46 protein-coding genes and 1 tRNA gene are annotated in these 57,671 nt (G+C 66.0%); 20 read left to right on the top strand and 27 right to left on the bottom strand.

Annotated elements, in window-relative coordinates:
• Positions 1 to 218 precede the first annotated feature (218 nt).
• The 3 genes from AC16HO_RS06515 to AC16HO_RS06525 all read left to right on the top strand — a co-directional run bounded on the left by AC16HO_RS06515 (position 219) and on the right by AC16HO_RS06525 (position 2,753).
• Positions 219 to 605 (top strand): VOC family protein, encoded by a 387-nt coding sequence (locus AC16HO_RS06515; RefSeq protein ID WP_395643712.1) that lies wholly within the window; start codon positions 219 to 221, stop codon positions 603 to 605.
• Between the two features lie 73 nt (positions 606 to 678).
• A complete protein-coding gene (locus AC16HO_RS06520; protein WP_395643713.1) occupies positions 679 to 1,071 on the top strand; it encodes a YciI family protein in 393 nt (130 codons plus the stop codon).
• Positions 1,072 to 1,172: 101 nt separating this feature from the next.
• Complete coding sequence (locus tag AC16HO_RS06525; RefSeq protein ID WP_395643714.1) at positions 1,173 to 2,753, top strand: GMC family oxidoreductase; 1,581 nt, start codon at positions 1,173 to 1,175, stop codon at positions 2,751 to 2,753.
• A gap of 180 nt (positions 2,754 to 2,933) precedes the next feature.
• On the opposite strand, the gene AC16HO_RS06530 is transcribed toward AC16HO_RS06525, so the two are convergent.
• Entirely contained in the window at positions 2,934 to 3,626 is a 693-nt protein-coding gene (locus AC16HO_RS06530; RefSeq protein WP_395643715.1) for a response regulator, read from the bottom strand.
• Between the two features lie 25 nt (positions 3,627 to 3,651).
• Between AC16HO_RS06530 and AC16HO_RS06535 the strand changes: the two genes are divergently transcribed.
• Positions 3,652 to 5,418 (top strand): 3-hydroxybutyrate oligomer hydrolase family protein, encoded by a 1,767-nt coding sequence (locus AC16HO_RS06535; protein ID WP_395643716.1) that lies wholly within the window; start codon positions 3,652 to 3,654, stop codon positions 5,416 to 5,418.
• 89 nt (positions 5,419 to 5,507) lie between these two features.
• Here AC16HO_RS06535 and AC16HO_RS06540 read toward each other — a convergent pair whose 3' ends face one another.
• The 4 genes from AC16HO_RS06540 to AC16HO_RS06555 all read right to left on the bottom strand — a co-directional run bounded on the left by AC16HO_RS06540 (position 5,508) and on the right by AC16HO_RS06555 (position 10,118).
• Complete coding sequence (locus tag AC16HO_RS06540; protein ID WP_395643717.1) at positions 5,508 to 6,827, bottom strand: ABC transporter permease; 1,320 nt, start codon at positions 6,825 to 6,827, stop codon at positions 5,508 to 5,510.
• Positions 6,828 to 6,839: 12 nt separating this feature from the next.
• The gene (locus AC16HO_RS06545; protein WP_395643718.1) at positions 6,840 to 8,000 is read right to left on the bottom strand and encodes an ABC transporter permease; all 1,161 of its coding nucleotides are present in this window, start codon (positions 7,998 to 8,000) and stop codon (positions 6,840 to 6,842) included.
• Positions 8,001 to 8,012: 12 nt separating this feature from the next.
• The gene (locus tag AC16HO_RS06550) at positions 8,013 to 8,702 is read right to left on the bottom strand and encodes an ABC transporter ATP-binding protein (RefSeq protein ID WP_395643719.1); all 690 of its coding nucleotides are present in this window, start codon (positions 8,700 to 8,702) and stop codon (positions 8,013 to 8,015) included.
• Between the two features lie 168 nt (positions 8,703 to 8,870).
• Complete coding sequence (locus tag AC16HO_RS06555; protein WP_395643720.1) at positions 8,871 to 10,118, bottom strand: efflux RND transporter periplasmic adaptor subunit; 1,248 nt, start codon at positions 10,116 to 10,118, stop codon at positions 8,871 to 8,873.
• Positions 10,119 to 10,607: 489 nt separating this feature from the next.
• Here AC16HO_RS06555 and AC16HO_RS06560 point away from each other — a divergent pair, with 489 nt between their 5' ends.
• From AC16HO_RS06560 to AC16HO_RS06590, 7 genes are all read left to right on the top strand, one after another.
• On the top strand, positions 10,608 to 10,766 hold the full coding sequence (locus AC16HO_RS06560; RefSeq protein WP_395643721.1) for a hypothetical protein: 159 nt from the start codon (positions 10,608 to 10,610) through the stop codon (positions 10,764 to 10,766).
• Positions 10,767 to 10,879: 113 nt separating this feature from the next.
• The gene (mscL, locus tag AC16HO_RS06565) at positions 10,880 to 11,281 is read left to right on the top strand and encodes a large-conductance mechanosensitive channel protein MscL (RefSeq protein WP_395643722.1); all 402 of its coding nucleotides are present in this window, start codon (positions 10,880 to 10,882) and stop codon (positions 11,279 to 11,281) included.
• A gap of 203 nt (positions 11,282 to 11,484) precedes the next feature.
• Positions 11,485 to 12,924: a M20/M25/M40 family metallo-hydrolase gene (locus AC16HO_RS06570; protein ID WP_395643723.1), complete on the top strand. Its 1,440-nt coding sequence runs from the start codon at positions 11,485 to 11,487 to the stop codon at positions 12,922 to 12,924.
• 254 nt (positions 12,925 to 13,178) lie between these two features.
• Positions 13,179 to 13,358 (top strand): hypothetical protein, encoded by a 180-nt coding sequence (locus tag AC16HO_RS06575; protein WP_395643724.1) that lies wholly within the window; start codon positions 13,179 to 13,181, stop codon positions 13,356 to 13,358.
• Between the two features lie 75 nt (positions 13,359 to 13,433).
• Positions 13,434 to 13,865 (top strand): EamA family transporter, encoded by a 432-nt coding sequence (locus tag AC16HO_RS06580; RefSeq protein WP_395643725.1) that lies wholly within the window; start codon positions 13,434 to 13,436, stop codon positions 13,863 to 13,865.
• 115 nt (positions 13,866 to 13,980) lie between these two features.
• On the top strand, positions 13,981 to 14,331 hold the full coding sequence (locus AC16HO_RS06585) for a YciI family protein (RefSeq protein WP_395643726.1): 351 nt from the start codon (positions 13,981 to 13,983) through the stop codon (positions 14,329 to 14,331).
• Between the two features lie 3 nt (positions 14,332 to 14,334).
• A complete protein-coding gene (locus AC16HO_RS06590; RefSeq protein ID WP_395643727.1) occupies positions 14,335 to 15,570 on the top strand; it encodes an RNA polymerase sigma factor in 1,236 nt (411 codons plus the stop codon).
• A gap of 12 nt (positions 15,571 to 15,582) precedes the next feature.
• Here AC16HO_RS06590 and AC16HO_RS06595 read toward each other — a convergent pair whose 3' ends face one another.
• On the bottom strand, positions 15,583 to 17,766 hold the full coding sequence (locus AC16HO_RS06595) for an alpha-N-acetylglucosaminidase (protein WP_395643728.1): 2,184 nt from the start codon (positions 17,764 to 17,766) through the stop codon (positions 15,583 to 15,585).
• A gap of 4 nt (positions 17,767 to 17,770) precedes the next feature.
• Positions 17,771 to 18,637 carry a TrmH family RNA methyltransferase gene (locus tag AC16HO_RS06600; protein WP_395643729.1) on the bottom strand — a complete coding sequence of 289 codons (867 nt, stop codon included), beginning with the start codon at positions 18,635 to 18,637 and terminating at the stop codon, positions 17,771 to 17,773.
• A 149-nt stretch (positions 18,638 to 18,786) separates the two neighbouring features.
• Here AC16HO_RS06600 and AC16HO_RS06605 point away from each other — a divergent pair, with 149 nt between their 5' ends.
• Positions 18,787 to 19,299 carry an O-acetyl-ADP-ribose deacetylase gene (locus tag AC16HO_RS06605; protein WP_395643730.1) on the top strand — a complete coding sequence of 171 codons (513 nt, stop codon included), beginning with the start codon at positions 18,787 to 18,789 and terminating at the stop codon, positions 19,297 to 19,299.
• Positions 19,300 to 19,383: 84 nt separating this feature from the next.
• Here AC16HO_RS06605 and AC16HO_RS06610 read toward each other — a convergent pair whose 3' ends face one another.
• Together AC16HO_RS06610 and AC16HO_RS06615 are read right to left on the bottom strand one after the other, a co-directional pair.
• Positions 19,384 to 20,400 (bottom strand): class I fructose-bisphosphate aldolase, encoded by a 1,017-nt coding sequence (locus AC16HO_RS06610; protein ID WP_395643731.1) that lies wholly within the window; start codon positions 20,398 to 20,400, stop codon positions 19,384 to 19,386.
• A gap of 116 nt (positions 20,401 to 20,516) precedes the next feature.
• Entirely contained in the window at positions 20,517 to 20,972 is a 456-nt protein-coding gene (locus AC16HO_RS06615) for an energy transducer TonB (RefSeq protein ID WP_395643732.1), read from the bottom strand.
• Between the two features lie 175 nt (positions 20,973 to 21,147).
• Between AC16HO_RS06615 and AC16HO_RS06620 the strand changes: the two genes are divergently transcribed.
• On the top strand, positions 21,148 to 23,193 hold the full coding sequence (locus AC16HO_RS06620; RefSeq protein WP_395643733.1) for a S9 family peptidase: 2,046 nt from the start codon (positions 21,148 to 21,150) through the stop codon (positions 23,191 to 23,193).
• A 35-nt stretch (positions 23,194 to 23,228) separates the two neighbouring features.
• On the opposite strand, the gene pyk is transcribed toward AC16HO_RS06620, so the two are convergent.
• The 4 genes from pyk to AC16HO_RS06640 form a co-directional block, all read right to left on the bottom strand.
• Positions 23,229 to 24,701 carry a pyruvate kinase gene (gene pyk, locus AC16HO_RS06625; RefSeq protein ID WP_395643734.1) on the bottom strand — a complete coding sequence of 491 codons (1,473 nt, stop codon included), beginning with the start codon at positions 24,699 to 24,701 and terminating at the stop codon, positions 23,229 to 23,231.
• Between the two features lie 96 nt (positions 24,702 to 24,797).
• The gene (locus AC16HO_RS06630; RefSeq protein ID WP_395643735.1) at positions 24,798 to 25,847 is read right to left on the bottom strand and encodes a GSU2403 family nucleotidyltransferase fold protein; all 1,050 of its coding nucleotides are present in this window, start codon (positions 25,845 to 25,847) and stop codon (positions 24,798 to 24,800) included.
• A 215-nt stretch (positions 25,848 to 26,062) separates the two neighbouring features.
• Positions 26,063 to 26,142: transfer RNA gene (locus AC16HO_RS06635), tRNA-Ser, on the bottom strand.
• A 26-nt stretch (positions 26,143 to 26,168) separates the two neighbouring features.
• A complete protein-coding gene (locus tag AC16HO_RS06640; RefSeq protein WP_395643736.1) occupies positions 26,169 to 26,918 on the bottom strand; it encodes a type ISP restriction/modification enzyme in 750 nt (249 codons plus the stop codon).
• 73 nt (positions 26,919 to 26,991) lie between these two features.
• On the opposite strand from AC16HO_RS06640, the gene AC16HO_RS06645 reads away from it, so the two are divergent.
• Together AC16HO_RS06645 and AC16HO_RS06650 are read left to right on the top strand one after the other, a co-directional pair.
• Positions 26,992 to 28,920, top strand: coding sequence for an ATP-binding cassette domain-containing protein (locus AC16HO_RS06645; RefSeq protein ID WP_395643737.1), 1,929 nt, complete (start codon positions 26,992 to 26,994; stop codon positions 28,918 to 28,920).
• A gap of 55 nt (positions 28,921 to 28,975) precedes the next feature.
• The gene (locus AC16HO_RS06650) at positions 28,976 to 31,219 is read left to right on the top strand and encodes a patatin-like phospholipase family protein (protein WP_395643738.1); all 2,244 of its coding nucleotides are present in this window, start codon (positions 28,976 to 28,978) and stop codon (positions 31,217 to 31,219) included.
• A gap of 9 nt (positions 31,220 to 31,228) precedes the next feature.
• On the opposite strand, the gene AC16HO_RS06655 is transcribed toward AC16HO_RS06650, so the two are convergent.
• The 3 genes from AC16HO_RS06655 to sucC all read right to left on the bottom strand — a co-directional run bounded on the left by AC16HO_RS06655 (position 31,229) and on the right by sucC (position 34,997).
• Positions 31,229 to 32,851, bottom strand: a complete 1,623-nt coding sequence (locus AC16HO_RS06655; RefSeq protein WP_395643739.1) for an NAD+ synthase — start codon at positions 32,849 to 32,851, stop codon at positions 31,229 to 31,231.
• A gap of 87 nt (positions 32,852 to 32,938) precedes the next feature.
• Positions 32,939 to 33,811, bottom strand: a complete 873-nt coding sequence (sucD, locus tag AC16HO_RS06660) for a succinate--CoA ligase subunit alpha (protein WP_395643740.1) — start codon at positions 33,809 to 33,811, stop codon at positions 32,939 to 32,941.
• A 19-nt stretch (positions 33,812 to 33,830) separates the two neighbouring features.
• Entirely contained in the window at positions 33,831 to 34,997 is a 1,167-nt protein-coding gene (gene sucC, locus AC16HO_RS06665; protein WP_395643741.1) for an ADP-forming succinate--CoA ligase subunit beta, read from the bottom strand.
• 225 nt (positions 34,998 to 35,222) lie between these two features.
• Between sucC and AC16HO_RS06670 the strand changes: the two genes are divergently transcribed.
• Both AC16HO_RS06670 and AC16HO_RS06675 read left to right on the top strand, forming a co-directional pair.
• A complete protein-coding gene (locus tag AC16HO_RS06670) occupies positions 35,223 to 36,851 on the top strand; it encodes a sensor histidine kinase (RefSeq protein WP_395643742.1) in 1,629 nt (542 codons plus the stop codon).
• Entirely contained in the window at positions 36,848 to 38,299 is a 1,452-nt protein-coding gene (locus AC16HO_RS06675) for a sigma-54-dependent transcriptional regulator (protein ID WP_395643844.1), read from the top strand. The genes AC16HO_RS06670 and AC16HO_RS06675 overlap by 4 nt, the downstream gene beginning before the upstream one ends.
• A gap of 34 nt (positions 38,300 to 38,333) precedes the next feature.
• Here AC16HO_RS06675 and AC16HO_RS06680 read toward each other — a convergent pair whose 3' ends face one another.
• From AC16HO_RS06680 to AC16HO_RS06700, 5 genes are all read right to left on the bottom strand, one after another.
• Positions 38,334 to 39,659: a sensor histidine kinase gene (locus AC16HO_RS06680; protein ID WP_395643743.1), complete on the bottom strand. Its 1,326-nt coding sequence runs from the start codon at positions 39,657 to 39,659 to the stop codon at positions 38,334 to 38,336.
• Positions 39,656 to 40,318 (bottom strand): response regulator, encoded by a 663-nt coding sequence (locus AC16HO_RS06685; RefSeq protein ID WP_395643744.1) that lies wholly within the window; start codon positions 40,316 to 40,318, stop codon positions 39,656 to 39,658. The genes AC16HO_RS06680 and AC16HO_RS06685 overlap by 4 nt, the downstream gene beginning before the upstream one ends.
• 134 nt (positions 40,319 to 40,452) lie before the next feature.
• The gene (locus AC16HO_RS06690; RefSeq protein WP_395643745.1) at positions 40,453 to 43,383 is read right to left on the bottom strand and encodes a TonB-dependent receptor plug domain-containing protein; all 2,931 of its coding nucleotides are present in this window, start codon (positions 43,381 to 43,383) and stop codon (positions 40,453 to 40,455) included.
• A gap of 141 nt (positions 43,384 to 43,524) precedes the next feature.
• Positions 43,525 to 44,466: a YncE family protein gene (locus tag AC16HO_RS06695; protein WP_395643746.1), complete on the bottom strand. Its 942-nt coding sequence runs from the start codon at positions 44,464 to 44,466 to the stop codon at positions 43,525 to 43,527.
• 147 nt (positions 44,467 to 44,613) lie between these two features.
• On the bottom strand, positions 44,614 to 45,441 hold the full coding sequence (locus AC16HO_RS06700) for a hypothetical protein (protein WP_395643747.1): 828 nt from the start codon (positions 45,439 to 45,441) through the stop codon (positions 44,614 to 44,616).
• Positions 45,442 to 45,635: 194 nt separating this feature from the next.
• On the opposite strand from AC16HO_RS06700, the gene AC16HO_RS06705 reads away from it, so the two are divergent.
• The gene (locus tag AC16HO_RS06705) at positions 45,636 to 47,885 is read left to right on the top strand and encodes an O-linked N-acetylglucosamine transferase, SPINDLY family protein (RefSeq protein ID WP_395643748.1); all 2,250 of its coding nucleotides are present in this window, start codon (positions 45,636 to 45,638) and stop codon (positions 47,883 to 47,885) included.
• Here the strand turns inward: AC16HO_RS06705 and acpA are convergent.
• Positions 47,882 to 49,444: an acid phosphatase gene (gene acpA / locus AC16HO_RS06710; protein ID WP_395643749.1), complete on the bottom strand. Its 1,563-nt coding sequence runs from the start codon at positions 49,442 to 49,444 to the stop codon at positions 47,882 to 47,884. The two genes, AC16HO_RS06705 and acpA, sit on opposite strands and share 4 nt — an antisense overlap.
• Positions 49,445 to 49,487: 43 nt before the next feature.
• Here acpA and AC16HO_RS06715 point away from each other — a divergent pair, with 43 nt between their 5' ends.
• A complete protein-coding gene (locus AC16HO_RS06715; protein ID WP_395643750.1) occupies positions 49,488 to 50,774 on the top strand; it encodes a cytochrome-c peroxidase in 1,287 nt (428 codons plus the stop codon).
• 161 nt (positions 50,775 to 50,935) lie between these two features.
• Here the strand turns inward: AC16HO_RS06715 and AC16HO_RS06720 are convergent, their stop codons facing one another.
• Positions 50,936 to 52,756, bottom strand: coding sequence for a M56 family metallopeptidase (locus AC16HO_RS06720; RefSeq protein WP_395643751.1), 1,821 nt, complete (start codon positions 52,754 to 52,756; stop codon positions 50,936 to 50,938).
• Positions 52,746 to 53,117 carry a BlaI/MecI/CopY family transcriptional regulator gene (locus tag AC16HO_RS06725; RefSeq protein ID WP_395643752.1) on the bottom strand — a complete coding sequence of 124 codons (372 nt, stop codon included), beginning with the start codon at positions 53,115 to 53,117 and terminating at the stop codon, positions 52,746 to 52,748. Before AC16HO_RS06725 ends, AC16HO_RS06720 begins: the two co-directional genes overlap by 11 nt.
• 119 nt (positions 53,118 to 53,236) lie before the next feature.
• Between AC16HO_RS06725 and AC16HO_RS06730 the strand changes: the two genes are divergently transcribed.
• Positions 53,237 to 53,725, top strand: coding sequence for an NUDIX hydrolase (locus tag AC16HO_RS06730; protein ID WP_395643753.1), 489 nt, complete (start codon positions 53,237 to 53,239; stop codon positions 53,723 to 53,725).
• 54 nt (positions 53,726 to 53,779) lie between these two features.
• Here the strand turns inward: AC16HO_RS06730 and tkt are convergent, their stop codons facing one another.
• The 3 genes from tkt to AC16HO_RS06745 all read right to left on the bottom strand — a co-directional run bounded on the left by tkt (position 53,780) and on the right by AC16HO_RS06745 (position 57,633).
• Positions 53,780 to 55,780 (bottom strand): transketolase, encoded by a 2,001-nt coding sequence (gene tkt / locus AC16HO_RS06735; protein ID WP_395643754.1) that lies wholly within the window; start codon positions 55,778 to 55,780, stop codon positions 53,780 to 53,782.
• Positions 55,781 to 55,901: 121 nt separating this feature from the next.
• Positions 55,902 to 57,200: a dicarboxylate/amino acid:cation symporter gene (locus AC16HO_RS06740; RefSeq protein WP_395643755.1), complete on the bottom strand. Its 1,299-nt coding sequence runs from the start codon at positions 57,198 to 57,200 to the stop codon at positions 55,902 to 55,904.
• A 91-nt stretch (positions 57,201 to 57,291) separates the two neighbouring features.
• Positions 57,292 to 57,633, bottom strand: a complete 342-nt coding sequence (locus AC16HO_RS06745; protein ID WP_395643756.1) for a hypothetical protein — start codon at positions 57,631 to 57,633, stop codon at positions 57,292 to 57,294.
• Positions 57,634 to 57,671: the final 38 nt, after the last annotated feature.

The following is a 57,671-nucleotide window of genomic DNA, read 5'->3' on the forward strand; positions in this document are numbered from 1 at the left end:
GCATGCATGCTGGACTCCTCTCGTGTCAGGTCAACTGAATGCAGCACACTCAGTTTGGCACTTCGATGCCGATATACCGGCGGGAGGAGTCCATTCGATCATTCAAGCCGACACCGCTTCGCGGCGCCGCTTAACTCAGGCGTTGATATGGCCGCACACCAAGAGTCGCATCACACCCACAATGCTTACGAGGTAACACATTGACCCGGAGACCTTGCATGAAACGAGTTACCGGCATTGGCGGCATCTTTTTCAAGTCGAACGATTCGAAGGCACTGGCCGAGTGGTACCGGGTCCACCTCGGCATCGAGGTCGAAGCATGGGGTGGCGCCGCGTTTCGCTGGGCATCCGCAGACAATCCGACCGGCGTTGGAACAACCGTATGGAGTCCGTTCAAGGCCGACACGAGTTACTTCGAGCCGAGCCCGGCGCCTTTCATGATCAATTACCGTGTTGCCGATCTGCACGCCTTGCTCGCCGCGCTGCGCAGCGAAGGCTGCAACGTTGTCGACAAGGTCGATGAGTCGGAGTACGGCAAGTTCGGCTGGGTCATCGACCCGGACGGCAACAAGCTGGAATTGTGGCAGCCGCCGGCTGGGCAGTGAGCGCACGCGCCGACTTGTTGCGACGCAGCCCGAGCATGCGCCCGATGCCTGAAACGCCGAACGAACGCACCGAATGAACACGAACACTCCTTGTTTCGAATACCTCGTCATCTCGCGCGGCCATTGGGACGCGTCCGCCTCGAAGGAAGACATCCAGCGCGCGATCGACGCGTTCTACGTCTGGCACGAGCGCATGGTCGCCGAGGGCCGGATGAAACACGGATCACGGCTGATGAAGGACGGCAAGTCCGTCTCGCGCCACGGCGTGACTGACGGACCCTACACCGAAGCGAAGGAAGTGATCGGTGGCTACTGGTTCGTGTACGCGCGCAGCCTCGAGGAGGCGGCGCAACTGCTCGCGCAGAATCCTTGCCTCGGCTATGGCCTCGTCAACGAGGTGCGCGAACTCGATCCGGTGCCGGGCAGTGCGTTCGCCGTGACTGCGGAAACGCCGCCACGCGGCTGACCCGCATTGCCTCGCGTGTTGCGCTGCGATGGAGCATCTGCTCTAGCGCCGGCCTTTAGCCTCGCTCATGTCTGCCGCGCGCGCGGCGCATGGATTTCCGCATGAAGTACGACTGCATCATCGTCGGTGCCGGATCGGCCGGTTGCGTGCTGGCCAACCGCTTGAGCGAAGACCCGAACCGGCGCGTGCTGCTGCTCGAAGCCGGCCCGTCCGACTGGCACCCGTTCATCCACATGCCCGCCGGCCTCGCCAAACTGGCCGGCAACAAGAGCGTCAACTGGGACTATTCCACCGAACCCGAGGCGCAGCTCGACAATCGTCGACTGTGGTGGCCGCGCGGCAAGGTGCTCGGCGGCTCGAGTTCGATCAACGCGATGTGCTATATCCGCGGCGATGCGCGCGACTACGACGAATGGGCGCGTCTGGTCGGCGACGGGCGCTGGGCCTGGCAGAACGTGCTGACCTACTTCAAGCGCGCCGAAGGCAACACACGCGGCGCAAGCGACCTGCACGGCGCGGATGGGCCGCTGGCCGTGCAGGATCTGCGTTGCCGCAACGTGTTGACCGACGTGTTCGTCACCGGCGCAGGGGAATGCGGTCACGCGCTCAACCCCGATTTCAATGGCGCACATCAGGAAGGTTTCGGTGCGTACCAGGTCACGCAGAAGAACAGCGCGCGTTGTTCCACCGCGGTCGGCTATCTGCGCCCCGCGCAAAAGCGCCCGAACCTCAGCATACGCACGCACGCGCGCACCGAGCGCGTGCTGTTCGACGGGCACCGCGCGATCGGCGTCGATTACCGTCACGGCGGCCGCCTCACGCGCGCGGAGGGTGGCGAAGTGATCCTCTGCGGCGGCGCGATCAACTCGCCGCAACTGCTGATGCTCTCGGGCATCGGCCCGGCCGATCATCTGCGCGCGCACGGCATTCGCGTCGTGCAGGATCTCGGCGGCGTTGGCGCGAACCTGCAGGATCACCTCGACATCTGCACGCTGCAGCAGTGCACGCAGCCGGTCAGCTACGACCGGCTCAACGACGTCGCCGTGCTGCTCAAGTATCTGGCAAAGCGCGATGGCCCGGGCACGTCGAACATCGCCGAGGCCGGCGGCTTCGTGCGCACGAAGTGGGCGACGGACGAGCGCTGCGACCTGCAATTCCATTTCATCCCCGCACTGCTCGACGACCATGGCCGCCATCGCCTGCCCGGCTACGGCTTCACCATGCACGCGTGCATGCTGCGGCCGAGGAGCCGCGGCACGATCCGCCTCGCGTCCGCCGATCCGGGCACCAAACCGGAGATACGCGCCAACTATCTCAGCGACGCCGAAGGCTACGATTTGAAGATGCTGATCGAAGGCGTCAAGCGGTCGCGCGACATCTTCGCCGCACCGGCGTTCGATGCCTATCGCGGTGCCGAGGTCTATCCCGGCGCGGACGTGCGCGACGACGCCGCGATCACGGCGTTCATCCGGCGCAAGGCGGAGACCGTCTACCACCCGGTCGGCACCTGCCGCATGGGCAACGACGACGATGCCGTGGTCGATGCGGCGTTGCGCGTGCGTGGCGTACCGGGCCTGCGCGTCGTCGACGCCTCGGTGATGCCGACGCTGCCGGGCGGCAACACCAACGCACCGACGATCATGATCGCCGAGCACGCGGCGGAGCTGATCCGTTCCGCGTAGGGGCACGGCTGCCGTGCGGAACGCGGCGATGGCAGATGTCCGGATTGGACAACGGCGTCCCGCTCGACGCGGGCAACCCGAGGCCTTCGCCTTGGCAGCGGAAGCAGCGAAGGCGCTGGATTCCGGCTTCCACGGGAATGACGAACGCGGAATGCCAGCGCGCGCCGCAACGGCCGCGGACTATTTCTGCCGCAGTACCAGCTGTTGCAACAGGACGCTCGCCTGCGTGCGATTGCGCACGCCGAGCTTCTCGAAGATGGCGCTGACGTGTGCCTTGACGGTGCGCTCCTGGATGCCGAGCGAGTCGGCGATCTGCTTGTTGAGGCGACCTTCGCCGATCTGCGCGAGCACGCGGAACTGCTGGCCGGTCAGGCGCGACAGGCGTGCGGCAAGCACGGCATCGGCCGGGTCGCTCTGCGCCGAGTCGAGCGCGTGCGCGAGCGCCGGCGGCAGCCAGCGTTCTCCGGCGAGCACGGCGCGGATTGCGATGCCGATGTCCGCCGGCGGCGTGCTCTTCGGCACGAAGCCGACCGCGCCGTGGTCGAGCGCGCGACGCACGACGCCGGCCTCCTCGGAGGCGGAGACGACAAGCACGGCGACTGCGGGAAACTGCGCGCGCAGCGCGGCCAGGCCGGTCAGGCCGTGACTGTCGCGCATGTGCAGGTCGAGCAGGACGAGGTCGGTATCGGCTTCGGCTTCGAGCCGTGCGATCACGCCGGCAAGGTCGTCAGCCTCGGCGACCACCGCATCGGGCTCGGCCTGCATCACCGCGCTGCGCAGCGCGGCGCGGAACAGCGGATGATCGTCGGCAATCAGGATGCGCGTGCCCATCGGCGCGCACTGTAGCAGTTCGCTGGTGCCCGATGTACGCATGGTATCGTTGCCAGCGGAGGCAGCGATGTCGATAACCTTTCCGCTCGGCACCATCCGCGAAACCACGCATCACGGCGGCGACGATCTTGTCAGCGCCGGGCTCGGCCTGGCCGGGCTGCGCGCGGCGCCCGCGCCGTTCGCCGATACGGCCGCACCCATACCGGCGGAACTGCGCCGGCGCGCGATCCAGACGGCGTGGACCGGCATCGCCGACCTCGGCCCGCTCGGCGGCTACGGTGCGGTCTACGGCGCCGTGCCGAAGGTCGATGGCCGCGAGTACCAGGCGTTCGCACGCGTCGCAGGCTCGACCCAACCGCATCGCGTGCTCGCGCAGATACCGGACAGCTTCGACGCCGATGCGCGCTGCCTGATCGTGACCGCATCGTCGGGTTCGCGCGGCATCTACGGCGCGATCGCGGTCGCCGGCGTGTGGGGACTCGCGCATCGCTGCGCGGTCGCCTACACCGACAAGGGCGCCGGCTCGGGTTACTTCGACACGGCGACGGACAGCGGCGTTGCGCTCGACGGCACGCGCGCCGAATGCGGCGCGGCCGAACTCGAGTTCGTGCCGACCGACTGGTCCGGCGATGCCGGCATTGCGATCAAGCATGCGCACTCGACCGACAATCCCGAGGCGCATTGGGGCGAGCATCTGCTGCAGGCCGCGCAGTTCGGCCTCGCCATGCTCGACCGCGCGTTTCCGCAGGCCGCACCGTTCACCCCGCAGAACACGCGGATCATCGCGGCCGGCCTGTCCAACGGTGGCGCGGCGGCACTGCAAGCGGCGGGGCTCGACGCCGCGGGTTGGCTGGCTGGCGTCGTCGCGGTGGAGCCGAACGTCCATGTCGCGAACGTCGACGGCAGCCACGCGAGACCGCTCTACGACTATGCGAGCGAGGCGGCGCTGCTCACGCCCTGCGCGCTGCTCGATGCGCGTTTCGACACGGTCCGCGGCGTGCTGGCGAGGCTGCCGGGCAACGCCATCGCGGGCTGGGCCGCGCGCTGCGCCAGTCTGGTCGATGCCGGCATCGTGCCGGCCGGCAGCACACCGGCGCAGGCCGCGGAAGCGCTCGCGCGCCTGCGCGCGGGCGGCTGGGAAGACGGCGCGCTCGCGACCGCGGCGAGCACGGCGGCCTACGATATCTGGCGCGCGTTCGGCGCGACCTACGCGAGCGCGTACACGCGAAGCCGCGTCGGCGCGATGCCGGGCGGTTTCCGCTTCACGGCACTCGACGCCGACTTCCGACCGCGCCAGGCGACCACGACCGAACGCGCCGCCTGGTGGAGCGACGCGAGCGGCATTCCACCGGGCGCCGGCGTATTCCTCGGCGAGGCCGCGCCAGGGCACGGTGCCGATCCGAACTGGCCCGGCCTCATGGCTTTGCGCGGACTGTGGACCGGCGACGGCGACCCGGCGATACGCCTGCGCGAATCGGTGCAGGCAACGCAGGCACGGCTGCCGCGCAAGGAGTTGCCGATCTTCCTCGTCCACGGCGCCGAGGATGGGCTGATTCCGCCGACGTTTTCATCGGATGCCTATCTCGCCTGGCTGCGCGCGCACGGACGCGACGCGGCGTACTGGCGCGTGCCGCATGCGCAGCACTTCGATTCGTTTCTCGCCTGGCCCGGCTTCGGCGAACGCTACGTGCCGATGCTGGCGTATGCCTACGTCGCGCTCGATCGCATGTTCGCGCACGTCGTGCGCGGCACGCCGCTCGATGCGGGCGCGACACCGCAGGCGCGGCCGCGCGGCGCAGGCGCGCTCGAAGCGAGGCATCTTGCGTTGACGTAGCGGCGCTTGCGTTGCCTGCTCTTGCGGCAACCACGCTCGATGCGGGGCGGCCCCGCGGAGCGCGACGAATCGCGCCCCGCGTTTACCTGTCAGGACTCGCGCAGCGCCGTCGTCACCGGCAACCGCGCCGCGCGCAGCGCCGGATACAAACCGCCGATGAAGCCGATCGCGAGCGCCCACTTGAGGCCGGTCCACAGCACCGACGGGGCGACGTGGAACTGGAACGTCAGCGCGCCCGTGCTCCCGCCCGCGAGCGTGGACGCGGTGTAGCCGTTGAAGATCAGCCACGCAATCAGGCCGCCGAGCGCGCCGCCGATCAGCGCCAGCAGCATCGTCTCGAGCATGATCGCGACGACGACGGGCAGGCCGCGGAAACCGATCGCGCGCAAGGTCGCGATCTCGCGCGCGCGCGTCGCGACTGCGGCGAACATGGTGTTGAGCGCACCGAACACCGCGCCGATCGCCATGATCGCGCCGACCACGCTGCCGATGATCGTGATGATCTTGGACATGCCCTCGGACTGCTTGCTGAAATAGCCGAGCGTGGTGTCGACATCGACCTGCAGACGCGGGTCGGACGTCAGCGCGGCCTTGAACGGCTCGAACGCGTCCGCTCCGGTCAGGCGCGCGAACACCGTGGTCACGCTCGACCCGCGCCGGTAGGCGGCGCCGACGATCTGCGCATCGGCCCAGATTTCGGATTCGAACGAATCGCCGGTCGCGAAGACGCCGCTGACGGTCCAGAGCTGGCTGCCGAGCTTGATCTCCTTGCCCGGCTCGAGGCCGGAAAAATTCGCCTGCGCACCCTTGCCGGCGACGAGCTCGTACTTGCCCGGTTCGGGTTTGCGTCCGGCGAGGATCTTCGCGTTCTTGCGCAGCTTCCACGCTTCCTCGCCGATGCCGCGCAATTGCACACTGCCGAAATCGTCGCTGCTCTTGGCGTTCTTGAGCGGCAGGTTCGCGGCCACGACCAGTTCGGCCGAAACGATCGGCTTGCCTTCGGCGTCCTTGGCGACGCCCGGCGCCTGCCCGATCACGAGCACGCTGTCGTGGCTGAGCACCGAGGAAACCTCCGAAGCCGACGCGCCGCGCAACACGATCGCCGTGTCGGCGCTGCCGGTGCTGCGCAGCGTGTCCGCATAGCCTTGCGCCATCGCGAACAGCGCGACGAGCACGCCGACGACGCCGGCGATGCCGATCACGATGACCGCGGACGAACCCAGGCGCTGGCCCAGCGTGCTGACGCCTACGCCGGTGACGGAAGCCGCCTGCTGCCCGCGGCGCGTCAGGCCCATCCACGCGGCGAGCGCCAGCGCGATGACGACGAGCCCCTGCCACGGCAGGACGACGAAAAAGACGATGCTCAGAAGGACGACGAGAAACGTCGCAAGGCCGGTCAGGAATTTCATCGTTGGTCTCCGTTAACGGCCCGCGAGGGCATCGACGATATTGAGCCGCATCGCGCGCAGCGCCGGCAGGCCGCCGATCACGAGGCCGATCGCGAGCGCCAGCGCGACGCCGAGCACCCAGGTCGTGCCGCCCACGCGCGGAAGGTTCAGCACGCCGCCGCTGCCCTGGCTGATCGCCGGTGACAACACGCTGACGAGGGCCAGGCCGATGATGCCGCCGAGCAGGAGCAGCAGCACCGATTCGGCCAGCACCATGCCGAGCACGCTCGTGTTCGAAAAGCCGATCGTCTTGAGCACGGCAAGCTCGGAGGTGCGCTCGCGCACGGCCTGCATCATCGTGTTGCCGGTGAGCAGCAGCAGGGTGAAGAACACCGCGCCCATGATCGAGGTTACGATGAGACTGATGTTGACCGACTGCTTGATCCAGTTCGCCATCACCGCCTGCTCGGTCATCGTCTTGGTTTCGTGGTCCGAGTTGGCCGACAGCGCGTCGATCGCCTTGGCCACGCGATCGGCGTCGTTGACGTCCTTCACGCGGCTGATGTACCAGCCGACCTGGCCGCGATTGTACGGCGTGGTCTCGTCGAAGTTCTTCCAGTGCAGGATGATCATCTGGCTCTGGAACGCCTTGCCGTCCTTCGACTTCATCACGCCGAGCAGGTCGAAGTTCCAGTTCTTCGAGCCCTCCTTGTTCGGGAAGATCTGCGACTGCAGCGGAATCTTGTCGCCGATCTTCCAGCCGTATTTCTTGATCAGCGCCTCACCCGCGAGAATGCCGTTCTGCGTGGCGTCCCAGGCTTTGCGCTGCGCCGGATCGACTTCGACTTCGGGGTAGACATCGAGATAGTTCGGGCTCACCGCAAACGTGAAAATCTGGTTGTGCGGGTCCTGATAGGCGCCGCCGAACCAGTTCGCATAGGCCACGTCCTTGACACCGTCGACCGCAGCGATCCGCGATTCCAGCGCGGAGGGCAGCGTCTGGATGAAAGACAGGCGCGATTGGGTCTGCAGCCGCTCGGCGCCGTTCACGCTCTGCCCGGCCTGTTCGAACGACACGCGCACGGCATCGAGCAGGCCGAACAGCAGGAAAGCCGCGGTGATCGACACGAGGGTAAGGATCGTGCGCGTCTTGCGGCGGAACAGCGCCGCCCAGATGAGATGCAGATATTTCATGACGGCGCTCCCTCAGACGTGCGCGGCTTGTTCGACCAGCGCGCCTTTGTCCAGATGCAGGGTGTGGCTCGCGTACTCGGCGGCTTTCGGGTCATGCGTGACCATGACGATGGTCTTGCCGTGCTGGCGATTGAGCGTCTGCAACAGGCCGAGCACGTCTTCGGCGGATTGGCGGTCGAGGTCGCCGGTCGGCTCGTCGCAGACCAGCAAGGTCGGGTCGGACACGATCGCGCGCGCGATCGCGACGCGCTGCTGCTGGCCGCCCGACAGTTCGGTCGGCTTGTGCCCGGCGCGGTCGGCAAGGCCGACGAGCTGCAGCGCGATCGCCGCGTTCTTCCTGCGCTGCGCTGCGCCGAGTTTGGTCAGCAGCAGCGGCAGTTCGACGTTCTTCTGCGCCGACAGCATCGGCAGCAGGTTGTAGAACTGGAAGATGAAGCCGACGTTGGATGCGCGCCACTTCGCCAACGCGCCCTGGTTGAGGTTGTCGATGCGCGCGCCACCGACGCTGATCTGGCCCTGGGTCGGCGAGTCGAGGCCGCCGATCAGGTTGAGCAGCGTCGTCTTGCCCGAACCGGACGGCCCCATCAGCGCGAGGAAATCGCCCTGCGCGATGTTCAGATCGACGTGATGCAACACCTCGACCTTCTGCTTGCCGCGCTCGTACACCTTGCTGACATTGCGGATTTCGACCAGCGTACTCATGCCTGAACTCCTCTCTGCTTTTTTCTTCCCTGCTCCCGCCGGGAGTAAGGTGGCGCGAAGCGCCGGATGAGGGAAAACCTCTCGACTTCCAACTCTCACTTCAATCTGCAACGCCCTTCCCTCATCCGCCCTTCGGGCACTTTCTCGCGCGGAGGGAAGGGAAGATCGCTATTTCGACTTGATTTCCACTTTGGCGCCGTCGCTCAATTCCGCCGGTGGCTGCTTGATCACGCGCGTGCCCGCGCCGATGCCTTCGACCAGGCGCAAGTCGTTGTAGGTTTGCCCCGGAGCAACGGTCCTGGCGCGCGCATGGTCCGCATCGATCGCGAACACGATGTCCTTGCCCTCGCGCCTGACGATCGCGGACACGGGAACGAGGACGCCTTTCGGCGGCGTCGCTGCCGCTGTTTTCGATGCGTCCGACGCGTCCTCGAAGAACGACACGCGCGCGCCCATGTCGGGCAGGATGCGCGGGTCCTTCGCATCGATGCCGATACGCACCTTGACCGTCGCCTTGCCGCGGTCGGCGGTGGGAATGATCGCGATGACGTGCGCGGGAATCTTCCAGTCCGGATAGGCGTCGAGCGTCGCCTGTGCGGACTGCTTCGGCACGACGCGCGAGATGTAGGACTCGTTGACGTCGACCTCGATTTCGAGCGAGTCCATGTCGACGATCGTGCCGACGCCGGTGCGGGTGAAGCCGCCACCCGCCGACAAAGGTGAGACGATCTCGCCGACCTGCGCGGCCTTGGCCGTGACCATGCCGCTGAACGGCGCGCGCACGGTGCAGTAGTCGAGCTGTACCTGCGCCGCTTGCACGTTCGCCAGAGCCACGTCGACCTGCCTGCGCTGCGCGGCAACCGTGGCGGCCTGCGTTGCGACCTGCGTCTGCGCAAGCTCGAGCGACTGCTGCGAGGCGAGCTTGCGCGCGACGATGTCCTGCTGGCGCGCAAGGTCGCGCTGGTTCTGCGCGAGCAGCGCCTGAACCTGGGCAAGCTGCGCCTGCGCCGCATGCGCGCCGGCCTGCGCCTGCGCCAGATACGCCTGCTGCTGGGTCGATTCCAGGCGCGCCAGCACCTGGCCCTTTTCCACCCGCTCGCCTTCTTCGATCAGCACCTCGGTCAGCGTACCGGTGATCTGCGCGGACACCGTCGCCGCGCGACGCGCGGTCACGTAGCCGGTCGCCTGCAGCACCGAGGTGTCGGCGCCGCCGGCGTTCGGCGCGGATGCGGTCGCCGCCTCGACGGTGAACCCGTGGATGTTGCCGGCGACGTAGTACCAGCCTGCGGCGCCGACGGCGGCGAGTGCGACGAGGGACGCGACGGCGATCCAGGGCCAATGCGGTCCACCGTTTGCGTGATCGTCGCGATGCTCCTTGCCGATACGCAGCTCGTTCAGCAGATCCGATTTGTCCATGATGCCCATGCGAATGCTTCGATTCCCGAAGTTTGCCACAGACTACCGTCGCCATGATTCGCGCGGCAGGGGCAGTCCTCACGAATGCGCAATGACAATTGTCAGGTCACCGCATCGCAGACGATGCAGCGGCACGTCTGATTCTCGCCCTGCCTTTCTCGATCCCGACGAACGAGACACACCCATTTCGACACGCAGCAATTCCGCCATGTCGACCGCCGCAAAAAAATGCCCGCACTCGCAGCCGGCTATTCCGGCAAGCCGCTGCGGCCGAAATTGAGGCTAGCCGGGGCTGCGCGTGCGCCTGGTCGGCGCGCCGGACGGCTCTTTCAGTCTATGCGGCTTCGACGCCACACAGGTTGCCTTGATTGCGCACAGCGCCGGCCGCTGCGACTTCGCTCATGTTTTCACCACCCGGCGAGCGACACTGTGGCGTGGCCTGCCCGACCTGATCGCGGGCCTCGCCGACCGCGGCGTGTTGTGGGTCGCGTGGCCGAAGCATCGGCCACGATCGCAACCGACACCACCGGCGATACGCTGCACGAAGCGGTACCACCGTTCTGCCTGGTCGAAATCAAGGCCTGCGCGGTGGATGCGGTGCGGCGCGCGCTCAAATTCGGGCGCCGAAGGACGGGCGAGACGGGCTGAACCGGGCGCGCTTCCGCCGGGCAAAAAAATGGGTTTCCTTCGATGCCCATTGGTGTAAATTAGCGACCGCGTCATGGATCGTTGTTCCCCCACAACTGACACTGAGGTCTCCCATGAGTCTGGCTACCGAATTCAAGGCTTTCGTTCTGCGCGGCAATGTCGTCGACCTCGCCGTCGGCGTCGTCATCGGCGCCGCATTCGGCAAGATCGTCTCCTCGCTCGTCGACAATGTCATCATGCCGCCGATCGGCCTGCTGATCGGCGGCATCGATTTCTCGGCGTGGAAATGGATACTCAAGGCCGCCGGCGCCGACGGCAAGGGCGAGGTCGCGATCCAGATCGGCGTGTTCCTCAACACCATCATCCAGTTCGTCATCATCGCCGCGGCGATCTTCCTCGTGGTCAAGATCATCAACTCGATGACGAAGAAAGCCGAGGAAGCGCCGGCCGCGCCGCCTGAGCCGACCGCGACCGAAAAACTGCTGACCGAGATCCGCGACGCGCTGAAGAAATAGCCGTCCGCCTCACGATGAAACGGGGCGCGGCGATTCTGCCGCGCCCTTTCTTTTTGCGCGCCCGCGCAACCCATGCAAAACATGGCCGCCCCGTGCGCGCGCAAAGCGGCCCTACAGCGCGGCGGCAGATTTTGCGATTCTTGGGGCCGCCGCAAGCATGCGCCGCGTACCGTTTTCTTCCCGTCAGTCCCCCGGAGTCCGCCGTGAAAGTCCTTTCCGCCTTGAGTCTCACCGTCGTTTCGGCACTCGCCGCAAGCGCCGCACACGCTGCCGACACGCGCATCCCCGACGCGGCCGTGCGCGCCGCCGAACAGTTGCGCGACCGCGCCATGAACGACGGCACCGCGTACAAGTTCGTCACGGACCTGACCACGGAAATCGGCCCGCGCCTCGCCGCGAGCGACAACGACGCGAAAGCGCGCGAATGGGTGATCGCCCGCTTCAAGGCGCTCGGCTTCGACAAGGTCTATGCCGAGCCGGTGACCTATCCGAAATGGGTGCGCCGCCACGAATCCGGCGCGATCGTCGCGCCGTTCCCGCAGAACCTCGTCGTGACCGCGCTCGGCCACAGCTTCCCGACGCCCGCCGGCGGCCTCACCGCCGAAGTCGTGCGTTTCGAGAATCTCGACGCGCTCAAGGCCGCCGATCCGGCCACGGTGAAAGGCAAGATCGTCTACGTCGGCTTCCGCATGCAGCGGCACAAGGACGGCCACGACTACGGCACGGGCTCGTCGATCCGCGTCGACGGGCCGCCGCTGGCGGCGGGCAAGGGCGCCGGGGCATTTCTGCTGCGCTCGGCCGGTACCGACGCGAGCGACCGCATGGCGCATACCGGCGTGACCGGCTTCGCCGACGCCTCGGCCAACGGCATCCCCGCCGCCGCGCTGTCGAACCCCGACGCCGACCAACTCGAGCGCGTGCTCGCCTACGGCAAGCCGGTGACGGTCAAGCTCGACCTCGACGTCGGCTTCGACGGCGAATACACCGGTGCCAACGTGATCGGCGAAGTCACTGGCAGCAAGCACCCCGACCAGATCATCGACATCGGCGGTCATCTCGACTCCTGGGATCCGGGCACGGGCGCGATCGACGATGCCGCCGGCGTGGCAATCACCGCCGCCGCCGCGCATCTGATCAAGCAGATGCCGCAGCGGCCCGAGCGCACGATCCGCGTCATCGCGTTCGCCAACGAGGAAGCCGGCCTCTACGGCGGCAAGGCTTACGCGCAGCAACATGCCGGCGAAGTCGCAAGGCACGTGCTCGGCACCGAATCCGATTTCGGTTCCGGCCCGATCTGGCGCATGAGCGCGAGCGTGAAACCGCAGGCGCGTGCGGCGATCGCGCAAATCGCCGCCGTGCTCAAACCGCTCGGTGTCGACTACGACGAAACGAAATCCGGCGGCGGCGGCTCCGATCTTTCGCAGATGCATGCCAAGGGCATGGCAGCGCTGACCCTGCTGCAGGACGGCGCGCACTACTTCGACGTCCATCACACGGCGAACGACACGCTCGACAAGATCGACCCGAAGGAGCTGGCGCAGAACGTCGCCGTCTACGCCGCCTGGGCCTATATGGCCGCACAGGCCGACGGCGACTTCGGTTCGGCGCCGGGCGCATTCGCGAAGGACAAGGACGCGGAGTGAAGGCAACGCGGCGATGCTGCGCGGAGGCTGTCACTGCGGCGGCCTGAGCGTCGAGTTTTCGACGACGCTCGCGGCCGCGACCATCAGGCCGCGCGCATGCGATTGCCCGTTCTGCCGCAAGCACGGTGCGTCCTGGGTTTCCGATCCGGGTGGGCGGCTCGAGCTTGCCACGCGCAACGGCGGCCCGCTGGAGTATCGCCAGGGGTCGGGCACGGCCACGTTCCTGCTGTGCCGCCTGCGGCGTACTCGTCGCGGTGACCTACGCGCAGGCGGCGCGCGTCTACGCCGCGGTCAATGCGGCCTGCCTCGACGGCGAACCCGGCTTCGGCGCCGTGCTGCCGGTCTCGCCGCAAAAACTCGGTGCGGAGGAAAAGACCGCACGCTGGCGCGAGCTGTGGGTGCCCGATGTCCGCATCGTTTCAGCCGGCAACTGAACCGCGACGCGGAATCACGCCTGCCGCCGCTGCGCTACACTGATTGCGATTCCACCGGCGCGAGGCGCGGACCGCATGACCGCATCGACTTGGCTTTTCTGGGCACTCGCCTCGGCGGTGTTCGCCGCGCTGACTGCGGTTTTCGCCAAGATCGGCATCGAGGGCGTGGATTCCGACCTGGCCACGCTGATCCGCACCGCCGTGATCATCGTCGTGCTCGCCGCGTTCGTCTACGCAACCGGAAAATGGAGCAATCCGCTCGAATTGTCGACGCGCACGTGGTTCTTTCTCGTTCTGTCCGGCCTGGCCACGGGCGCGTCGTGGGTCTGCTATTTCCGCGCGCTGAAACTCGGCAATGCCTCGCAGGTCGCGCCGGTCGACAAGCTCAGCCTCGTTCTCGTCGCGATATTCGCCTTCGCCTTCCTCGGCGAGCGGCCATCACTGCGCGAATGGCTCGGTATCGCGATGGTCGGCGCGGGCGTCGTGGTGCTGGCGCTGAAAAAGTAGGATTCGATTCAGCGTACCCGGTTTCGGCAAGGAAAATTTTTCCGGCGCTGTCGATTCGCGCCGCTGCCGTTCGACCAGATCACGGCGATTCCGCCGAATCTTCGAGGAAACGATGATGCAATACCTGCTGCTGATCTACGAAAACGAAGCCCGCTACGCGACGATGAGCGAAGCGGATCTGGGCAAGTTGCTGGGCGACTACCGTGCCTGCACCCAATCGATGATCGAGGGCGGCCAGTTCAAGGCCGGCAATGCGCTGCAGCCGACCTCGACGGCGACGACCGTGCGCGTGCGCAACGGCAAGGCCGCGGCTACCGACGGCCCGTTCGCGGAGACGCGCGAGCAGCTCGGCGGCTTCTATCTGGTCGAGGCGAAGGATCTCGACGAGGCGGTCGCGCTCGCTGCGCGCATTCCGAGCGCGCTGGTCGGCAGCATCGAGGTGCGGCCGATCCAGGTCTTCGGCTAGCTCATGGCGGCACCGATCGCGACGGTGCTGCAACGGGAAGCGGGTCGCGTGCTCGCGACGCTGATCCGCCTTCTCGGCGACTTCGATCTGGCCGAGGACGCGCGCCAGGATGCGTTCGCCGCCGCGATCGAGCGATGGCCGGCCACAGGCGTGCCGGCCAATCCGGCGGCATGGCTGGTGCAGGTCGGACGCAACAAGACGATCGACGCGCAGCGCCGGCGCACGTTCTTCGACATGCGCATCGCCCCGGAATTTTCCGCCGATGCGTTCATCCAGGCCGATGACGCGCGCCTCGACGACGCGCATTTCGACGACGACCGCCTGCGCCTGATCTTCACCTGCTGCCACCCCGCGCTGAACATCGAGGCGCAGGTGGCGCTGACCCTGCACACGCTGTGCGATCTCGACACGCAGGCGATCGCGCGCGCCTTCCTCGCCGGAGAGGAGACGATGGCGCAGCGCCTCGTGCGCGCGAAGAAGAAAATCCGCGACGCCGGCATTCCGTTCGAAACGCCCGCGCCGGCGCAACTGGAAGAGCGCCTCGCCGGCGTGCTCGCGACGATCTACCTGATCTTCACCGAGGGCTACGCGGCGACGAAGGGCGATGCGCTGATCCGCCGCGACCTGTGCCGCGAGGCGATCCGTCTCGGCCGCCTGCTCGACGAGTTGCTGCCGCAGCACTCCGAAGTGCAGGGCCTCAACGCACTGATGCTGCTGCACGATGCGCGCGGTGCGGCGCGCACGACCGCGGACGGCGACCTCGTACTGCTCGAAGACCAGGACCGCACGCTCTGGAACGGCGTGCAGATCGACGCGGGCACCGCTCTGCTCGATCGCGCCTTGCGCACGAAGGGGCGCATCGGCCCGTATGCCGTGCAGGCCGCGATCGCCGCGCTGCACGCGCGCGCGCCGCACCATGCCGACACCGACTGGCGGCAGATCGCCGGGCTTTTCGAGGTGCTCGCGCGGCTGCAGCCGACGCCGATCGTCGAACTCAACCGCATCGCCGCGATCTCGATGGTCGACGGCCCGGCCCATGCACTCGACCTGCTCATCGCGCTGATCGCGCGCAGCAATACCGAACACAGTCACCTGTTCGCCGCGGCGCGCGCGAACCTGCTGCAGCGCCTCGATCGCCGTGCGGAAGCGCTGGGCCAGTACCGTCTCGCTCTCGCCACGGCGAGGCTGGAGCCGGAACGGCGCTGGTTGGCGCGACGGATCGCCGCGCTCGGCGGCTGAGTCCGTGTTCGCTCAATCGGCGAGGCCGAGGGCGCGGGCGGTTTCCGCGGCGAGCGCGTAGCTGTCGCCGTGCGGCCGCGTCGGGTAGCGCTGCGTGCCGCGGTTCCACTCCTCGCCGAGGGCGAACCAGTCGATCGGCTGCGCCGTGACGCCCGTACGCAACTCGCCATCGAGTGCGGCAAAGTATACTTCCCAGCGGCGCATGTGGTAGTCGCGCGTCAGGCCGGCCCAGTCCTTGTTGCCGTAGTCGTGCAGTTCGGCGCCCTCGCTCGCCTTGCGCTCGCCCCAGGTGGTCAGGATCGAACGTGCGTCGTAGTCCAGGCGGCGCAGTTCCGCGGGCGTCGAGGCCCAGCCGCGCACGCGGTCGAGCCAGACGCCGACGAGAAAGTCGCGCTGCGTCGAAAGCAGGCGGTCCTGCAAATCCATCAATGCCAGCCAGCGCTGCGTCAGCGTGACGAAATGCGCGCGATCCTTCGCCTCGAACGCTGCCTTGATCCGCGGCAGCAGGCTGCGACTCTCGTTCGCCAGCGTCTGCCGCGCCACATCGACGAGGTCGTAACGATAGGTCGCACTCGCGCGCAGGGCCGGCGCGACAGCGAGCAACTGCGGCAACGCAGCGGCAAACTTCTTCGCATCGTAGCGCATCGCCTCGGGCGACCAGCGTGAAGCCTGGACCGCGGTCAGGCCCGGCTGCGCGGCGAACAGCGATTCCTGCCCGGCCTCGCGCTCGCTGTGGAACTCGACCGTATCGGGCGGAATGCTGTACGCCGTCTCGCGCAGGATCTTCCACGCCGCGAGCGCATGCGTGTCGGCCGCGCCGTAGCGGCGCTGCACGTAGTTCTCCGTCCACCGCGCGGCGTCGACTTCGCCGTCGCGCCAGGCCATCTCGGTGAACAGATCGAATGCAAACGGGTTGGTGTCCATGCCTTCGGCAAACACCGCCGTGCCGATCATGTTGGGGTTTGCATCGGCCATGCGCGGGAGCCGCTCGGTGTAGTTGCGGATGTCGGCGCCGAACGTCGTGCGGCCGCCGAACGCCCAGATGCCGCCGAACAGGAACGGCGCACCGTGGAAGTCGGTCATGCGGTCGTCGCGCGGCACCTTGTCGTGATCGATGTCGATGATGAACAGCTTGCTGCGATCGACGCCGGCGAGCAGTTTCGGCTGCGGATTGCCCTGCCAGGCGAGCATCATCCACTTCGCGCCGGGATGCGCCGCGTCGAGCGCCGCCTGGATGAGGCGTGCGCCGTCGCCTACGGGAACGTCGCCGGAGGTTCCGCCTTCCTGGAAAATCTCGAGGTCGTAGATCGTCGAATCGCCATACAGCTCGCGCTGGTGGCGGTAGAAGCTCGCGGCGATTTTCGCGAACAGCGGATCGCGCGGATCGAGCCAGCCGGGTCGGGTGAAACCCGCCCATTCGCCTTGTTCGATCACGTGGGCATGCGGGAATTTCTTCGCGAAATCCGCTGGCACCATGCCGTAGAACCCCGGCAGCACGGGCGTGATGCCAAGCTCGCGCAGGCGCGCGAGAATCTGCCGCGCCGACTTCGCACGCCGCGCCATCAGTTCACGGCTGATCGGCCCGTCGAAGCAGCACATGTTGCCCATCAACTGCCAGTTCTGGTGCGCGGGCTGGGTGATCCATTCGCGCAACTCGCGGTCGGAGTAGCCGAAGTCGCGAAAGGTGTCGTAGAGCACGGAATCCATGCCGCGCTCGACGATCATCGCATTGATTCCGCTGAGCGCGTAGAGATCGATCTCGCGCTCCCAGCGCGCCCAGTCCCAGTACGGCATCGTGTAGCCGTCGGTATTCTGGTTGAGCGCGTAGCGCCAGGGAAAACGCGCGCGCTGCTCGATCGGAGCGTCGGGCGGCGGCAGCGGCGAGTCGCCGAGGCGCTCGCCGTTGGTCGAAACCTGAAGCTGCGCGACGTACTTCAGATACCAGTTGACGCCAAACAGCAGCGCACTCGTCGTGCTGCCCTCGACGCGCGCGCGCGTGCCGGCGCGCGCGATGCGGAAACGCTCACCATCATCCTGCGCGGGCAGCGGCGCCAACTCGATCTGCCCCGCGCGGCGACCGAGCACGCGCTGGACGACCGCCTGCGCCGGACGCAGATCGAATCCCGGCGCTTCACCCGGCGTCGCGGCCAGCGGGACGCAGAATGCGAGCAACCCAAGGGCGAGGAGAGTACGCATGGAACTACCGATGCTGGCGCCAGTATTCGGCAAACAGCACAGCCGCGCTCGCCGACACGTTGAGACTTTCGACCGCACCGGTGCCGGGAATCGTCAGGCGCAGGTCCGCAGCCGCGATCAACCGCGCCGACATGCCTTCGCCTTCCGCGCCGAGGATCAGCGCAAGCCGGGACGGCAGCGGGTTGGCGTACAAGTCCCGGCCATCGCGCGGCACGGTCGCGGCCACCGCGAAGCCCGCATCGCGCAGCGATGCGAAAACGTCCTCGCCCGCAGCCGCCTGCGCGAGCGGCACCGCCTCGGCGCCACCCTCGGCCACGCGCAGCGCGGCACCCGGCAACGCGGGCGTGCCCGCCGGCAGGATCGCGCCGCGCGCACCGAAATTGGCCGCGCTGCGCAGCAGCGCGCCGACGTTGTGCGGATTGCCGACGCCATCGAGCCAGATCAGCAGCGCGGGCTGCGCGCGCGGGATTCCCTGCAGCAGCTCGTGCAGCGACCATGGCGCTATCCTGCGCACCTCGAAGCAGACGCCTTCGTGGTGTTGCGATTCGGTCAGCCGGTCGAGGTCCGCGTTTTCGACCACGCGATAGCCGATGCGCTGCTTCACGCACCAGGCCATGACCGGCTTGAACTCGGCGATGCGCGCCTCGACGAGATACACCTTGCGCACGTCGTCGGCACGCCGCGCGAATATGGCGCGACAGGCATTGCGGCCATAGACGCGCACTTCCTCGCCGCGACGCTGCGCCGATGGCGGCCGCGCCGGCGCGTGCTGCGCCATGTGCTCCGCCTCGACCGACGAAGCGCGCTGCGCGGGCGGCTTGATCCGCGCGTTCTGCCAAGGATTGCCGGTACCGGGATTTTTTCTTTGCATGCGCCTATGCTAACCGCATTGCCCGGCAACCGTGGCCATATGTCGACGCCCGGACACATCGCCTGCGTGGATACGCGCCGGACGCAGGTTTGCTCGCCAGGCAAGCGGACGCGAAGCCAGCCACGAGTCATCGACTGCGGAGCCGGGCGATGCCCAGAATCGAAGTAATCGAAGCCGACATCACCACCCTGGCGGTGGATGCGATCGTCAATGCGGCAAACCAGACATTGCTCGGCGGAGGCGGCGTCGACGGCGCCATCCACCGCGCCGCCGGACCGAGGCTGACGGCGGCCTGCCGCGCGATCCCGTTCGTGCGCCCCGCGGTGCGCTGCCCGACCGGGGACGCACGCATCACGCCCGGCTTCGACCTGCCCGCGCGCCACGTTATCCACACGGTCGGGCCGGTCTGGCGTGGCGGCAAGGACTGCGAAGCGGAGCAGCTCGCGAGCTGCTACCGCGAATCGCTGCGGCTGGCGTTCGAGCACGGCGCGCGCAGCATCGCGTTCCCGGCCATCAGTTGCGGCGTGTTCGGCTACCCCCTCGACCAGGCGGCGCGCATCGCGATACGCGAGGTGCGCGCCTGGCACGGGATCTCGCCGCAACTCGTCTTGTTCTGCTGCTTCGGCAGCGAGACGGTGGACACCTACAACACCCTGCTCTGAAGGCGGAAATGCAAACGGGCGCCGTAGCGCCCGTTTGCTCTCGCCGCCGCGCCGGGTGGCCGCGCGCGGATGGTACGGTCCGGATCAGGCGGCTTTGGCCTTCGTCCACTGGCCGAGCGCGGCCAGGCCGTTTTCCTTCGCGCGCGAGACGACGATCTTCTGCGCCTCGGCGAAGTTCTTGACCAGATCCTTCGACCAGACCTTGAGCGCAGCCGACTGCATCGCACGGCCATAGCTGAACGACAGCGGCCACGGATGCGGGCCGATCTGGTTCATCGCGTTGAGATGCGCGGTCGACTGCTCGTCGGTCTGCCCGCCGGAGAGGAAGACGATGCCCGGCAGCGAGGCCGGCACGGTCGCCTTGAGGCAGCGCACGGTCGCTTCGGCGACTTCGTCGACGGACGCCTGTTCCAGGCAATCCTTGCCCGAGATAACCATGCTCGCCTTGAGGATCGTGCCTTCGAGCATGACGTTTTGCTCGTACAGCGCGCCGAACAGCGAGCGCAGTGTCGCCTCGGTGACTTCGTAGCAGATGTCGATGTCGTGGTTGCCATCCATCAGCACTTCGGGCTCGACCATCGGCACGATGCCCGCTTCCTGGCACAGCGCGGCATAGCGCGCGAGCGCGTGGCAGTTGGCCTCGATGCAGGTGCCCGACGGGGCATCGTCGGCGATGTTGATCACCGCGCGCCACTTGGCGAACTTGGCGCCGAGCTTGGCGTATTCGGCGAGGCGCTCGCGCAGGCCGTCAAGGCCTTCGGTGACGACTTCGCCCGGGAATCCGGCGAGCGGGTGGGGGCCCTTGTCGACCTTGATGCCCGGCAGGATGCCGTTGTCCATCATGACCTTGGTGAACGGCACGCCGGCCTTGGTCGCCTGGCGGAGGGTTTCGTCGTACAGGATCGCTCCGGAGATGTGCTCGCCGAGCTTCGGCGCGGTCAACAGCATTTCGCGATAGGCGCGACGATTCTCTTCGCTGTTCTCGATCTTGACCGAATCGAAGCGTTTCTTGATCGTGCTCGTCGATTCGTCGATGGCGATGATTCCCTTGCCCGGCGCGACCATCGCCTGGGCGATGCTTTCCAGTTCTTCGATGCTCATGGATGACTCCGTAAAGTGAAATCTTGCGCGTGCGCGCCGCCGCGATTCGCAAATCGCGGGGCGGGAATTATAGGCCGATTCGGATTTCGCTGCTCGTCAGCGCAACGGCAACATCGCTACGCCGCCGGCTGCTTGAAATCATCGAGCTTGCATTGATCGAGGATGCGCTGACGCTCGCTCGCCGCACTCGGCCCCTTGTTCACGTCGGGCGCGTTGAACGGCATGACCACGTAGGTGTAGACCGGATCCTTGCCGACGTTCTTCTGCGCGGCGGTGTATTGCAGGCCCTTGACGATCCCGACCGCGACCGCGCCGAGGTCGCCCTCGGGCGCAACCTTTTCAAGCTTGACCTGGCTCGTCGTGCCGCCGCGGTCGATGCGATAGGACACCGCCACGCAGGTCGGCGCGGTCAGCCCCTTGCCGTACGAGGGCACCTTCGGATCGCCCGTACCGGAGACGAGCCACCAATTGGACAGGTCGGCGGGTTGCACCAGATGTGCACGCTCGAGCGCGGACGCGCTGCCAGCGGCAGCGAGCAGAACCAAAGCGAGAAGACAGTTCGTCGTTTTCATCTCGATCTCCTGTGACGCGCGCGAATCGGCGCCTGCGTTGCTTGGATCATACGCAAGGCGCAGCGTTCGAGGGAACACGGCCAGGCGTTTTTGCGACGTTCATGCATGCCGGAAGGCATATTGCCGCCGCACGCGCGCATGGCAGAATGCGTTGTCTTTTCCCGGGGAATCATTCATGCGTGCATTCGCGCTCGGTGCCATCCTGCTCGCCAACCTTGCCGCGGCCGCGGACGACCCCGCCCACGACCCGCGGATCTTCGTCCCGCTCGACGTGTTCAAGCTCGAGTGGGCCGACCATCCGCAGCTCTCGCCCGACGGCAAGCGCGTCGTCTACGAGCGCATGCGCTTCGACGTGATGAAGGACCGCAAGCGCTCCAGCCTCTGGCTCGCCGACACCGCCGGCCGCGGCCAACGCGCCCTGACCTCGGACAGCGCCGACCAGCGCGGCGCGAAATGGTCGCCCGACGGCAAGCGCATCGCCTGGATCGGCGCGAGCGAGGGCAAGGCGCAGATCCACGTGCTCTGGCTCGATTCGGGCGCAAGCTCCGCGATCACGCACCTGACCGAAGGCCCGGGCAACCTCGCCTGGTCGCCTGACGGTCGCTGGATCGCCTTCACCCAGCACGTGCCCGCGCAGGATCCGCCACTGGCGAAAGTGCCGCCCGCACCGAAGGGCGCCGAGTGGGCGGAGCCGGCGAAGCTGATAGATCGCCTGACCTACCGCATCGATGGCGGCGGCTACATCGATCCGGGCTATGCGCACGTCTTCATCGTCGCCGCCGACGGCGGCGCCGCACGTCAGGTGACCACGGGCAAGCACGATTTTTCCGGCCCGATCGCGTGGGCGCGCGACGGCAGGAGCGTGTACGTCTCCGCCAACCTCAACGACGACTGGGAATACCAGCCGTTGGAAAGCGAGCTGTATCGTGTCGACGTCGACAGCGGCGCCTTGACCCGCCTGACCGAACGCAAAGGCCCCGACCGCAATCCGGTGGTCTCGCCCGATGGCCGCTCGCTTGCCTACGTCGGCTTCGACGACAAAGGCCATCCCTACCAGGCCGCGCATCTGTACGTGCTCGATCTCGCCAGCGGCAAATCGAGTGCGTTGACCGCCGACACCGACATCAACGTCGCCGAGCCGGTCTGGGACGGCGACGGCGCGCTCTACTTCACCTACGACGAACGCGGCACAACCCGGATCGGCCGCGTCGGCGCGAAGGGCGGCAAGGTCGAGACCGTGGCCGATGATGTCGGCGGCACCGAAATCGGCCGACCGTACACGAGCGGCTCGATCTCGGGCGCGGCCGGGCGCGTGGCGTACACGCGCGACGCGCTGGGCCACCCTGCCGATGTCGGCATCGTCGCGCGCGGCGGCAAGCCGATCTCGCTGACCGACCTCTCCTCCAACCTGCTCGACCACAAGATGCTCGGCCAGGTCGAGGAGATAGACGCGAAGTCGTCGGCCGATGGGCGCGGCATCCAAGCCTGGATCGTGCGCCCGCCGCACTTCGATCCGAAGAAGTCGTATCCATTGCTGCTCGAAATCCACGGCGGCCCGTTCGCCGCCTACGGCCCGCACTTCGCGCCGGAGACACAGCTCTACGCCGCGCAAGGCTACGTCGTCGTCTACGCCAACCCGCGCGGCAGCACGAGCTACGGCACGGAGTTCGCCAACCTGATCGAGAACGCCTATCCAGGCCAGGACTACGACGACCTGATCAGCGTCGTCGACGCGGTGATCGCGCGCGGCAGCATCGACACGGGCAACCTGTTCGTCACCGGCGGCAGTGGCGGCGGCGTGCTGACCGCGTGGATCGTCGGCCACACCGACCGCTTCCGCGCCGCGGTTGTCGCCAAGCCGGTAATCAACTGGTACAGCTTCGTGCTGACCAGCGACTTCTACGCGCTGTTCACCAAATACTGGTTTCCCGGAGTGCCGTGGGAGAACGCCGAGCACTATCTCAAGCGCTCGCCGATCGCCTACGTCGGCAACGTGAAGACGCCGACGATGCTGATCACCGGCGATGCCGACCACCGCACACCATCAAGCGAGGCCGAACAGTTCTACCAGGCGCTCAAGCTGCGCCACATCGACACCGCGATGCTGCGCATCCCCGGCGCCTCGCACGAGATCAACACGCGGCCGTCGAACATGCTCGACCAGGTGCTGTACACGATCGGCTGGTTCGAGAAGCACCGCGCGAATGCACAGCAGAAGTGACCGCGCGAATCTCACCCACGTCCGTCTTCCCGGCGCTATAAATCGCCCAATCCTTCGGCCACCCCGCCCGGCCCCACGCGCAGCAGCTTCATCGTGTTGGTGCCGCCGTGCTGGCCGGTGTGGTCGCCCGTGGTCAGGATCACGCGGTCGCCTTCGCTGAGGTGATTGAGGTTGAACAGCGTCTGTATCGCGGCCTTGGCCGCGTGCGCGGGATCGACGCCGTGCGCGTCGAACGCGATCGGGGTAACGTCGCGATAGATCATCATGCGCCGGCGTGCGCCGACGCGGCGCGACAGCGCGTAGATCGGCACGCGCGAGCGGTAGCGGCTCAACCATTGCGCGGTGCCGCCCGATTCGGTCAGGGCGATGATCGCGCGCACGCCGATATGCCGTGCCGTGTACATCGTCGCCAGCGCGATCGCCTGGTCGACGCGATCCAGGCGCACGGCGGGCGCGCGAAACTCGTCGGTGCCTTCGTCGAAGCCGCGCTCGGCGCCGACGCAGACGCGCGCCATCGCCGCGACGGCCTTGTCCGGATGCTTGCCGGCGGCGGTCTCCTGCGACAGCATCACCGCGTCGGTTCCGTCGAGCACGGCGTTGGCGACGTCGAGCACCTCGGCGCGCGTCGGGATCGGCGATTCGACCATCGACTGCATCATCTGCGTCGCCGTGATCACGACCTTGCTGCGCGCGAGCGTCTCGCGGATGATCTTTTTCTGGATGCCCGGCAGCTCGGCGTCGCCGATCTCGACGCCGAGATCGCCGCGCGCGACCATGACCACGTCGGAGGCGTCGATGATGCCGGCCAGCGCCGGGCCGATCGCCTCGCTGCGTTCGATCTTCGCCACCATCGCCGCGCTGCCGCCGGCCGCGCGCATCAACTTGCGCGACTCCTCGATGTCGGCCGCCGATTTCACGAACGAAATCGCGAGGAAATCCGCATTGATCTGCGCCGCGGTCTTGATGTCGTTCTTGTCCTTCTCCGCGAGCGCGCTGAGCGAGAGGCCGCCACCCTGACGGTTGATGCCCTTGCGGTCGGACAGCGCGCCGCCGGCAACGACGGTCGTGTGGATGCTCGTGCCGACGATCTTCTCGACCTTGAGCGAGATCAGGCCGTCGTCGAGCAGGAGCATGTCGCCGGCCTTCACGTCGTTGCGCAGGCCCAGATAGCTCACGCCGATTCGCGTCGCGTCGCCCGGCGGCGCCTCGGTGCGGCAGTCGAGCTCGAACGGATCGCCGGATTTCAGGATCACCGGCCCGGCGAGGAATTTCTCGACGCGGATCTTCGGCCCCTGCAGGTCGGCGAGCACGGCAACCTCGCGGCCGAGTTCGGCGGCGACCTCGCGCACTTCCCTGGCGCGGCGCGCGTGATCCTCGGGCTTGCCGTGCGACATGTTCAGGCGCACGACGTCGACGCCCTCGGCGAGAATCTTCTTCAGCATCCCCGGCGCGTCGGTGGCCGGCCCCAGCGTGGCGATGATCTTGGTGCGACGAACTTGCGTTTCCATGGCTCCCTCGTACTCGATGCGGTTTTTGGTATCGGTGTCGCTCTACGCTAGCACACTGTTCGGGGGCTGCGTGGTCCCGCGCTGTGCCGGATTCGTTCACTTGCTCTTTATCATCGTCTTGAAGCGTTCCACGATCTCGCTGGCCTCGGCGGGAGCGGCACCCAACGACTGCCGGGCCCGTTTGACCCAACCCGCGCCGCGGGCGGACAGAACCTGCCATGCGTCGATCAGCGCCCCCGGCGCACGTTGCAGGTGCCAGTCGATCAGGCACACCGCCTGCGCGATGTCTTTGCGGTACTTCGCGTGGCGCGGCCCGCGCTCGGCGGCGACGATCAGTTTGTGCAGCCCGTAACGCGCGGGATCAGGCAAGTTGACCAGGCACGCATCGGCACGGTCGATCAGCACCGCCTGTCCGGGCGATTCGAACAAATAGTCGAGGAACTTCCGTGGTGCCGGCACGATGCCGAGATCGGGCATCGCGAGCAGTTCGGCCTTGCGCCGCATCGGGGTAATGAAATCGATGCGCAGATCGGGTTCACGTTCGCTCACGTACTGGCTGGCCAGGCCCTTGGGGCCGCCGAGCGCCGGCAGATAGCCCATCTGCAGCGAGGCCAACGCATCGTGCGCATCAATGCGCAAATCCGCGGGCAGCGCCACCTCCACGTTGCCGCCTGCGCCGCGATGCGCGAAATCAAGATCAAGCGTGCGCGTATTGCCTTCCCACGCGACCCCGAGCTGGTTGCCCATGGCCGCGAACGCATGCGTGCCCACGAGCAGCCCACCCGCGCGGAAGAACTGGTAGTCCGCAAAGCGCTTGACGATGCGGAAGTGCTTGGGCGGAACCGGCGCGCACCCCTGCGCCAGCGCGCTTGCGGCCTGACGCGCTATTGCGGCCAGTGACGGCACCCCGCGCGCGCGCGCCTCCTCGATGGCCGTGATGGCGGGCCCGTCCGGACCGAGATAGTACTCGCGCTTGCGCCCATCGATTTCCTTGAACGCCCAATAGGCGTAGCGCCGGCCCTTGATCGTCTTCCACAGCACCTTGCCCGACAATGCGGCTGGCGTGCGCGTCGTCTCGTGGGCCTGCACCATCTCGAACAATTCGGCGTAGGCGGTCTGCGCGGCAACGGGCAATTCGCGGTACATGGACAGGGCAGGTCCGGTGTTAAACGTTTAACGTCGCTTTTGCCTCGTCGCGGCGGGCGATTGGCAACACAGGGACGTTACGCCCCCAAGACGTCCCATCTGTTATACCACCGAAGCGATATCGGGTGGTATAACTTTTGCAATAGGCATGATGGAGCCGCCGCGCTACCCCTGCCCTGCGATGCCAAGGTGCTTCCGAATTCGACACACGGAGCGGGCGCGGCGCCGGGACTCGAACCCGGATCATAGCGAAGCCGAAGCTCCCCTAACCGTTCCATTTGGAAACTACCGCGCCCGCGCGGACATTCTCGCATACGTCGCTCAGCGCACCACACTCCGCATGGCCATCACGATTTCCTGCGTGCACACGCTCACGCGCGTCACGCGCGCGATGAGGTCGATGACCTTGTCCTTGTAGTCGGCAAAACGATAGGTGCTGAATTTTTCGCGGATGGTCGCGTCCTTGGGCTTTTTTTCCTTGTACTGGTCGAGAATCCATTCCAGTGCGCAGCGGTTGCCGAGCTTGTAGTCCCAGGCCTCGGGCGGGATGCCGGCGAGCGTGGTTTCCGAATCCAGCGCGATCGTGCCGTGTTCCTTGTCGGCCATAAGCCGCGCCTTGGGCGCGGCACCGTTCTTGCGCGCTTTTTCGTCCGGCGTGTCGAGGCGTTGCAATTGCCACGGCTCGACTTTTTCGTAGCCGATGTGCAGGTCCATCAGTTCCCGGCCCCACTGCGCCCACTGCCAGAAGTCGGCGTAGAACGGAATGCGCGGAAAATCGCGCTTGAGGTTCTGCGCGTATTTTTCGCGGTAGACGGGATCGTGCAGCACGGCGTAGACGTAATGGAAAATCGCTTCCTTGGTGATCGACCGTTCCTTCTTGCCGCGGCCGGGCGTGTAGTGCTTGCGGAACTGATCGAGCGCCCAGTCGGTGATGTTGTCGATGCACTTGCCATTTTCGTATCGATTGAGCGCAAGAACTTGCGCCGCACTCGGCATGAACACGTCCTTGTTTGGCACTTGATCCAGTGCAATCACGCCGAACTCGCTGCGCTCTGGAAAAGCGTGAAACATTTTTCACTGTCCGCGAAACCGTTGAAAGACGTTTTTTTCAATGCAGCACGACGCGACCGTTTACAATTCCGCCATGCCTCTGATCCAGCTCCAAAGCGTCGACTTCAGCGTCGGCGGACCGCTGCTGCTCGAACAGGTCGATCTCACCATCGAGCCGGGCGAGCGTGTGTGCGTGGTCGGCCGCAATGGCGAGGGCAAATCCACTCTGCTGCGCCTGCTCGCCGGCGAGATAAAACCCGACGACGGTGAGCTGCGCGTACAGGGCGGCGTGCGCGTGGCCAAGCTCGCGCAGGAAGTGCCGCGGGACGCGCGCGGCAGCGTGTTCGACGTGGTCGCGCAGGGCCTTGGGAACCTCGGCGTCCTGCTCGCGCAATATCATCATCTGATCGCGGAGCATTCCGCCGATCTGGCGGCGCTCGGCACGGTACAGGCGCAGATCGAGGCGCAGCACGGCTGGGACCTGGACCGCCGCGTCGCGCAGGTGCTCGAGCGCCTGGAACTGCCCGCCGACATCGATTTCGCCGCGCTGTCCGGCGGCATGAAACGCCGCGTGCTGCTCGCGCAGGCGCTGGTGCGCGCGCCGGACGTATTGCTGCTCGACGAGCCGACCAATCACCTCGACATCAGCGCGATCGCGTGGCTGGAGGAATTCCTGCGCGGCGCACCGTTCAGTGTCGTCTTCGTCACCCACGACCGCAGTTTCCTGCGCGCGCTGGCCACGCGGATTGTCGAAATCGATCGCGGGCAGGTCACATCGTGGCCCGGCGACTACGGGAACTACCTGCGCCGCCGCGAGGAACGCCTGCACGCGCAGGCACAGGCGAATGCGCTGTTCGACAAGAAACTCGCTCAGGAAGAGGTCTGGATTCGCCAAGGCATCAAGGCGCGGCGCACGCGCAACGAAGGCCGCGTGCGCGCACTCAAGGCACTGCGCCGCGAACGCGCCGAACGGCGCGAAGCAACGGGTAGCGCGAAAATGACGCTGGCGACCGGGCAGGCCTCGGGCAAGAAAGTCATCGAGGCGCGCGCCGTCGACTACGCCTGGGACGACAAACTCATCCTGCGCGATTTCTCGACCACGATTTTGCGCGGCGACCGCATCGGCATCATCGGCGCGAATGGTTCCGGCAAGAGCACGCTGTTGAAACTGTTGCTCGGCGAGTTGAAGCCGCGGCGCGGCGAAATCGAAGCCGGCACCAACCTGTCGATCGCCTACTTCGACCAGCTCCGCAGCGCGCTGCGCGAAGACTGGAACGCGCTCGACAATGTCGCCGAAGGCACCGAGTACATCGAACTCAATGGCAGCCGCAAGCACGTGCTCGGCTACCTGCAGGACTTCCTGTTCTCGCCGGAGCGCGCACGCGCGCCGATCACGCGCCTGTCCGGTGGCGAGCGCAACCGCCTGCTGCTCGCGAAACTGTTCGCGCAACCCTCGAACCTGCTGGTCATGGACGAGCCGACCAACGATCTCGACGTGGAGACGCTGGAGCTGCTCGAGGAACTGCTCGCCGCCTACCCGGGCACCCTGCTGCTCGTCTCGCACGACCGCGAGTTCATCGACAACGTGGTGACCTCGACCCTGGTGCTCGAAGGCGACGGCCGCGTCGGCGAATACGTCGGCGGGTTCGGCGACTGGCTGCGGCAAAGACCCGCGTCGGCTCGCCATCCCGGCAAAGAAACAGAAATACAGATGAAAGGGATGCCGGCTGACGCCGACATGACGGATACGCCGGATCCCGGCTTGCGCCGGGTTGACGAGCGAAAGGAATCCGCCGCTGCGGCAAAACGCAAACTCAGCTACAAGGACGCACGCGAGCTCGAACAGCTGCCGGTCCGCATCGAGTCGCTCGAAAACGACATCGCCGCGCGCAGCGCGGCGATGAACGACCCGGCATTTTTCAAGCAGGACAGCGCCGCGATCCTCGCCGCGAACGGCGAACTCGCGAAACTGCAGGCCGAACTCGACCAGGCCTACGCGCGCTGGCAGGCGCTCGAAAGCTGAGCGCAAGTCGGCTAGGCTTGGCCTGCCCCTCCAACGTCGATCGCCGCGCCCGACCATGCTTCGCCTCCTCGCCCTCCTCGCCTTCCTCGCACTCGCCACGGCGGGCGTAGCCCCCACCGAAGCTTCCGCGCAATCACTTCGCCCGAAGACCTGCCTCGTGCTCGGCGGCGGCGGCGCGCGCGGTGCCGCGCACATCGGCGTTCTGAAAGTGATCGAACGCGAGCACATACCGATCGACTGCATCACCGGCACCTCGATGGGCGCGATCGTCGGCGGCCTCTACGCCGCGGGTTACAACGCGACGGAGATAGAAGTGGTGCTCAAGAGCATCGACTGGAAGGACGTGTTCAACGACGATCCGCCGCGCGAAGAGTTGCCGATGCGGCGCAAGGAGGACGAACTGCGCTTCCTCGGCGGCATCGAGTTCGGCCTGCGCGACGGCAAGATCGCCCTGCCGCGCGGCGCAATCCAGGGGCAGAAGCTGCAACTGCTGCTGCGCCGTCTGCTGCTGTCCACGTTGCGCACCGAGGACTTCGACGACCTGCCGATTCCGTTCCGTTCGGTTGCGACCGACATCGGCAAGGGCGAGAAGGTCGTGTTCGCGAGCGGCGATCTGGCCATGGCGATCCGCGCAAGCATGTCGGTCCCCGCGGCCTTCGCGCCGATCCGCTACCAGGGCCACCTGCTCGTCGACGGAGGCATCGTCGACAATGTGCCGATCGAGGAGGCGCGCAAGCTCGGCGGCACGCGCCTGATCGTGGTCAATGTCGGCGCGCCGCTCGCCTCCGAGAATGAACTGACTTCGCCGTTCGCGATTGCCAACCAGATGTTGACCGCGATGATGAAGCGGCAGACGGACGCACAACTGCACACGCTCGGCGCCGGCGACGTGCTGCTCGTGCCGGCGCTAGGCGATCTGTCCAGCGCCGCATTCGACCGCACTCCCGAAGCAGTCGCGTACGGTGAGCAGGCCGCCGACGCCCAGCTCGCCGCGTTGCGTACGTTCTCCGCCAGCGAAACCGATTACGCCGCGTTCACCGCGCATCATCGACAGAAGCCGTTCGATCCGCCGCTGATCGCGTTCCTCGACGTACTCACCGGCCGCAGCCGCACCGCGGACTACGTGCGCCAGCGCCTGTCCGATACGGTCGGCAAACGGTTCGACACTTCGATGCTCGAAGACCGCATCGGCCTCGCCTATGGTGAAGGCAGCTACGAGCGCATCACCTACGATCTCGCCGACAGGGATGGCGGCACCGGTCTCGTCGTGCAACCGGTCGACAAGGGCTGGGGACCGAACTTCCTGCGCGTGGGCCTGCGCCTGGCCGACAACTTTGCCGGGCGCAGCAGCTACCAGTTGTTCACCGAGGCGAATTTCACCGGCCTCAACTCGCTCGGTGGCGAAAGCCGCAACCGCGTCCAGCTCGGCGAGGTCACCGAACTGTACAGCGAGTTCCTGCAGCCGTGGGGACGTCTGGGCCAGTTCTACGTCGCGCCCTTCCTGCAATACAAGGCCTACAACTTCCCGCTCGACGACAACGGCATCGAACTCGCCGAGTACCGCCGCCAACGTTATCTCGGCGCGGTCGAGTTCGGTTACACGCCCGATGCGAGCTGGCAGTTGTCGTCGGCACTCGAATACGGACACGATGCGGCGCACCTGCGCATCGGCACGCCCAGCAGCGCCGAGCGACCGGTCGGGCTGCCGAAGAATGTGTCCAGCGACTTCGGTGGCGTCGTCCTGCGTGCGGTTTACGACGACCTCGACAACGGTGCGTTTCCCAAGCGAGGGGTGCGCCTGGACGTCTCCGAAGAGCTGTTGCTGACCCAACTCGGGTCGAGCGACGCCGCGCGCATCACGCGCCTGCGCTGGGATTGGGCGCTGTCGCGCGGCGTCAACCATGTGCTGCTCGGCGCCAGCGTCGCCGCCGCCAGCGGCCACGGCGCGAACGCACAGATCGCCGCGCTGAGCCAGATCGGCGGCCTCGCCAACCTCTCCGGCTACACCGAAAACCAGTTGTTCGCCTCGAACACCGCGTTGCTGCGCGCGATCTACTACCGGCGCATGACCAATGCCGATGCGCTGTTCAGCGTCCCGCTCTACTTGGGCGGCAGCCTCGAAGCCGGCGGCTGGTGGAACGAGCGCCGTCGCATCGGCAGCAACATGATCGGCGCCGGCAGCGTCTTCGTCGGCATCGACACGTTCCTCGGACCGATCTTTCTCGGCTACGGCTACGCGCAGGGCGGGCACAGCGCGGCGTACCTGACGTTCGGCTCGCTGCTGCGCGCGAACGAGTAGCGGCGCAGATCAGCGCCAGGCCGAGGTGATCGGATACCGGCGCTCGCGCCCGAACGCGCGCCGCGACACCTTCGGCCCCGGCGCGGCCTGATGGCGCTTCCATTCGTTGATGCGCACGAGGCGCAGCACATGCTCGACGACCTCGGCACTGTAGCCGGCGCGCACGATGTCCTCGCGCGATTGCTCCTGGTCGACATAGCGCAGCAGGACCGCATCGAGCACGTCGTACGGCGGCAGCGAGTCCTGGTCGGTCTGGTTCTCGCGCAGTTCCGCGGTCGGCGCACGCGTGATGACCTCGGGCGGAATCACCGGCGCGCCGCCGACCGTGTTGCGCCAGTTGGCGAGCGCGTAGACCTCGGTCTTGTACAGATCCTTGATCGGCGCGTAGCCGCCGCACATGTCGCCGTAGATCGTCGCGTAGCCGACCGCGTATTCGCTCTTGTTGCCGGTGGTGAGCACGAGGCCGCCGAACTTGTTCGACAGCGCCATCAGCATCGTGCCGCGGCTGCGCGATTGCAGATTTTCTTCGGTCGCATCGACCGCATGTCCGGCGAACATCGGTGCGAGTGCATCGAGGAAACCGTTGACTGGCGCTTCGATTGGCACGGTGAAGAGCCTCACGCCGAGCGCGCGTGCCTGCTCGTCGGCGAGATCGTTGCTCTGCCCCGAAGTGTACTTCGACGGCAGGCGCACGCCGGTCACGTTGTCTGCGCCGAGCGCATCCACCGCGATCGCGAGTACGAGCGCCGAGTCGATGCCACCCGACAGGCCGATCCAGACTTTGCTGAACCCGTTCTTCGCGCAGTAGTCGCGCGTGCCGCGCACGATCGCGCGCCAGGCGAGTGCATCGCGGCCCTCGTCGCCATCGGCGGGCCAGCCGACCGGGGCGAACTTGCGCGTGGTTGCATCGTAGTCGGCAATGCACCAGTGGTCTTCGAAAGCGCGCGCGGCATGGTGGATGTGGCCGTCGCCGTCGGCGAGCACCGAGGCTCCGTCGAACACGAGCGCGTCCTGGCCGCCGACGAGATTGAGATAAGCCAGTGCCACGCCCGTTTCCTTCACTCGCGTCGCGAGCAAGGCGTCGCGCTGCGCGTGCTTGTCGCGCTCGAACGGCGAGGCGTTCGGCACGATGACGAGTTGCGCGCCGCGCTCGACCGTGGCGGCGAGCGGCTCGGCAAACCACAAGTCCTCGCAAATGATGAGGCCGACAGACACGCCGCTCACCGCGAACACGCACGAGCCGCCATCCGCGTCGACGTCGAAATAGCGGCGCTCGTCGAACACCGCGTAGTTCGGCAGCTCGCGCTTGCGGTACGTTGCCTCGATGCCGCCGTCGCGCAACACCGAGGCAGCGTTGTAGACGACCGCGCCGGCCGCCTGCGGCCAGCCGACCACGGCGACGATGCCGTGTACGCTTGCCGCGATGCGCTGCAGCGCAGCTTCGCATTCGGCGAGAAAGCTCGGCCGCAACAGCAGATCCTCGGGCGGATAGCCGCTGATCGAAAGCTCCGGAAACAGCACGAGATCGGCGCGGTGCACGTCGCGCGCCTCAGCGATCATCGCCGCGATGCGCTCCGCGTTGCGCGCGACTGCGCCGACGGGAAAATCGAATTGCGCGAGAGCGATACGCATCGTAGAAACCTGCTGACTCGGCGCTAAGCGGCTCCGCCGCTTAACGCCGAGAGTTATTGCCGCAAGCGCAGCTTGTCGGCAACAACCTTATTTCAACCGCGCCGCGATCGCCTTGCCCAGATCGGCCGGCGACTTGACCGTGGTCACGCCGGCTTTCTCGAGCGCCGCGAACTTGGCCGCGGCCGTGCCCTTGCCACCGGAGATGATCGCGCCGGCATGGCCCATGCGCTTGCCCGCGGGCGCGGAGGCGCCGGCGATGAAGGCGACGACCGGCTTGGTCACGTACTCGGCGATGAATTCGGCGGCTTCTTCCTCGGCGCTGCCGCCGATTTCGCCGACCATGATGATGCCTTCGGTCTGCGCATCGTCCTGGAACAGCTTCAGGCAGTCGATGAAGTTGAGGCCGTTGATCGGGTCGCCGCCGATGCCGATGCAGGTGGACTGGCCGAGGCCTTCGTTGGTGGTCTGGAACACGGCCTCGTAGGTGAGCGTGCCCGAGCGCGAGACGATGCCGACCTTGCCCGGCTTGTGGATGTGGCCCGGCATGATGCCGATCTTGCACTCGCCCGGGGTGATGACGCCGGGGCAGTTCGGGCCGATCAGTACGGTGTCGGAATAGTCCTTCAAGCGGTTCTTCACGCGCAGCATGTCGAGCACCGGGATGCCCTCGGTGATCGCAACGATGACCTTGATGCCCGCGTCGGCCGCTTCGAGGATGGCGTCGGCCGCGAACGGCGGCGGCACGAAGATCATCGTGGCGTCGGCGCCAGTCTCGTCGACCGCGTCCTGCACCGTGTTGAACACGGGCAGGCCGATGTGCTGGGTGCCGCCCTTGCCCGGCGTGACGCCGCCGACGACCTTGGTGCCGTAGTCGAGCGCCTGCTCGGAATGGAACGTACCCTGCTGGCCGGTGAAGCCCTGGGTGATGACCTTTGTGGATTTGTTTACAAGTACACTCATGGGAATTCTCGTCTCTCGATCAGGCGGCCTTGACCGCAGCGACCGCCTTCTGGGCGGCATCGTTCAGGTCCAGCGCCGGCGTGATCTTCAAACCGGAATTGGCAAGCAACTCGCGGCCCGCTTCCACGTTCGTGCCTTCGAGGCGCGCGACGACCGGAATCGTCAGGCCCACCTCCTTGACCGCGCCGATGATGCCCTCGGCGATCAGGTCGCAACGCACGATGCCGCCGAAGATGTTGACCAGGATGCACTTGACCTTGTCCGAGGACAGGATCAGCTTGAACGCCTCGGTCACGCGTTCCTTGGTCGCGCCGCCGCCGACGTCGAGGAAGTTCGCCGGCTCCGCGCCGTTGAGCTTGATCACGTCCATCGTCGCCATGGCGAGGCCGGCGCCGTTGACCATGCAGCCGATGTTGCCGTCCATGGTGACGTAGTTGAGGTTGTGCCTGACCGCGACCGCTTCGGCCGGGTCTTCCTGCGATTCGTCGCGCATCGCGGCCAGATCGGCGTGGCGGAACTCGGCGTTGTCGTCGGAGTTGACCTTGCCGTCGAGCGCGACGAGGTCGCCGGCCTTGTTGATCGCGAGCGGGTTCAGTTCGACCAGGGCCAGATCCTTCTCGTTGAACAGCTTGTACAGGCCGAGCATGATCCGGGTCAGCTGGCCTGCCTGCTTGGCGTTGAGCCCCATCGCGAAGCCGAGCTGGCGGCACTTGTACGGCTGCAGGCCTTCGACGAAGTTCACTTCGAGGGTGTGGATGTCCTCCGGGTTCTCGCGCGCGACCTGCTCGATATCGACGCCGCCGCGTGCGGAGGCGATGAAGGCGACGGATTTCGTGCCGCGGTCGACGAGCACCGACAGGTACAGTTCCTTGGCGATGTCGCTGGCCTCGGTGACGAGGACGACGTTGACCGGCAGCGCGCGGCCACCCGACTGGTAGGTCTCCATCTTCGTGCCGAGCATCTTCGCGGCCGCCGCCTTGACCTCATCGAACGTCTTGACCAGCTTGACGCCGCCGGCCTTGCCGCGGCCGCCGGCATGGATCTGCGCCTTGACCACCCATTCATCGCCGCCGAGTGCTTTCGCGGCATCGACGGCCTCTTCGGGCGTCCTGGCGATCTTGCCCGGGGGCACGGGGATGCCGTAGTCGGCGAACAATTGCTTGGCCTGATACTCGTGGAAATTCATGGACCACCTTGGGGGGAGTTGGTGAATACACGCGGCGCGCCGGCGCGGCCGGGGCGCGTATTGTGATGAATCGCCGGGCCAAAAAAAAGGCCGACGCCATTTCCCGTGGCCACGAACCTGCTGCGGCGCAGCCCGGCCGGCAACGCGCCGCCTCACAAGTGCGATTCGACCGCTTATACTTGCCCACGGGGAAAAACCCGCAAAACAATAAGGAATCACCCGGCCGTGGCCGTCGCCGCCGTCCAATCCAGCTTCGCCGCCCGCGCCGCAAGCGATACCGCCGCAATCACGCGCGAGTTCTATTTTTTCAACCTGTTCCGCGTCCTCGAAGCGGTCATCATCATTGCGCTGATGTTCAGTCCGTACGCGGTCGAATGGGTCAGCCTCGTGCACCCCGAGCTCGGCCGCGGCACCGCGCTGTTCTACATGATCTTCGCAGTGCTCACCGTCGCCTTCGCCACGCGCGAGGCGCGCTACTACCGAACCTGGGTCGATGCCTCGCTGGTCGTCGACATCCTGGTCTGCGCCCTGGCGATGTTCTCCATCCGTCACCAGTTCATCAGCCTGGCCCTGCTCCTGCTCGTCAATATCGGCGGCGCGGCGACCCTGCTGCCGCGACGCATCTCGTTCTTCTTCGCCGCGTTGGCGACGTTCGGCGTGTTCGCCCAGAACATCGCCGGCAACCTGCTCAACGAGGATCATCGCGAAGTCCTCGAGGCCGGCATCTGCGGCCTGGCTTACTTCTCGGTTACCGGCCTGTGCCTGTTCCTCGGTCGGCGCATGCGTGCCTCCGAAGCGCTCGCCAGCCGACGAGGCAGCGACCTGCGCAACCTCGCCCAGATCAACGAGTTGATCATCCGGCGCATGAAGACCGGCGTGCTCGTCGTCGACGGCGGCAATACCGTGCACCGCTGGAACGAGGCCGCTGCCGCGTTGATCGGCAACCCCACCGACGGCCACAACGACCTCGGCCGCATCGCGCCCGAACTCTCGCGCCGGCTCTACCACTGGCGCACCTCGCGCAAGATCGACAACACGGCGATCTCGCTGGCCGAAGGTGCGCCCGAAGTGATCCCGCGCTTCACGCGCATGGCCGCGAACGACGCCGAGAACGTCCTTATCTTCCTCGACGACACCTCGCTCGTCTCGCGTCGCGCCGAGCAACTCACGCTCGCCTCGATGGGCCGGCTCGCCGGCTCGATCGCGCACGAGATCCGCAACCCGCTCGCCGCGATCAGCTACTCGGCGCAGTTGCTCGCCGAGTCCGAAGCACTCGACAGCGCAGACCAGCGCATGATCGAGATCATCCGCAGTCATGCCGGGCGTGTGAACGAGATCGTCGAGAACATCCTGCACCTTGCCCGGCGCGAACGCTCGATGCCGGAAAGCGTCGATCTCGTCGCCTGGACCGAGCGTTTCATCGTCGACTTCAAGGCCACGATCGACATCGGCGCAAACAGCCTCGCCGCCAAGCCGCAAAAGACGAAGGTGGAAACGCTGGTCGATCCGAAGCAGTTGCAACAGGTCGTGTGGAATCTCGTGCAGAACGCCCTGCGCTACGGCCATGCGCCCGGCGACCCGGCCCGCATCAGCCTGATCGTGCGCCAAACCGGCGACCGTGGCCCGCCGATGCTCGACATCGTCGACCGCGGACCCGGCATCCCGGCCAAGGTCGCAGCGCAGATTTTCGAGCCATTCTTCACCACCCATGAACTCGGCACGGGCCTGGGCCTCTATCTCGCGCGCGAGATGTGCCTGGCCAATCTCGCCACCCTCGAATATCTTCCGATCGCCGGCGGCGGCAGTTGCTTCCGCATAACCTTCGCGCCACCGCCGACGCCATCACTCAGCTGAACGGGGATTCGCGCCCGGCCCTGCGTCAGCGAAATTTTTCCGGTACGATCCCTCCGATGAGCCAACCCGCCGCCCTCATAATCGACGACGAACGCGACATCCGCGAACTGCTTTCGATCACGCTCGGCCGCATGGGCCTGCGCGTAGACACCGCCGCCGATGTCGCCCAGGCCAAGGCCCGGCTCGCGGAAACACACTACACACTCTGCTTCACCGACATGATGCTGCCCGACGGCTCCGGCCAGCAGATCGTGGAGTGGATCGCGGCCAATCATCCACGGACGCCGGTGGCAATGATCACGGCGCACGGCAACGTCGACGCGGCGGTGACCGCGCTCAAGGCCGGCGCGTTCGATTTCGTTTCCAAGCCGGTGGACATCACGATCCTGCGCCGTCTCGTCCAGGCCGCGCTCAAGCTCGCCGAGGAGAAGGGCTCCGACGCGCCGAGGACCGACGCCTCGCGCCTGCTCGGCGATTCTTCCGCGATGACCCAGCTGCGCGCGACGATTGACAAGCTCGCCCGCAGCCAGGCACCGGTCTACATCGCCGGCGAATCGGGGGTCGGCAAGGAGCTCGTCGCGCGCCTGATCCACGAGCAGGGTCCACGCGCCACCGCCCCGTTCGTACCGGTCAACTGCGGAGCGATCCCGGCCGAGCTCATGGAAAGCGAATTCTTCGGCCACATGAAAGGCAGCTTCACCGGCGCGGCCGCCGACAAGATCGGCCTGTTCCAGGCCGCCGCCGGCGGCACGCTGTTTCTCGACGAGGTCGCCGACCTGCCGATGCACATGCAGGTCAAGCTGCTGCGCGTGATCCAGGAGAAAGCCGTGCGCCCGATCGGCGGCCGCGCCGAGCTGCCGGTCGACGTGCGCATCCTCTGCGCCACGCACAAGGATCTCGGCCGGCTGGTCGAGGCCGGCCAGTTTCGTCAGGATCTCTACTACCGCATCAACGTCATTGAACTGCGCGTGCCGCCGCTGCGCGAGCGCCGCGACGACATACCCAAGCTCGCCGGTCGCATTCTCGAGCGGCTGGCGGGAAATTCCGGCGGCGCGCCCGCAAGGCTCAGCCCGGACGCGCTCGACGCATTGCTCCGCTATTCGTTCCCGGGCAACGTGCGCGAGCTCGAGAACGTGCTCGAACGCGCCGTCGCGCTGTGCGAGAACAACATGATCGCAGCCGACGACCTGCATCTTTCCACGCGCGCGCGCGTGCCCGACCTCGCCGCCGCGCCCGCAGTCGCCGCGCCGCAGGAGGACGAAGACGACGACGGTCTCGACGACGAGGCCACCGGAGTCGGCCTCGACAGCTACATTTCGAACCTCGAGCGCGAGGCGATCATGAAGGTGCTTCAGGAAACGCGCTACAACAAGACCGCCGCGGCGAAGAAACTCGGCATCACCTTCCGCGCTATGCGTTATAAGCTGAAGAAGCTCGGCATCGATTGAAGCCTTTCCGGAGTCATGGACGGGAAATCCCCGCTCATGCTGCAGACTCCGGAAACTCCACCCTGATGAGCAAGCCGCTGCCGCCCGCTGCCGTCAGCAGGCGGACAACGGCACCGTGTCTCGACGCGATGTTGCGAACGATCGCAAGACCCAGTCCGCTTCCGGTCTGCTGCGTCCCCTGACGGCGGAAGAACCGGTCGAATACGCGCTCGCGTTCGGCCTCTGGAACGCCGGGACCCGTATCGGCGATTTCGACGCAAGCATGCCGATCGCCGCCGTCGACGCGTACTTCCACCTGGCCGAAAGATGGAGTGTAGCGAATGGCGTTTTCGACGAGATTCTGCAACATGACGCGCAGCGCATCGAGATCACCCATGATGCCAACCGGCTCATCGGCGCGCACTTGCAGATCGATGGCTTTTTCGCGCACCAGAGGAGAGCATTCGTTGACGACCGAGGTCACCACGCCGGCGAGATCGAGTGGGAGCATCCGGTATTGAATGCCGTCCGGCTCATGTTTCGCCAAGGTCAGCAGTTGCTCCACGAGGCGTACCGCACGGTTGACGCCGTTGGCAAGATCGTTGAAGGCGGAAATCCGCTCGTCGGAAGATTGCGCACGCTGGGCGAGCTGCATTTGCAAGCGCACCGCGGCCAAAGGCGTGCGCAACTGATGCGCGGCGTCGGCCACGAAATTGCGTTGCACGGTAATCGCGCGGGCAAGCCGTTCGAGCAAATCGTTGAGGGCCAATACGAGTGGCAACAACTCTGCCTTCAATCCCCCCGTCGGCAGCGGCTGAAGCGCCGTCACCGATCGCTCCTTGAGGGATCTCATCACCTGCGTCAGCGGACGCAATCCCCTGTGGACCACGATCCAGACCAGCGCGCTGACCAATGGAAACAGAATCAAAAGCGGCACGATCGCCCGCAGCGCGATGCGCACCGCAAGCTGGTTGCGTGCTCTGAGCTGCAATCCCACTTGTATGTAGCGTCCACGCATGAGTACGCTGTAGATGCGCCAGGGTCCCGATGCCGTGGCTACGGTTTCATATCCGCTCTGCCGATCCAGTCGCAGACCGAGTGCGGGAACCGAGGAGTAGGTTTGAGTCCCATCGGGATCCCAAGTCTGGATGATGAACTGGTCATCGTCGTCGATGTCGAATTCCGTGCGTTTCGAGGCGTCGTTCTTCACCACGTCGAGCGGATTGCTCGAAATCGCCTCTGCCACCAGTCGCAACTGGTAGTCGTTGAGTTCGCCGACTTCGTTTTCGACGAGCGAGTACACCGCAACGGCCGCCGCCAGACAACACAACAGCAGGCCGCCGTTGAGCCAGCACAGCAACGCTCCACGAATGGACGTCATGTTTGAGCCTGCAGCACGTAGCCGACACCGCGCACGTTGCGGATGAAACCGACCCCGAGTTTTCGGCGCAGGGAATGGATGTGGACTTCAATCGCATTGCTCTGCACTTCCTCGCCCCAGCCGTAGAGTTTTTCCTCCAAGCGGTGTCTCGAAAGCACCACGCCCGGACGTTCCAGCAATGCCTCGAGGATCGCGAACTCCCGATGGGAAAGAAACAACGGCTGACCTGCCCAGATGGCCCCATGCGTTGCAGGAATCAGAACCAGTTCGCCGTAGCGCAAGGATGCATCCGAAATACCCATCGAGCGGCGATGCAGGGCGCGCAATCGCGCCACCAATTCGCCCAGGTCGAACGGCTTGGGCAGGTAGTCGTCCGCGCCGCTGTTGAGTCCCTTGACTCGATCGATGACGGAATCCCGCGCCGTGAGTATCAAGGCCGGCGTCGCCACGCTGCGCTCGCGGGATTGTCTGAGGAGATCCAGGCCATCGCAATCCGGCAAGCCCAGGTCGAGCAACCAAAGATCGTAGTCGCCGTCGACGAGTGCGCGGATCGACGAACGCCCGTCGCGCACCCAGTCAACGGCCATCGATTCCTGGCGCAGGCCCTTGCGCAGACCCGATCCGATCATTTCGTCATCTTCGGTCAAGAGCAGCTTCATGGCGTCAACCGGCCCAATGCCCATGCAACAGCGCCATCATGCCACGGGATGCCGGTCGGTCCACGAACTTCAGCATCCCATCGTCGCGATCCCGGATCGAGCTGCACCTCGCTCGCGGGATCGCGTTTCCGGACTCAGAATTGAAGTTCGAGCGAAGCGTAGGTCAGCCGTCCAAGCGGCGAATACGTGGCGACATCGGCATTGTTGTCGACGAAGGCGCGCGGGGCGAGCGGCGGCATGCGGTTGGCGAGATTGTTCATGCCGACCGCGATCTTGATGTCCTTGATCGCCTTGCCACCCTCGGTGCGGATGTCGTAACCGACACGCAAGTCCCAGGACGTGTAGCTGCCGACGTGGATTGGCGGCGAGGTACCGTTCGCGCCGGTGTCGTTGACCGAGGAGATCCAGGTGTTGCCAACGGTGACGTCCCATTCCTTCCACGCCCAATTGAACGTGGTGTAGAAGCGGTATTTCGGCAGGGTGCCACCAAACACGCCGGTGTTGTTCGCATTGCCCGCGTATTCGATGTAGGCCATGCCGGGCAGACCCTGGAACTTGAACTCGTTGAAGATCGCGCCAGCGGTCGAGATGCGGAAGTTGCCGTAGTTGTCGGTCGGGATCGTGTAATCACCCGAAACGTTCAGCGACTTCTCCTCGAGCGACGCGAGGTTGCGGAACTGGTCGACAAGGTAAAGGTTGTTCGCCTGGGTCGGATCGCCCTTGCCCGTTGCCGGATTGGTCAAATACGCGAGCAGATCACCCGGGTGCGTGAATGGCTGGGTGGCACCGCTCGTGCCCGGAAATGCGCCGACTGCGAGGTTGGCGAAATACGGTGATGCGGATCCGAGCGTGTTGATGCTCGAAAGGATGTTGTTGAAACCGATGCCGCCGGCGAACCCTTTCAGCGTGATTTCCGAGTAGTCGACTGCCAGCGACAGACCGGGCACGATGTTCGGACGCACCGTGAAGCCGAGTAGCTTCGATGTCGACTTTGCCGGCTTGAGATTCGGGTTGTTGCCGTCTTCGCCGTTGATCGGCATCGCGGTGTAGTTGCTGCCGAACACTCCCTGGATCACGCCGGCGCCGACCTGGCGCGTGTCAGTGGGTCCGTACTCGGCGTACAACGACGGCGCGCTGAACGACTTCGAATAGTTCCCGCGCACGATGAATTGCTTGTCGAATGGCTCCCAGCGGAAACCGACCTTCGGCACGAAGGAGGAACCGGCGTCGCTGTACTTTTCCTCGCGACCGGCAAGCGTGAGGTCGAGCGCATGCGCGCCGGCGAAATTCCATTCCTTGCCGGCGATCGGTACGCGCAATTCGGCGAACGCGCCGTAGATGTTGCGGCTCTTCGAGAACGGATCAGCGTAGGTTCCGCCGAGCCATTGCTGGCTGTTGCCGGTGGTGCTGCCGGTGACGGGGTCGGTGACTCGACCGTTCGCGTCGGCATGGCCGGACAGGCTTTCACGCCGCCCGCTGACCCCCAACGCGATCTCCACCTCGTCGGCCGGCAGATGGAACAGCTTGCCGTTGACGCTGGCGTCGAACGAGGCAAGCTCGCTGCTCGCATTGATCAGCTCGTTGCCGTAGAGATTGGCGAGCGCGGCTGGATTGACGCCCGCCGTCAACGCGAATGGATCGAGCGCGGGCTGGAGCACGAGCGGGCCGGTCAACGCGTAGCCGCCGTAGACCTTGCTGAACGTACCGCCCGCGATCGGGTTCCCGTTCGCGTCGAATCCGCCCGCGATCGCCTTGGCGATGTTCGGTTTGTAGATCAGGTTCGTCTGTGTCTGGTCAAGATCGCTGCGGCTGTAGACCGCTGCCGCCTCCCACGACCAGTCCTCACTGAAATGCCCGCGCAGGCCGCCGGTCACGCGATACGCGGTCACGTCGTTGTAAAAGTTGTGCGTGTTGGGAAGGTAGGAGAAAGCGACGCCGGTGAACGCCGCCTTCAACGGGTTGTATGGCGCGCCGGCCGGCACCGCGATGCCGGTGGCGGCCACGGGCCCCCAACGCGTGAAGCTGCGCCCGTGCGAGGCCTCCACGTCGCCGAACGCTTCGAGCTTGTCCTCGATCAGCGTCTTCGACAGGTTCGAAACGAAGGAAAGCTGGTTCTGGCGCAGCAACAACGTCTGGTACGGAGAAATGTCGAAACCGGCGGCGATCGCGGCCGGCGTCGTCTTCATATAGGTGCCGTTATTGACCAGGTCGATGATCGAGCCGGCCGTGGCGCCCGCGCCGACCGGGTTGTTCTGTCGTGGCGAGTACAGGCCAGCGTTGAGTAGATAGCCGGCCCCGCCGACCGCGCCCGGTATCGATGAGGTCTTGCCGTAGAGCGGGCTCGTGAACGAACGTGTGTTCTGGTACAGCGGATCGGACAGGTTGGCGGTCAGCGTGGCCACGACCTTCACGCCCGCGAGCGTGCCGCCGCCGGTAATCCACGCCGAACGCTCGCTGTAGTTGCCGTCCGCATCGCCCCAGCGCGAACCGGCGGTCACGCCCTCGTAGTCGGATTTGAGAATGAAGTTGACCACACCGCCGATCGCATCCGAGCCGTACAGCGACGAAGCGCCGTCGGCGAGCACCTCGATGCGATCGACGGCCTGTGCCGGAATCTGACTGATGTCGACGAAGTTCTTGCCGTTGATGCCGCCGATGCCGCTGTTGGCGACGCGGCGCCCGTTGATGAGGACCAGTGTCGGCAGGTTGCGCAACTGTATCTGCGAGCCGCCTGCGGTGTTCTGGTTGTTGTTGTTCGCGTTGCTGTTGCCGGCATTGCTGCGGCCGGCGAACGCGGGAACCGTCTTGCGCAGCAGTTCGAGCGCATTCGTGGTGATTCCGGATTGCGCGATCTTCTCGGCATCGATCGTCACCACCGGCACGACGACTTCGTCGGGCGCGGTGCGGATTGCACTGCCGGTAACGCTAACCTCGCCAAGTTTTTGCGTTTCGCCTTTCTCCGCGCCTAGCCTCTCCTGCGCACACGCTTCGGAAACCAGCGCTGCGCTGATACTTAGAGCCAAGGTCGACACCACTCCCAACGAAATCAGTTTATGGCTACGCATATCTCCCTCCATTGTGATGCCCGCTGGGGTGCTTGTGCCCCGGAGGCTGTGTGTTGTGGGATGTACGTTGTCCTGCGTGTCGCTCCCCCGATGGAACCTCCCGCGTGACGACCGCCCCCCCGGCAGCCGCAACGATTCTTCTTACCTCACGTCGTAGGCCATTACCGCCGCCGTCGCCTTGGTATCTCCGGGCGAAACAGCGACGAACAGTTTGTTCAATTGCGGCACGAGAATGCCCGTCTTGGCGCCGGGCGCCGAAAGCACCCGCGGCAATGGTTCGTAGTGGTCGGCGTCCTTTTCCGAGAACACGCCGATATAGCCCTCGCCGCCGAGCACGTAAACGCGTTTGCGCGCCGGATCGAATATCGCCTGGTCGCAACGTTCCGGCGCCTTGAATTCGGCGATCCGCGCGCCCGTGTCCGCGTTGACGACGATCAGCGTGCCCGGATTGCGCGTGACCACGAACAGCCGATGCGTCGCCTCGTCGAACGCGAGTGGCGCGTTGTCGCCTTTGGTCCTGATCGGCCAGGTGGTGATGACCTTGCGAGTGTTCTTATCGACCACCGCCATCTCCTTCTTGCCGGTGACATTGACGAAGATCTTGCTGCCATGCTCCTCGATCGCCATCGCTTCGATCTTGTCCGTGTCGAACTTGAGTTCGCCGTAGTTGTGGCCGGTATAGGGATCGAGCTCGACGAGCCAGGTGCTCGCCTGCTTCATGTCGCGCCCGCCGGCAGCGATGTATAGGCGCTTGCGCGTCGCGTCGTAGGCCATCGAATCGGCCCCCTTGGTGTGCTTGAACGAGCCGACGATCTTGTAGCTTGCGCCGTCGATGACCTTGGTCTCGCCGTCGGAGCCGGTCTGGGTCACGACGAGCTTATTGACGTCGGGCAGATACAGCAGGCCGTGCGGGGTTTCCAGGCCGTCGATCGTCTTCAGATGCTTGAGCGATTTCAGGTCGAAGACTTCGAGCGTATTGTGGTCCTCGGCGGCGAGAAACAGGCGATTGCCTTTCAGGTCGACTTCGAAATGGTCGAAGTCGCCTTCGTAGCCCGGCAACTCCACCTTGGCGGACGCTTCCATGGCAGTGACCGCGGCTTTGTGTTGCGCGGCATACGATATTTGCCAAGTCGTTGCCGCGATGAGGGCAGCGAACAACTTGCGGGCCAGCGGTTTGTGCGGCGTCATTTTCATGGTTCTCCAGATACGTTCGTCGGACCGGCGCCGAGGTCAATGCGCGGGCTGCACCAGTGCATCGGCGCTCGCGATCCGCGCCGCCATCACGGCGCGCATCTTTTCCGCGCGTTGGTGCATCGCCTGCCGGTCGTCGCCCTTCTTGTACGCAAAGACGACGCCGGCCGCGCCGATGACCTTGCCGTGCGCGTCGTGCAGCACGCCGAGGGATTCGAAGCGATCACCGCTTTCGTTCAACTCGAGCTTGGGCTTGCCGCTCTTGATCACGCCCATGTCGTCTTCGTCGGCAGGCTTGCCGATGCGGCCGATGTTGGAGGCGACAATGGGATATTCCGCCTTGGTTGGCACCGCGGCATGAACGGCGATGATGAGCACGTCCTTGTTGGCATCCAGCGCCTCGTCGACCAGTTTCTGTGCCAGGGTGTCCGCGGGCACTGCCGCATCGAACGGCGCCTTCTCGCCGAGGTTGGCGACGTGCGATATGCGCCGCGACATGTGATCGCGGATGTTCGTGGCTTCCTGGTCGAACGCCGCCTTGTCGTCGCCCGCCTTGTACTTGAACGCGACGCCGATGCTGCCGACGGTGCGGTGCGCAACGTCGAACAGCGGCAGGTTGACCTCGTAGCGATCGCCGGCCTTGTCGACGCCGACGCTGGCCTTGCCGGTCTTGATCACATCGAGATCTTCCGGATCGGCCTTCTCGCCAAGATGACCGTTATAGGTGGCGATCACCACGTTCTCGGTCGTCTTCGGCGGCGTGGCATGGATTTCGATGACGGCGACGTCGGGATGCGCGGCCACGACTCGGTCGACCAGTTCCTGCGCATAGATCTTCTTCGGCGCTTGCGTGGCTTGAGCGCACACGCAAGCCACGCACGCTGCAAAAACAATCGCGATGCGACGCATATCCTGTTTCCTCCCGACGCCGGCTCGTGCCGACCTTTTGTTGTGGATCTGCCGATCGCGACATGCTCTGCGGTGATGGAGAAACCGTCATGCCTGCGCGAGTGGAAAGCAAGCTAACATGCGAAACTGAAGTCATTCTTAAGGGATTCGGCATGCAGCGACCGGCGCAGATCAACGCGGAATCAAGACAATCGGCGGTCGAGGAGCTGCAGCGGGGTATCGCCAAACAGCAGGCTGGGCAAAGCGCCGTGGCACTGAGCCATTTCGAGCGTGCGGCCAAACTCGATCCGGCCAACCCGCAGGTGCGGCACATGCTCGGCATCTGTACCTTGCAGGCGGGCAATCTTCCACTCGCGGCGAAGCACTTCCGCGACTGCCTGCAGCTGGCCCCGACGTTCGCCGCGGCGTTCAACGCTCTCGGCGTGGTCCTGCGCCGCATGGGTAACCATGCCGAGGCGATGGAGGCGTTTCGTTCCGCGCTCGCGACGAAAGAGCGGTACGTCGAAGCAATCTACAATCTCGGCCTGTCGCAGGAAGTGCTCGGCGCGCTCGACGCGGCGGAGCAGGCCTACCGCCAGGCGTTGCAATGGCGACCGGCCGATTTCAACGCCGTCAACGCGTTCGGCAATCTGCTGCGCCGGCGCGGACGACTCGAAGAGGCGCTGCCGCTGTTGCTGCGCGCGCGCAAACTCCGGCCGAACCTCGCCCACACCAACGGCACGCTCGCGCAAGCCTTGCTCGACCTCGGTCGGCCGCGCGAGGCGCATGCCTGTGCGCAGGCCGCAGCCGTGCTTGAGCCTGCGACGGCGGCATGGTGGGCAACCCTGGGGCGAACCGAACGACTGCTGCACAACGTCGAAGCCGCGATCACGGCCTTGCGCAAAGCGATCGCGCTCGACGTGGACGACTGGGTTTCGCGCTGCGAACTCGGCCTGGCGCTTGCCGAAGCCGGCGAAATCGTCGAATCACGCGCCATCCTCGCACAAACCCGGGTCGGCGAGCGTCAGGCCGAGCGCATCCGCTGGACGGTGCTGCTGTCGCTGCCCTCGGTCTACGCCGACGAAGTGGAAATCGACAGCGATCGCGCACGCTTCGCCCGCGGCCTCGACGAGATCGGCGCGGGCCTGCGCCTGGACACGCCGGCGCAGCGCCAGTACGCCTTCGAGGCCGCCTGCGGCGTCGCCCCGTTCCAGCTCGAATACCAGGCGCGCGACAACACCGCGCTGCGCATCGGCTTCGGCGATCTGGTCACGCGCGTCATGCACGCGGCCGCGCCGCAATACGCCGCGCCCTGCGCGTGGCGCGCGCGCGCGCACGGCGGCCGTATCCGCGTCGGCATCGTCAGCAGCCATCTGATGCAGCACACGGTGTCACGCTACTTCCGCAGGCTGCTTGCCGGGCTCGACCCGGCGCGTTTCGATGTGCGCGTCTGGTACAGCGGCGAGACGCGCGATGCCGCAACCGACATGATCGCCGCGCGCGTCGTCGCATTCGAGCAGGTCAACGAAGACGCGCTCGCCAGCGCCGCGCGCATCCGCGCCGCGCAACTCGATGCGCTGGTCTATCCCGAGATCGGCATGGACCCGCGCCATCATGCGCTCGGCGCCTTGCGTCTCGCCCCCGTGCAATGCGCGCTGTACGGACATCCGGCCACGAGCGGACTGCCGGGCATCGACTATTTCCTCGGCGCCGACGCGCTGGAACCGGTGGACGCGCAACGGCACTATCGCGAGCAACTGGTCCGTCTGCCCGGGCTGGGTACCTTGCCCGAAGCGCCACCCGCGCCCGGCGATGGCGCGTGGCTGGATGCCTGGTCCGCCGCCAAGCCGATCGCGCTGTGCCTGCAGAATCATCTCAAGCTGCCGCCCACGTTCGATGCGGTGCTCGCGCGCATCGCGCAGCGCAGCGGCGCGCGCATCGGCCTGTTCGTGCGCAACAGCGGCGTCGCGCAACTTCTGCGTCGACGCATCGAGGCGGCGTTCGCCGCGCATGGTCTCGAGCCGGCACAGTCGCTGGTTTTTCTGCCGGCAAAAGATCATGCGACCTACCTCGGCGCGGTCGCGCGTGCGACGCTGATTCTCGATACGCCGGGTTTTTCCGGCGGCGCCACCAGCCTGGATGCGTTCAGCGTCGGCGCCCCGGTGCTGACCTGGCAAGGCACCATGGCGCGCGGCCGCCAGACCGCAGGCATGCTTGCGATGATGGGCATCGACGGGCTCGTCGCCGCCGACGCAAACGACTATGTCGACCAAGCCGCTGCCCTGATCGCCGACGCGCCGCGTCGCGACACGCTGCGCAAGCGCATCCTCGAACGCAAGGCAGCGCTGTTCGATGACGCCGGCGTCATCGCCGCCTTCGAGGACTTTCTCGACCGCGCGACGCGACGCGCGGCAGCAAGCTAGCGCGGCAGATCGAGCGCCCCGGTCAGGTCGCCCATCGGCGCCGCGCCGTTCGCCTTCAGCGCCGCGTCGCGCTGCTCGATGCCGGGCAGCGGGGCGAGGTCAAAGCGGCGGTTGAGCAGACGCTGGATCGAGCCGGTGTCGTATTGCGTGTGGTCGACGTAGCCGCGTTTGGCGAACGGCGAGACGACGATCGCCGGAATGCGCAGGCCCGGACCCCAGCGGTCGCCCTTCGGCGGCGCGACGTGATCCCACCAGCCGCCGTTCTCGTCGTAGGTGACGATGACGACCATGTGCGGCCACTGCGGACTCTTCTCCAGGTGCGCGATCACGTCGGCGATGTGCTCGTCGCCGGCGCGGACCGTCGCGTAGCCCGCGTGCTGATTGAGGTTGCCCTGCGGCTTGTAGAACGTCACCTGCGGCAGCCTGCCGGCATCGATGTCGGCGATGAGCTTCGCACCGTCCATGCCGCCGTCGCGCAAATGCTCGGTGCGCGCCGGTTTGCCGGGCGCGTAGTTCGCGTAGTAGTTGAACGGCTGGTGGTGGTACTGGAATGCGATGTGGGAGAGTTCCTTGCCCTGATCGAGCGCGATCTGCCAGGCGCCTGCATACCAGGCCCAGCTGACGTTCGCCGCGTCGAGCCGCTCGCCGATCGTCTCGGCGACCTGCGGGCTCAGGGTATTGCGCTTGTCGGGATCGGCGAAGCGCGCATCGCCGCCCTTGGCCGCGGTGTTGCCCGAGGGCTGGTACGGCGGCTGCATCGTGTTGACCGCGTAGTAGTCCGGCGTCAGGTTGCCGTAGCGCAGGTATTTCGGCGGGCCGTCGAGCGCGGATGCAGGGCTCTTCGGATCCGGCGTGAGGCTGACCCCGTCGGCGTTGACGATCGAGATATTGGCCTCGTAGGTCTTCGGATCGGCCTTGGTCTTGAAGTCGAACGGTGCGCAGGCGCAGATCAGGTACTGGTGGTTGAGGAACGAGGAGCCGAACGCGCCGTGGAAGAAATTGTCGGCCAGGGTATACTTTTGCGCAATTTTCCAAAGCGCCATCTTCGAGCCGTCGAAATGGCCCATCGTCTCGCCGCCGGCATCGCTGTAGGCGGCGAACAGGTCGTTCCTGCCGCCATCGATCTGCATCTGCTGGTTGTAGAACGCGTGAATCAGATCGTGCAGCCGGTAGTCCAGGCTGACACCGTAGCCGTTCGGATCGTCGAGCGCGAATGGACGATTGGGATGGCCGCGCGTCGCCTCGGTGGGAATCTGTTTGGGGTCGGCCGCCGTCGTCAATGCGTTCGGCACCGGCGGCAATTGCTTGAGCACGCTGCCGTCGCGATCACGCTGCAGGTACTGTTCCGGCTTGAGGTTCTGCAGGCCGTTCGCACCGGGGAACATGCCGTACAACTGGTCGAACGAACGGTTTTCGGCGTAGATCACGACGATGGTCTGGATCGCATCGAGCTTCGCATCGCGTCCCGCGGCAGCGGGTTTGCGCGCCATCGGCGAAGATTGGCAGGCCGCGAGCAAGGCGGCCGCGGCGAGCAACGGTATCGGGCGAAGACGGAGCATGCGGGTCACCATTTGCGACAAGGCATTGAGGCAGAATGGTCGCATGCGCCGCCACCTTTGTGTACTCCTTCTGACCGCCTCGCAGTTCGCCGCGCCCGCCCGCGCCAGCGCAGCGGAGCTCGCATCCTCGTACGCGCGGGCGCGCGAACGCACGGCGCAGTTGCGCGAAGCCGGCCGCGCGATCTTCTCCGATCCGATGTTCTCCGCCTCGGGCAGGCAATCCTGCGCGAGCTGCCACGATCCCGCGCGCCGCTACAACCCGCCGAACGCACGCGATGTGCAAACGGGCGGCCCTGCGTTGCGCGATCAGGGTCTGCGCGCACTGCCGACGCTGACCTATCTCGACCGCGTACCGCCCTACGACAACCACCACTACGACTCCGAGGACGAAGCCGACAACTCGATCGACAACGGCCCCACCGGCGGCCTGACCTGGGACGGCCGCGTCGACACCGGCGCGCAACAGGCGGCGATTCCGCTGACCTCGAAGTTCGAAATGGCGAACACGATCGCCGGCGTCGCCGCCGCCGCGCGCAAGGCGCCGCATGCGCCGACGCTGCGCGCGGCGCTTGGCAGCACCGTCCTGGACGATGACGAACACGCCTTCGCCGCGGTCGCGCGCGCGCTCGCCGCATTCGAAGAGGACGACGCCGAATTCAGTCCGTACACGAGCAAATACGATGCCGTCCTCACCGGGCGCGCAACGTTGAGCGCGCAGGAGCAACGCGGCCTCGCCCTGTTCGAGGACGCACGCAAGGGCAATTGCGCGCAATGCCATCTGTCCAGGCGCGGACTCGATGGCACGCCGCCCGCGTTCTCCGACTACGGCCTGATCGCACTCGCCGTGCCGCGCAATGCGAACATCGCGCGCAACCGCGACCCCGCCTTCTTCGACCTCGGCGCCTGCGGCCCCGAACGCGAGGACAAGGCGAACCAGGACGAATACTGCGGCCTGTTCCGCACGCCGACGCTGCGCAACGTCGCCCTGCGCAGTGCATTTTTCCACAACGGGAAATTCCACGACCTGCGCGAAGTGGTCGAGTTCTACGTCACCCGCGACATCACGCCGGAGCGCTGGTACGCGAAGGATGCGAACGGAAAGACTGTTTTTTACGACGACCTGCCTGCGCCCTATCACGCCAACATCAACCGCGATCCACCATTCGCCGGACAGAAGCCCGGAGCACGCCCGGCGTTGAGCAAGAGCGAGATCGACGACATCGTCGTGTTCATGCGCACGTTGAGCGACGGCTACCTCAAAGATAGCCCCTATCGCGCGGAACGAGGGCCTGCGGTCTCCGCCCTGCCGCACGAACAGTCGGCGCGCTGACGCCCAGCCGACGCGCTATTCCCGCCGCGCCGCGTGCGCTGTACGTCACTCGCGTTGCGGGCAAGCCGTCGTCCGGGCGAACCGCCTGGCGACAGGCGCCAAGCGAGATCGCTGCGATCACACAGGCGGATGCCGCATCCATGCTCCAAAACCGGCAGTGCTCAAGCATGACCGCCTTTCTTCGCCGCAGCGGGAGCTTGCGTGGGCTTGTTGCGCTGCGGACACGGGTCTTCCTTGGTGCATCCATGCGTCGAGAAATCGATCGGCACCAAAGCGTAGCCCTCGAACGGCTTCCCATCCTTGAGGCCGGGATTGAATTTCCACGACAGCATTGCCGCCTTCGAAGCCTGAGCAAAGCTTTCTACCAACGCTGCCCTGTCCGGAACCGTGCCATCGGCGGCGCTCTTCGGCTCGCCAATCAGTTGCAGCTTCTCGATTTCCGCGGATTTGGCGTTGCCCTGCTCGTCGATCAACACTTTGAGGATCACCTTCGCGCCCACACCGGCCTTGATGGCTTCCAGCGGATACTTGGGTGGCTGCATCTTGCGATAGGTGATGTTCTCAGACGGAGCCATGTCCGGGATTTCGCCAGGTTGAACCGATGTTGCAGGCTTGTCGGAAGCCGTCGGCTTTTCGCCGTTGAACGCGAGTTGCTTGGCTATCGCCGGGGTCGTTGCTGGCACGAAAGCGCCATGCTGCCGCGATCCACGCGGTGCCTCGAAATCAATTTTTTCCATGCCAGCGTCCTTCGCATCGGTCATGACCGACGCGACGAGCTCGTATTTCGCGCTGCTGTCGGCCTGAATCAACAAGACAGGCTGCGGACTCTGCTTCGCCAGCACTTCCATCGCCTGCCGCACTTCCTCCTCACTCACTAATCTGCCGTTCCAGTAGAACTGGCCATTCGAGCGCACCGACAAGGTGACCGGGGCAGGCAGATTTTCGAGCGGCGGCAGCTGATTCCTGTCCGGTTGCGGCAGGTCAATCTTGAGCGACGGCGCAGCGATCATTTGTTTTGACTCAGCGGCACCAGCAACTTTCGGAGCCGCTTCGTCTGCAGGCGCCCTGCCCGGCAACGCCGCCCAACTCGCATAACCCGCACTGGATACCAGCGCGACAATCGCCGTGCTTGCCAACGTGCGTCGCACACCTGTCATTGCCGGAAACTTCAACATCGCAATTCGCTCCTTCAAGGGATGGCTCGCAGGCCACAGACAACCGGCCGGAAGTCGCAGCTCCTGCCACGACTCGCCGACCCGTTGCGCCTTCAACATCGCGTCGGCGTAGCACCGGCGCGCTTCCGGAAAACGGGATATCACGGCCGCGTCGCAGGCGATTTCCTGGTCGAAACGGAAACGCGAGGCGGCGAGATGGAACAACGGATTGAACCAGTTGAGGCAGCGCAGCAGCGCGGCGAGCGCGTTGATTTGCGCGTCGCCGCGCACGAGGTGCGTGCGCTCGTGGGCCAGTACGAGTTCGCGCTCTTCCTTCGTGTAGCGCAGTTCGAAATCGCTGGGCACGACGATGCGCGGACGCAGTGCGCCGACCAGCGCAGGGCAGCCATCGGTCGCCTGCGCGCGCAGGGCGCCGTGATCGCCGGCGCTCAGCGCGCCGAGATTCTTCAGGTAGCGGCGCTGCTGGCGCGCGAACACGACGACGAGCGCGAGCGCTCCTGCGATCCACAATGCGAGCAGCCACGGCTGCCAGTCGAACGACGCCGCCTGCGCGACCGCGGCCCGCAGTTCGATGGTCGCCGAAGACGACGGCGCGGACGGCGCGACCTGCAGCGCGGGGGTCAGCGGCCGCACCGGCGCCGGCAGCAGCGTCGCCAGCGCGGCGACCGGCACGAGCAGCCACAAGCGGTAGGCGAACGCGGCGCCGAGCCAGCGCCGCGCCGGCACGCGCACGGCCAGCACGAGGACGAGGGTGAGACCCGCGGCGAGCGCGCCGCAGCCGAGAGCCATGAGCAAGTCATGCGTCATCGTCGAGCTCCTCGATCAGTCGCTTGAGTTCCGCGAGATCCTTCTTGCTCAGTTTTCCCGCTTCGGAGAAATGCGCGACCAGCGGCGCGACGCGGCCGCCGAACAGGCGGTCGATGAGGCCCTTGCTCTCGCTGTGCACGTAGTCTTCGCGCTTGAGCCGGGCGCTGTAGAGATAGCGCTTGCCGTCGCGTGCGGCGGTGATCGCGCGCTTGGTGAGCAGGCGGTTGAGCAGGGTCTTGATCGTCGCCTCCTGCCAGTCGCTGCTGACAGAAAGCGCAGCGACCACTTCCTCCGCGCTCATCGGCGCGCGGCTGCGCCAGAGCACGTCCATCACCACGCTTTCGGCATCGCTGATCGGCATTGCGCTCTCCAATTACGTTCGTAATTGACATCTAGATTACATGTGTAAATGGATAAGTCAAGTCCCGGTGCAGCAGGCAGTGGCGGTTACAATTGCCGGACAGCCCCAGGAAAACATCCATGCCCTACACCCCGATCCTCGCTACGCTGGGCTACGTGCTCTCGCCCGACCGCGGGCGCGTGCTGATGATCCATCGCAACACGCGCGAAGGCGATCATCACCTCGGCAAGTACAACGGCCTAGGCGGCAAGCTCGAAGCGGACGAGGACGTCATCAAAGGCATGCGCCGCGAGATCCTGGAGGAAGCCGGCATCGACTGCCTGGATTTGAACCTGCGCGGCACGATCAGCTGGCCCGGATTCGGCAAGCACGGCGAAGACTGGTTCGGCTTCGTCTTCGTCATCACGCGCTATGCAGGCACGCCGCTGGAACGCAATGCCGAGGGCACGCTGGAATGGGTCGAAGCGGAAAGGATTCTCGACCTGCCGCTGTGGGAGGGTGACCGCCATTTCCTGCCGCTGGTGTTCGATGCCGACCCGCGCGCGTTTCACGGCGTGATGCCGTACCGCGACGGGCGCATGCAAAGCTGGAGCTACAGCCGTACGTAGGTTGGCGGTGAGCACAGCGGACCCCGACCGTGCCCGGAAAAGGGAAGTCGAACGCTATTTCAGCGCCTTGACCGCATCGGCTACCGCAGTCGCAGTGATGTCGAAATATGCATACAGCGCTTCCGCGGGCGCCGACGCACCGAAGCGGTCGATGCCGATCACCGCGCCGTCGAGGCCGACATACTTGCGCCAGTACGCGGTGACGCCCGCCTCGACCGCGACGCGCTTGCGGCACCACGATGGCAGCACGCCTTCGCGATAGGCAAGCGGCTGGCGGTCGAACACTTCGGCGCACGGCATCGAGACGACGCGTACATGGACGTTCTGCTGGGCGAGGCTGCGCATCGCCTCCATCGCGATGCCGACTTCGGAACCGGTCGCGATGAGGATGGCATCGAACTTCGCGCTGGCCGGATCGCTGAGCACGTAGCCACCGAGTTCGATCAGGCCAACCTGCTCGTCGCTGCGCAACTGGTGCGGCAGATTCTGCCGCGACAGGATCAGGCAGCTCGGCCCCTCGCGGCGCTCGATCGCCGCCTTCCACGCGATCGCGGTTTCGACCGCATCGCAGGGACGCCAGACGCGGTTGTTCGGAATCAGACGCAGGCTCGCCACATGTTCGATCGGCTGATGCGTCGGGCCGTCCTCGCCGAGGCCGATCGAGTCGTGGGTGTAGACGTGCACGACCTGTGCCGGAATCAGCGCCGACATGCGCACCGCGTTGCGCGCGTAGTCGGAAAACACGAGGAAGGTGGCATCGTACGGAAGAAAACCGCCGTACAGCGACAGACCGTTGCTGATCGCGCTCATGCCGAATTCGCGCACGCCGTAGTGCACGTAGTTGGCGCGGGCGTCGCCGCTCTGCACGTCCTTCGAGCCTTTCCAGATGGTCAGGTTCGACGGCGCGAGATCGGCGGAACCGCCAATCAAACCCGGCAGCAGCGGACCGTAGGCGTCGAGCGCCATCTGCGACGCCTTGCGTGAGGCCACGGTCGGCCCTTCCTGCTGCAGCTTGCGCGCAAACGCGTCGGCAGCGGCATGGAACGTGTCGGGCAACGCGAGCTTCAATACGCGCCGCTCGAACTCGGCGGCGAGCTCGGGATGCAGCTTCTTGTACTTCGCGAAGTTCTCGTTCCACGCCGCCTCGGCCGCGGCGCCCTTCGCCCGCGCATCCCAGCCGGCGTAGATCTCCCCGGGCACCACGAACGGCGGGTAGTTCCAGCCGATGTGCGCACGCGTCGCGGCGACTTCGTCCTTGCCGAGCGGCGCGCCGTGCGTAGCCTCGGTGCCCTGCTTGTTCGGCGCGCCCCAGCCGATGATCGTCTTCGCCATGATCAGGCTCGGCCGGTCGGTATCCTTGCGCGCCTGTTCGAGCGCGGCGGCCACCGCGGCCGGGTCGTGACCGTCGATCGGGCCGATCACCTGCCAGCCGTAGGCCTCGAAACGTTTGTGCGTGTCGTCGGTAAACCAGCCGTGCACTTCGCCGTCGATCGAGATGCCGTTGTCGTCGTAGACCGCGATCAGCTTGCCGAGCTTCCACGTGCCGGCGAGCGAACAGGCTTCGTGCGAGATGCCTTCCATCAGGCAGCCGTCGCCAAGGAAGACATAGGTATAATTATCCACAATGCCGCAGTCCGGCTGGTTGAAGCGCGCCGCGAGCACGCGCTCGGCAAGCGCAAAGCCAACTGCGTTCGCCAGGCCCTGACCTAGCGGCCCGGTCGTCGTTTCGATGCCGGGGAATTCGCTCGCCTCGGGATGCCCGGCCGTCTTCGAGTGCAGCTGGCGGAACTTCTTGAGCTGATCGATCGGCAGGTCGTAGCCGGTCAGGTGCAGCAGCGAGTACAGCAGCATCGAGCCATGCCCGTTGGAGAGCACGAAGCGATCGCGCCCCGGCCACTTCGGATTGGCCGGGTTGTGGCGCAGAAAATCGCCCCACAGCACCTGGGCAATGTCGGCCATGCCCATCGGCATGCCCGGATGGCCCGACTTGGCGGCTTCGACCGCATCCATCGACAGCGCGCGGATGGCGTTGGCTAGTTCCTTGCGGCTGGTCATGGGCTGTCGCTCGATCAGGTTCGGGGAAGGGCGCGTATTGTCGCCGATCGACCCGGCTTTGTCGCGCTCGCGACAACGCGCCGATGCAGGCCGGCACGTTGTCGGGCGTCGAAGCGCACAGCTAGGCGTGCGAGGAGCTTGTCGGCAGCGGCAGCTTGATGTCGCCCGCGTCCCGCGACACGACCACCGCGGTCGCGAGGTCGCCGGTCACGTTGAGCGAGGTGCGGCACATGTCGAGGAAGCGATCAACGCCGAGAATCATGCCGATCGCCTCGGGCGGGAGGTGCAGGTAGCCCAGGATCACCGCGATCACCGGCAGCGACCCGGCCGGCACGCCGGCCGTGCCGATCGAGCCGATGATGCACAGACCGATCACCGCGACCTGCTGGCCGAGGCTGAGGTCGAGGCCGAAGCACTGCGCGATGAACAGCGTGGTCAGGCCCTCGAACAGCGCGGTACCGTGGTGGTTCGCGGACGCCCCGATCGTCAGCACGAAGCGCGCGATCTGCGGAGGCAACTTGAGATTCTCCTCGGCCACCTTGAGCGTGGTCGGCAAGGTGCCGGTGCTCGATGCGGTCGAGAACGCGAGCAGGATCGCTTCCTCGCTGCCCTTGAAGAACTTCAGCGGACTCATGCCGCCGAACATCCGCACCCACAGCGGCAACACCACGAACATGTGGATCGCGATCGCCAGCACCACGCTGAGCGCGTAAAGGCCGAGCTTGCCGAGGATGTCGGTGCCGAAGCGCGCGGTCAGCGAGAACATCAGCGCGGCGACCGCGTACGGCGTGAGCTTGATGATGAGCTCCATCAACTTCATCACCAGGTCGAGCAGGCCCTGCACCGTGGCCTTGAACGCCGCGGTCGCCGGCGTCGGCTTGAGCACTAGCGCGATGCCGAGCATGACGGCGAAGAACATCACCGCGAGAAAGTCGCCGTCGGCTGCGGCCTTGATCGGGTTGTCGGGCACGAGGCCGAGGATGATCTTGACCCCGGACAGGCTCGGCTTGGTCGCGGTGATCGCCTGCGCATCGTGCGAGTTGGCGGCGAGCAGGCCATCGCGAATCGCCGGGTCGAAGCCGACGCCGGGCTGGATCAGGTTGATCACGACGAGGCCGACCGCGATCGCGATGCTCGTCACCACGACGATGTAGATGAGCATGCGCAGGCCGACCTTGCCCAGGCTGGCGATGTCGCCGATCTCGGTGATGCCCACGATCAGCGCCGAGAACATCAGCGGCAACACGAGCATCTTGAGGAACTTGAGGAACAGCAGGCCGACCGGCTGCGCGATCGTGTCGACGAAGCCGTTGACCCAGCTGACGTCGCCGCCGTGTCGCGCCCACCAGAATGCGATCGCACCGGCGACGGTGCCGACGATGAAGCCGATCAATACGCGCGTATGCAGCGCCAATTTCATACCAGAGTCCCGGATTTTCTGCCTGCCCCGGGGCGATGGTACACGAGTCGGGCCGGGCTCCGCCGCCGCGGCGCGCGGAGCAGGCGCAGCGCTACGGCAGCGCAGCAAGCAGCAGGCTGTCGCCCGCGCGCACCCCGCTCAGCTTGCATAGGTCGAAATCGCGGCGCACGACCCGCTGCCCGTCGGCGAAGCCGACGCGCAGATCGCGCACGCAGTGACCGTCGCCCTTGCGCAGCGCGACCGTGACCTTGCCATCCGGATCCCGCGGATCGATCTGGATCGGAACCGGATGAAAACGGTCAGTGCCGCGCGCGGCAACTTCGAACGAGACGATGCGGCGGTTCGCATGGTGCAGATCGACTTGATAGACGACTCCGGCCAAGGCGGCTTGCGACAGCCCGGCAAGAACTGCGGCGAAAAGAATTTTGTGCATGAGCTGCTCCGATTCGTGACGATGGCGGAAATCGCGCC

Source organism: Rudaea sp., assembly GCF_057139185.1.

Bases quoted from the DNA above. Each gene is read 5' to 3' on its own strand.
- AC16HO_RS06555 (WP_395643720.1), bottom strand. From the start codon at position 10,118: ATGGACAAATCGGATCTGCTGAACGAGCTGCGTATCGGCAAGGAGCAT.
- sucD (WP_395643740.1), bottom strand. From the start codon at position 33,811: ATGAGTGTACTTGTAAACAAATCCACAAAGGTCATCACCCAGGGCTTC.
- AC16HO_RS06530 (WP_395643715.1), bottom strand. From the start codon at position 3,626: ATGCGTACATCGGGCACCAGCGAACTGCTACAGTGCGCGCCGATGGGC.
- AC16HO_RS06745 (WP_395643756.1), bottom strand. From the start codon at position 57,633: ATGCACAAAATTCTTTTCGCCGCAGTTCTTGCCGGGCTGTCGCAAGCC.
- AC16HO_RS06515 (WP_395643712.1), top strand. From the start codon at position 219: ATGAAACGAGTTACCGGCATTGGCGGCATCTTTTTCAAGTCGAACGAT.
- AC16HO_RS06590 (WP_395643727.1), top strand. From the start codon at position 14,335: ATGGCGGCACCGATCGCGACGGTGCTGCAACGGGAAGCGGGTCGCGTG.
- AC16HO_RS06580 (WP_395643725.1), top strand. From the start codon at position 13,434: ATGACCGCATCGACTTGGCTTTTCTGGGCACTCGCCTCGGCGGTGTTC.
- AC16HO_RS06630 (WP_395643735.1), bottom strand. From the start codon at position 25,847: ATGTACCGCGAATTGCCCGTTGCCGCGCAGACCGCCTACGCCGAATTG.
- AC16HO_RS06730 (WP_395643753.1), top strand. From the start codon at position 53,237: ATGCCCTACACCCCGATCCTCGCTACGCTGGGCTACGTGCTCTCGCCC.
- AC16HO_RS06655 (WP_395643739.1), bottom strand. From the start codon at position 32,851: ATGCGTATCGCTCTCGCGCAATTCGATTTTCCCGTCGGCGCAGTCGCG.
- AC16HO_RS06720 (WP_395643751.1), bottom strand. From the start codon at position 52,756: ATGACGCATGACTTGCTCATGGCTCTCGGCTGCGGCGCGCTCGCCGCG.
- AC16HO_RS06540 (WP_395643717.1), bottom strand. From the start codon at position 6,827: ATGAAATTCCTGACCGGCCTTGCGACGTTTCTCGTCGTCCTTCTGAGC.
- AC16HO_RS06715 (WP_395643750.1), top strand. From the start codon at position 49,488: ATGCGCCGCCACCTTTGTGTACTCCTTCTGACCGCCTCGCAGTTCGCC.
- AC16HO_RS06550 (WP_395643719.1), bottom strand. From the start codon at position 8,702: ATGAGTACGCTGGTCGAAATCCGCAATGTCAGCAAGGTGTACGAGCGC.
- AC16HO_RS06610 (WP_395643731.1), bottom strand. From the start codon at position 20,400: ATGAGCATCGAAGAACTGGAAAGCATCGCCCAGGCGATGGTCGCGCCG.
- tkt (WP_395643754.1), bottom strand. From the start codon at position 55,780: ATGACCAGCCGCAAGGAACTAGCCAACGCCATCCGCGCGCTGTCGATG.
- AC16HO_RS06705 (WP_395643748.1), top strand. From the start codon at position 45,636: ATGCAGCGACCGGCGCAGATCAACGCGGAATCAAGACAATCGGCGGTC.
- AC16HO_RS06690 (WP_395643745.1), bottom strand. From the start codon at position 43,383: ATGCGTAGCCATAAACTGATTTCGTTGGGAGTGGTGTCGACCTTGGCT.
- AC16HO_RS06605 (WP_395643730.1), top strand. From the start codon at position 18,787: ATGCCCAGAATCGAAGTAATCGAAGCCGACATCACCACCCTGGCGGTG.
- AC16HO_RS06640 (WP_395643736.1), bottom strand. From the start codon at position 26,918: ATGTTTCACGCTTTTCCAGAGCGCAGCGAGTTCGGCGTGATTGCACTG.
- AC16HO_RS06595 (WP_395643728.1), bottom strand. From the start codon at position 17,766: ATGCGTACTCTCCTCGCCCTTGGGTTGCTCGCATTCTGCGTCCCGCTG.
- AC16HO_RS06535 (WP_395643716.1), top strand. From the start codon at position 3,652: ATGTCGATAACCTTTCCGCTCGGCACCATCCGCGAAACCACGCATCAC.
- AC16HO_RS06615 (WP_395643732.1), bottom strand. From the start codon at position 20,972: ATGAAAACGACGAACTGTCTTCTCGCTTTGGTTCTGCTCGCTGCCGCT.
- acpA (WP_395643749.1), bottom strand. From the start codon at position 49,444: ATGCTCCGTCTTCGCCCGATACCGTTGCTCGCCGCGGCCGCCTTGCTC.
- AC16HO_RS06650 (WP_395643738.1), top strand. From the start codon at position 28,976: ATGCTTCGCCTCCTCGCCCTCCTCGCCTTCCTCGCACTCGCCACGGCG.
- AC16HO_RS06740 (WP_395643755.1), bottom strand. From the start codon at position 57,200: ATGAAATTGGCGCTGCATACGCGCGTATTGATCGGCTTCATCGTCGGC.
- AC16HO_RS06645 (WP_395643737.1), top strand. From the start codon at position 26,992: ATGCCTCTGATCCAGCTCCAAAGCGTCGACTTCAGCGTCGGCGGACCG.
- AC16HO_RS06725 (WP_395643752.1), bottom strand. From the start codon at position 53,117: ATGCCGATCAGCGATGCCGAAAGCGTGGTGATGGACGTGCTCTGGCGC.
- pyk (WP_395643734.1), bottom strand. From the start codon at position 24,701: ATGGAAACGCAAGTTCGTCGCACCAAGATCATCGCCACGCTGGGGCCG.
- AC16HO_RS06680 (WP_395643743.1), bottom strand. From the start codon at position 39,659: ATGACGTCCATTCGTGGAGCGTTGCTGTGCTGGCTCAACGGCGGCCTG.
- AC16HO_RS06545 (WP_395643718.1), bottom strand. From the start codon at position 8,000: ATGAAATATCTGCATCTCATCTGGGCGGCGCTGTTCCGCCGCAAGACG.
- mscL (WP_395643722.1), top strand. From the start codon at position 10,880: ATGAGTCTGGCTACCGAATTCAAGGCTTTCGTTCTGCGCGGCAATGTC.
- AC16HO_RS06620 (WP_395643733.1), top strand. From the start codon at position 21,148: ATGCGTGCATTCGCGCTCGGTGCCATCCTGCTCGCCAACCTTGCCGCG.
- AC16HO_RS06695 (WP_395643746.1), bottom strand. From the start codon at position 44,466: ATGGAAGCGTCCGCCAAGGTGGAGTTGCCGGGCTACGAAGGCGACTTC.
- AC16HO_RS06585 (WP_395643726.1), top strand. From the start codon at position 13,981: ATGCAATACCTGCTGCTGATCTACGAAAACGAAGCCCGCTACGCGACG.
- sucC (WP_395643741.1), bottom strand. From the start codon at position 34,997: ATGAATTTCCACGAGTATCAGGCCAAGCAATTGTTCGCCGACTACGGC.
- AC16HO_RS06520 (WP_395643713.1), top strand. From the start codon at position 679: ATGAACACGAACACTCCTTGTTTCGAATACCTCGTCATCTCGCGCGGC.
- AC16HO_RS06600 (WP_395643729.1), bottom strand. From the start codon at position 18,637: ATGCAAAGAAAAAATCCCGGTACCGGCAATCCTTGGCAGAACGCGCGG.
- AC16HO_RS06525 (WP_395643714.1), top strand. From the start codon at position 1,173: ATGAAGTACGACTGCATCATCGTCGGTGCCGGATCGGCCGGTTGCGTG.
- AC16HO_RS06685 (WP_395643744.1), bottom strand. From the start codon at position 40,318: ATGAAGCTGCTCTTGACCGAAGATGACGAAATGATCGGATCGGGTCTG.